The organism is Gordonia insulae (genome assembly GCF_003855095.1).
GTDB lineage: Bacteria > Actinomycetota > Actinomycetes > Mycobacteriales > Mycobacteriaceae > Gordonia > Gordonia insulae.
Window position 1 is genome coordinate 5,855,511 of record NZ_CP033972.1, and the last position, 57,671, is coordinate 5,913,181.

Annotated in this window: 53 protein-coding genes and 1 pseudogene (1 of these 54 only partly in view); 33 read left to right on the top strand and 21 right to left on the bottom strand. The window is 67.9% G+C overall.

Going from position 1 to position 57,671, the window contains the following annotated elements; translation table 11 throughout:
* From dapE to D7316_RS26545, 9 genes are all read left to right on the top strand, one after another.
* Window positions 1-911, top strand: partial view of a succinyl-diaminopimelate desuccinylase gene (gene dapE / locus D7316_RS26505; protein WP_124710911.1) — the 3' portion only. It extends 193 nt beyond the left edge of the window; only the last 911 of its 1,104 coding nucleotides appear in the window; the start codon falls outside the window, past its left edge; the stop codon is at window positions 909-911.
* Between the two features lie 17 nt (window positions 912-928).
* Window positions 929-1,732, top strand: coding sequence for an LOG family protein (locus D7316_RS26510; RefSeq protein ID WP_124710912.1), 804 nt, complete (start codon window positions 929-931; stop codon window positions 1,730-1,732).
* A complete protein-coding gene (locus D7316_RS26515) occupies window positions 1,729-2,265 on the top strand; it encodes an LOG family protein (protein ID WP_124710913.1) in 537 nt (178 codons plus the stop codon). The genes D7316_RS26510 and D7316_RS26515 overlap by 4 nt, the downstream gene beginning before the upstream one ends.
* Before the next feature lie 111 nt (window positions 2,266-2,376).
* Complete coding sequence (locus D7316_RS26520; protein ID WP_124710914.1) at window positions 2,377-4,155, top strand: long-chain-acyl-CoA synthetase; 1,779 nt, start codon at window positions 2,377-2,379, stop codon at window positions 4,153-4,155.
* A gap of 47 nt (window positions 4,156-4,202) precedes the next feature.
* Window positions 4,203-5,066, top strand: coding sequence for a dihydropteroate synthase (folP, locus tag D7316_RS26525; protein ID WP_124710915.1), 864 nt, complete (start codon window positions 4,203-4,205; stop codon window positions 5,064-5,066).
* The gene (locus D7316_RS26530; protein ID WP_124710916.1) at window positions 5,063-6,106 is read left to right on the top strand and encodes a glucosyl-3-phosphoglycerate synthase; all 1,044 of its coding nucleotides are present in this window, start codon (window positions 5,063-5,065) and stop codon (window positions 6,104-6,106) included. The genes folP and D7316_RS26530 overlap by 4 nt, the downstream gene beginning before the upstream one ends.
* Before the next feature lie 50 nt (window positions 6,107-6,156).
* The gene (locus tag D7316_RS26535; RefSeq protein ID WP_124710917.1) at window positions 6,157-6,504 is read left to right on the top strand and encodes a DivIVA domain-containing protein; all 348 of its coding nucleotides are present in this window, start codon (window positions 6,157-6,159) and stop codon (window positions 6,502-6,504) included.
* 133 nt (window positions 6,505-6,637) lie between these two features.
* Complete coding sequence (locus D7316_RS26540) at window positions 6,638-6,805, top strand: DUF3117 domain-containing protein (RefSeq protein WP_004019232.1); 168 nt, start codon at window positions 6,638-6,640, stop codon at window positions 6,803-6,805.
* 86 nt (window positions 6,806-6,891) lie between these two features.
* Window positions 6,892-7,695 (top strand): methyltransferase domain-containing protein, encoded by an 804-nt coding sequence (locus D7316_RS26545; RefSeq protein ID WP_232017096.1) that lies wholly within the window; start codon window positions 6,892-6,894, stop codon window positions 7,693-7,695.
* A gap of 9 nt (window positions 7,696-7,704) precedes the next feature.
* Here the strand turns inward: D7316_RS26545 and glgA are convergent, their stop codons facing one another.
* Window positions 7,705-8,871 (bottom strand): glycogen synthase, encoded by a 1,167-nt coding sequence (gene glgA / locus D7316_RS26550; RefSeq protein WP_197718307.1) that lies wholly within the window; start codon window positions 8,869-8,871, stop codon window positions 7,705-7,707.
* Between the two features lie 113 nt (window positions 8,872-8,984).
* Here glgA and glgC point away from each other — a divergent pair, with 113 nt between their 5' ends.
* Window positions 8,985-10,199, top strand: coding sequence for a glucose-1-phosphate adenylyltransferase (gene glgC, locus D7316_RS26555; protein WP_124710919.1), 1,215 nt, complete (start codon window positions 8,985-8,987; stop codon window positions 10,197-10,199).
* Window positions 10,200-10,211: 12 nt separating this feature from the next.
* Here glgC and D7316_RS26560 read toward each other — a convergent pair whose 3' ends face one another.
* The 3 genes from D7316_RS26560 to cofD are packed head-to-tail and all read right to left on the bottom strand — an operon-like array spanning window position 10,212 to window position 13,227.
* Window positions 10,212-10,796 carry an NUDIX hydrolase gene (locus tag D7316_RS26560; RefSeq protein ID WP_124710920.1) on the bottom strand — a complete coding sequence of 195 codons (585 nt, stop codon included), beginning with the start codon at window positions 10,794-10,796 and terminating at the stop codon, window positions 10,212-10,214.
* Window positions 10,793-12,151, bottom strand: a complete 1,359-nt coding sequence (locus D7316_RS26565) for a coenzyme F420-0:L-glutamate ligase (protein WP_124710921.1) — start codon at window positions 12,149-12,151, stop codon at window positions 10,793-10,795. The genes D7316_RS26560 and D7316_RS26565 overlap by 4 nt, the downstream gene beginning before the upstream one ends.
* Complete coding sequence (cofD, locus tag D7316_RS26570) at window positions 12,148-13,227, bottom strand: 2-phospho-L-lactate transferase (RefSeq protein ID WP_124710922.1); 1,080 nt, start codon at window positions 13,225-13,227, stop codon at window positions 12,148-12,150. The genes D7316_RS26565 and cofD overlap by 4 nt, the downstream gene beginning before the upstream one ends.
* Before the next feature lie 739 nt (window positions 13,228-13,966).
* Between cofD and D7316_RS27340 the strand changes: the two genes are divergently transcribed.
* Window positions 13,967-14,188 carry a WhiB family transcriptional regulator gene (locus tag D7316_RS27340; protein ID WP_197718403.1) on the top strand — a complete coding sequence of 74 codons (222 nt, stop codon included), beginning with the start codon at window positions 13,967-13,969 and terminating at the stop codon, window positions 14,186-14,188.
* A 92-nt stretch (window positions 14,189-14,280) separates the two neighbouring features.
* On the opposite strand, the gene D7316_RS26580 is transcribed toward D7316_RS27340, so the two are convergent.
* Window positions 14,281-14,736 carry a metallopeptidase family protein gene (locus D7316_RS26580; RefSeq protein WP_124711603.1) on the bottom strand — a complete coding sequence of 152 codons (456 nt, stop codon included), beginning with the start codon at window positions 14,734-14,736 and terminating at the stop codon, window positions 14,281-14,283.
* Window positions 14,737-14,994: 258 nt separating this feature from the next.
* On the opposite strand from D7316_RS26580, the gene D7316_RS26585 reads away from it, so the two are divergent.
* From D7316_RS26585 to manA, 3 genes are all read left to right on the top strand, one after another.
* Complete coding sequence (locus tag D7316_RS26585; RefSeq protein WP_124710924.1) at window positions 14,995-15,474, top strand: DUF3499 domain-containing protein; 480 nt, start codon at window positions 14,995-14,997, stop codon at window positions 15,472-15,474.
* 88 nt (window positions 15,475-15,562) lie between these two features.
* The gene (locus D7316_RS26590; RefSeq protein WP_124710925.1) at window positions 15,563-16,699 is read left to right on the top strand and encodes a hypothetical protein; all 1,137 of its coding nucleotides are present in this window, start codon (window positions 15,563-15,565) and stop codon (window positions 16,697-16,699) included.
* Window positions 16,700-16,703: 4 nt separating this feature from the next.
* Window positions 16,704-17,954: a mannose-6-phosphate isomerase, class I gene (gene manA, locus D7316_RS26595; RefSeq protein WP_124710926.1), complete on the top strand. Its 1,251-nt coding sequence runs from the start codon at window positions 16,704-16,706 to the stop codon at window positions 17,952-17,954.
* Between the two features lie 15 nt (window positions 17,955-17,969).
* Here manA and eccE read toward each other — a convergent pair whose 3' ends face one another.
* The gene (gene eccE / locus D7316_RS26600) at window positions 17,970-19,712 is read right to left on the bottom strand and encodes a type VII secretion protein EccE (RefSeq protein WP_232017098.1); all 1,743 of its coding nucleotides are present in this window, start codon (window positions 19,710-19,712) and stop codon (window positions 17,970-17,972) included.
* Between the two features lie 165 nt (window positions 19,713-19,877).
* Between eccE and eccB the strand changes: the two genes are divergently transcribed.
* Window positions 19,878-21,371, top strand: coding sequence for a type VII secretion protein EccB (gene eccB, locus D7316_RS26605; RefSeq protein WP_124710928.1), 1,494 nt, complete (start codon window positions 19,878-19,880; stop codon window positions 21,369-21,371).
* 26 nt (window positions 21,372-21,397) lie between these two features.
* Here eccB and hpxO read toward each other — a convergent pair whose 3' ends face one another.
* Together hpxO and D7316_RS26615 are read right to left on the bottom strand one after the other, a co-directional pair.
* Window positions 21,398-22,558: an FAD-dependent urate hydroxylase HpxO gene (gene hpxO / locus D7316_RS26610; protein ID WP_124710929.1), complete on the bottom strand. Its 1,161-nt coding sequence runs from the start codon at window positions 22,556-22,558 to the stop codon at window positions 21,398-21,400.
* Window positions 22,559-22,690: 132 nt separating this feature from the next.
* Window positions 22,691-23,320, bottom strand: coding sequence for a TetR/AcrR family transcriptional regulator (locus D7316_RS26615; protein WP_124710930.1), 630 nt, complete (start codon window positions 23,318-23,320; stop codon window positions 22,691-22,693).
* Window positions 23,321-23,412: 92 nt separating this feature from the next.
* On the opposite strand from D7316_RS26615, the gene D7316_RS26620 reads away from it, so the two are divergent.
* The 5 genes from D7316_RS26620 to nrdF all read left to right on the top strand — a co-directional run bounded on the left by D7316_RS26620 (window position 23,413) and on the right by nrdF (window position 28,686).
* The gene (locus D7316_RS26620) at window positions 23,413-23,982 is read left to right on the top strand and encodes an NAD(P)H-dependent oxidoreductase (protein WP_124710931.1); all 570 of its coding nucleotides are present in this window, start codon (window positions 23,413-23,415) and stop codon (window positions 23,980-23,982) included.
* Window positions 23,983-24,572: 590 nt separating this feature from the next.
* Window positions 24,573-24,806 (top strand): glutaredoxin-like protein NrdH, encoded by a 234-nt coding sequence (gene nrdH, locus D7316_RS26625; protein WP_124710932.1) that lies wholly within the window; start codon window positions 24,573-24,575, stop codon window positions 24,804-24,806.
* A 90-nt stretch (window positions 24,807-24,896) separates the two neighbouring features.
* A complete protein-coding gene (gene nrdI, locus D7316_RS26630) occupies window positions 24,897-25,367 on the top strand; it encodes a class Ib ribonucleoside-diphosphate reductase assembly flavoprotein NrdI (protein WP_124710933.1) in 471 nt (156 codons plus the stop codon).
* A 57-nt stretch (window positions 25,368-25,424) separates the two neighbouring features.
* Window positions 25,425-27,620 carry a class 1b ribonucleoside-diphosphate reductase subunit alpha gene (gene nrdE, locus D7316_RS26635; RefSeq protein ID WP_124710934.1) on the top strand — a complete coding sequence of 732 codons (2,196 nt, stop codon included), beginning with the start codon at window positions 25,425-25,427 and terminating at the stop codon, window positions 27,618-27,620.
* 61 nt (window positions 27,621-27,681) lie between these two features.
* Entirely contained in the window at window positions 27,682-28,686 is a 1,005-nt protein-coding gene (nrdF, locus tag D7316_RS26640; RefSeq protein WP_124710935.1) for a class 1b ribonucleoside-diphosphate reductase subunit beta, read from the top strand.
* Here nrdF and D7316_RS26645 read toward each other — a convergent pair.
* The 5 genes from D7316_RS26645 to D7316_RS26665 all read right to left on the bottom strand — a co-directional run bounded on the left by D7316_RS26645 (window position 28,683) and on the right by D7316_RS26665 (window position 34,934).
* On the bottom strand, window positions 28,683-29,459 hold the full coding sequence (locus D7316_RS26645; protein WP_124710936.1) for a hypothetical protein: 777 nt from the start codon (window positions 29,457-29,459) through the stop codon (window positions 28,683-28,685). The two genes, nrdF and D7316_RS26645, sit on opposite strands and share 4 nt — an antisense overlap.
* Window positions 29,456-32,404: a DEAD/DEAH box helicase gene (locus D7316_RS26650; RefSeq protein WP_124710937.1), complete on the bottom strand. Its 2,949-nt coding sequence runs from the start codon at window positions 32,402-32,404 to the stop codon at window positions 29,456-29,458. The genes D7316_RS26645 and D7316_RS26650 overlap by 4 nt, the downstream gene beginning before the upstream one ends.
* 230 nt (window positions 32,405-32,634) lie before the next feature.
* On the bottom strand, window positions 32,635-33,126 hold the full coding sequence (locus D7316_RS26655; RefSeq protein ID WP_124710938.1) for a beta-class carbonic anhydrase: 492 nt from the start codon (window positions 33,124-33,126) through the stop codon (window positions 32,635-32,637).
* Window positions 33,127-33,229: 103 nt separating this feature from the next.
* On the bottom strand, window positions 33,230-33,988 hold the full coding sequence (locus D7316_RS26660; protein ID WP_124710939.1) for an isocitrate lyase/PEP mutase family protein: 759 nt from the start codon (window positions 33,986-33,988) through the stop codon (window positions 33,230-33,232).
* On the bottom strand, window positions 33,975-34,934 hold the full coding sequence (locus tag D7316_RS26665) for an ABC transporter substrate-binding protein (RefSeq protein ID WP_124710940.1): 960 nt from the start codon (window positions 34,932-34,934) through the stop codon (window positions 33,975-33,977). Before D7316_RS26665 ends, D7316_RS26660 begins: the two co-directional genes overlap by 14 nt.
* A 333-nt stretch (window positions 34,935-35,267) precedes the next feature.
* On the opposite strand from D7316_RS26665, the gene ctaD reads away from it, so the two are divergent.
* From ctaD to D7316_RS26690, 5 genes are all read left to right on the top strand, one after another.
* Complete coding sequence (gene ctaD / locus D7316_RS26670; protein WP_124710941.1) at window positions 35,268-37,049, top strand: aa3-type cytochrome oxidase subunit I; 1,782 nt, start codon at window positions 35,268-35,270, stop codon at window positions 37,047-37,049.
* 22 nt (window positions 37,050-37,071) lie between these two features.
* Window positions 37,072-38,301 (top strand): phosphoserine phosphatase SerB, encoded by a 1,230-nt coding sequence (serB, locus tag D7316_RS26675; protein WP_124710942.1) that lies wholly within the window; start codon window positions 37,072-37,074, stop codon window positions 38,299-38,301.
* Window positions 38,302-38,415: 114 nt separating this feature from the next.
* Window positions 38,416-38,811 (top strand): VOC family protein, encoded by a 396-nt coding sequence (locus D7316_RS26680; protein ID WP_124710943.1) that lies wholly within the window; start codon window positions 38,416-38,418, stop codon window positions 38,809-38,811.
* Window positions 38,812-38,817: 6 nt separating this feature from the next.
* A complete protein-coding gene (locus D7316_RS26685) occupies window positions 38,818-39,579 on the top strand; it encodes a peptidyl-tRNA hydrolase (protein ID WP_232017099.1) in 762 nt (253 codons plus the stop codon).
* A complete protein-coding gene (locus tag D7316_RS26690; RefSeq protein ID WP_124710944.1) occupies window positions 39,576-40,040 on the top strand; it encodes a cupin domain-containing protein in 465 nt (154 codons plus the stop codon). Before D7316_RS26685 ends, D7316_RS26690 begins: the two co-directional genes overlap by 4 nt.
* A gap of 16 nt (window positions 40,041-40,056) precedes the next feature.
* Here D7316_RS26690 and D7316_RS26695 read toward each other — a convergent pair whose 3' ends face one another.
* Window positions 40,057-41,052, bottom strand: a complete 996-nt coding sequence (locus D7316_RS26695) for an LLM class flavin-dependent oxidoreductase (protein ID WP_124710945.1) — start codon at window positions 41,050-41,052, stop codon at window positions 40,057-40,059.
* A gap of 154 nt (window positions 41,053-41,206) precedes the next feature.
* On the opposite strand from D7316_RS26695, the gene D7316_RS26700 reads away from it, so the two are divergent.
* Window positions 41,207-42,037: an ABC transporter ATP-binding protein gene (locus tag D7316_RS26700; RefSeq protein WP_124711605.1), complete on the top strand. Its 831-nt coding sequence runs from the start codon at window positions 41,207-41,209 to the stop codon at window positions 42,035-42,037.
* Window positions 42,038-42,103: 66 nt separating this feature from the next.
* Window positions 42,104-42,925: an NUDIX hydrolase gene (locus D7316_RS26705; RefSeq protein ID WP_124710946.1), complete on the top strand. Its 822-nt coding sequence runs from the start codon at window positions 42,104-42,106 to the stop codon at window positions 42,923-42,925.
* 74 nt (window positions 42,926-42,999) lie between these two features.
* Here D7316_RS26705 and ligD read toward each other — a convergent pair.
* Window positions 43,000-44,030, bottom strand: a pseudogene (gene ligD / locus D7316_RS26710) (non-homologous end-joining DNA ligase).
* 57 nt (window positions 44,031-44,087) lie between these two features.
* On the opposite strand from ligD, the gene D7316_RS26715 reads away from it, so the two are divergent.
* The 3 genes from D7316_RS26715 (at window position 44,088) to D7316_RS26725 (ending at window position 47,248) form a co-directional block, all read left to right on the top strand.
* Window positions 44,088-44,876, top strand: a complete 789-nt coding sequence (locus D7316_RS26715) for an enoyl-CoA hydratase/isomerase family protein (protein WP_124710947.1) — start codon at window positions 44,088-44,090, stop codon at window positions 44,874-44,876.
* A 73-nt stretch (window positions 44,877-44,949) separates the two neighbouring features.
* Window positions 44,950-45,921: a class I SAM-dependent methyltransferase gene (locus D7316_RS26720; RefSeq protein ID WP_124710948.1), complete on the top strand. Its 972-nt coding sequence runs from the start codon at window positions 44,950-44,952 to the stop codon at window positions 45,919-45,921.
* 115 nt (window positions 45,922-46,036) lie between these two features.
* Window positions 46,037-47,248 carry a class I SAM-dependent methyltransferase gene (locus D7316_RS26725; RefSeq protein WP_124710949.1) on the top strand — a complete coding sequence of 404 codons (1,212 nt, stop codon included), beginning with the start codon at window positions 46,037-46,039 and terminating at the stop codon, window positions 47,246-47,248.
* On the opposite strand, the gene D7316_RS26730 is transcribed toward D7316_RS26725, so the two are convergent.
* Complete coding sequence (locus D7316_RS26730) at window positions 47,168-48,493, bottom strand: MFS transporter (protein WP_124710950.1); 1,326 nt, start codon at window positions 48,491-48,493, stop codon at window positions 47,168-47,170. The genes D7316_RS26725 and D7316_RS26730 overlap by 81 nt on opposite strands.
* Before the next feature lie 53 nt (window positions 48,494-48,546).
* Here D7316_RS26730 and D7316_RS26735 point away from each other — a divergent pair, with 53 nt between their 5' ends.
* Entirely contained in the window at window positions 48,547-49,524 is a 978-nt protein-coding gene (locus tag D7316_RS26735) for a GlxA family transcriptional regulator (protein WP_124710951.1), read from the top strand.
* A 76-nt stretch (window positions 49,525-49,600) separates the two neighbouring features.
* Here the strand turns inward: D7316_RS26735 and D7316_RS26740 are convergent, their stop codons facing one another.
* The gene (locus D7316_RS26740; protein ID WP_124710952.1) at window positions 49,601-50,938 is read right to left on the bottom strand and encodes an outer membrane protein assembly factor BamB family protein; all 1,338 of its coding nucleotides are present in this window, start codon (window positions 50,936-50,938) and stop codon (window positions 49,601-49,603) included.
* Between the two features lie 95 nt (window positions 50,939-51,033).
* Here D7316_RS26740 and D7316_RS26745 point away from each other — a divergent pair, with 95 nt between their 5' ends.
* A complete protein-coding gene (locus D7316_RS26745; RefSeq protein WP_124710953.1) occupies window positions 51,034-51,792 on the top strand; it encodes an acyltransferase in 759 nt (252 codons plus the stop codon).
* A gap of 7 nt (window positions 51,793-51,799) precedes the next feature.
* Here D7316_RS26745 and D7316_RS26750 read toward each other — a convergent pair whose 3' ends face one another.
* From D7316_RS26750 to D7316_RS26765, 4 genes are all read right to left on the bottom strand, one after another.
* Window positions 51,800-52,468, bottom strand: coding sequence for an AIM24 family protein (locus D7316_RS26750; protein ID WP_124710954.1), 669 nt, complete (start codon window positions 52,466-52,468; stop codon window positions 51,800-51,802).
* A gap of 41 nt (window positions 52,469-52,509) precedes the next feature.
* Window positions 52,510-53,784 (bottom strand): glycosyltransferase family 4 protein, encoded by a 1,275-nt coding sequence (locus D7316_RS26755; protein WP_124710955.1) that lies wholly within the window; start codon window positions 53,782-53,784, stop codon window positions 52,510-52,512.
* 118 nt (window positions 53,785-53,902) lie between these two features.
* A complete protein-coding gene (locus D7316_RS26760; protein ID WP_124710956.1) occupies window positions 53,903-55,471 on the bottom strand; it encodes a 1,4-alpha-glucan branching protein domain-containing protein in 1,569 nt (522 codons plus the stop codon).
* A gap of 16 nt (window positions 55,472-55,487) precedes the next feature.
* Complete coding sequence (locus tag D7316_RS26765) at window positions 55,488-56,282, bottom strand: class I SAM-dependent methyltransferase (RefSeq protein WP_124710957.1); 795 nt, start codon at window positions 56,280-56,282, stop codon at window positions 55,488-55,490.
* Window positions 56,283-56,519: 237 nt separating this feature from the next.
* On the opposite strand from D7316_RS26765, the gene sfnG reads away from it, so the two are divergent.
* On the top strand, window positions 56,520-57,644 hold the full coding sequence (gene sfnG, locus D7316_RS26770; protein ID WP_124710958.1) for a dimethylsulfone monooxygenase SfnG: 1,125 nt from the start codon (window positions 56,520-56,522) through the stop codon (window positions 57,642-57,644).
* Window positions 57,645-57,671: the final 27 nt, after the last annotated feature.

Sequence of the window (57,671 nt, forward strand, 5' to 3'; positions counted from 1 at the left end):
CCACGCGCGTCGTCCTCGCCGGCCACCTCGATACGGTCCCGGTCGCCGGGAACCTGCCCCACCGTCGCACCGCCGACGCCGCGGAGGGCGATGTGCTGCACGGCTGTGGCACGGTGGACATGAAGTCCGGCGACGCCGTCTTCCTGCATCTCGCGGCGACCATGGCCGAACCGGCCCACGATCTGACCCTGATCTTCTACGACTGCGAGGAGATCGCGGCCGAATACAACGGTCTCGGTGTCATCGAGCGGGATCTGCCGGAGTGGTTGCACGGTGACGTCGCGATCCTGGGCGAACCGACCGCCGGCCTCATCGAGGCAGGGTGTCAGGGCACGATGCGCGTCCGGTTGTCGACACGTGGGACGCGCGCCCACTCGGCCCGATCGTGGATGGGCGACAACGCGATTCACAAACTGGGCACAGTGTTGACCACCTTGGCCGCGTATCGTCCGCGGACCGTCGACATCGATGGGTGCGAATACCGCGAGGGCCTGTCCGCGGTGGGCATCGGTGGAGGTGTGGCCGGCAACGTCGTCCCCGACGACGCACACGTCGACGTCAACTTCCGTTTCGCCCCCGACCGCAGCGTCGAGCAGGCCACCGAGCACGTCCGCGAGGTCTTCGCCGCCGAACTCGCCGACGGACAGCTCGGCTTCGAAGTGACCGACTCGGCGTCGGGAGCCCTTCCGGGACTGTCGAATCCGGCCGCGGCGGCCCTCGTCGACGCCGCCGGAGGACGATTCCGCGCCAAGTACGGCTGGACCGACGTCTCCCGGTTCTCCGCGCTGGGGATTCCCGCCGTGAACCTGGGCCCCGGGGATCCCAATCTGGCCCATCGCGTCGACGAGCGGGTTCCGGTGCGTCAGATCGCCGAGGTCACCGATCTCCTGCGTGCGTATCTGTCCGGGTAGGCGTTAGCCTGACCGGCATGTCGCCCGACCAGTCAGAATCCCCAGACGTTCCGGAAGCGCCCGATCTCGAGACCTGTTACGTCGGTCCCGTGCGGGTCCGGCGTGAACCCGGCGAGTCGTCCAAGACCACCGACCGCCGGCTCCTCGAATGGGTCGACCCCAACGACGCCGACCTCCGCGCCGAACGCACCATGCGGGATTCGTGGCGGGTGCTGCGCATCCAGTCCGAATTCGTCGCGGGCTTCGACGCGATGAGCGAGGTCGCCGAGGCGGTCACCGTCTTCGGCTCCGCACGGTTGGTCCCGGGCAGCGCCGACTACGACCTCGCGGTGCGCCTGGGTGCGGCACTGGGTGAGGCCGGGTACGCGGTGATCACCGGCGGCGGACCCGGTGCCATGGAGGCCGCCAACCGCGGCGCCTGGGATGCCGGTGCGCAGTCCATCGGCCTGAACATCGAGTTGCCGTTCGAACAGCACCTCAACGAGTGGGTCGATATGGGCATGCACTTCCGCTACTTCTTCGTCCGCAAGACGATGTTCGTGAAATACGCGCAGGCGTTCGTCTGTCTGCCCGGCGGTTTCGGCACCCTCGACGAGATGTTCGAGGCCCTCACCCTCGTCCAGACCAAGAAGGTGGTCCGGTTCCCGATCGTGCTGATCGGCCGCGACCACTGGACCGGTCTGATCGACTGGATGCGCGAGGTGCTGCTCGCCAAGGGCATGATCTCGCCCGACGACCTCGAGTTGCTGCACGTGGTCGACGAACCGTCGGAGGCGGTCGACATCATCGCGGCGGCCGCGGCCGGGCGTGGTGGTCGATGAGCGCGATCTGTGTCTACTGTGCATCCGGTCCGGTCGATCAGCGATTCCTCGATCTCGCCGCGGACGTCGGCACCGCGCTCGCGGCCGGCGGCCACACCGTGGTGTCCGGGGGCGGCAACATCTCGATGATGGGCGCCCTCGCGGAGGCGGCTCGGCTGGCCGGCGGCCCGACGGTCGGCATCATCCCGCGAGCGCTGATGGAACGCGAGGTCGCCGATCTCGGTGCCGACGAGCTGGTCGTCACCGAGACCATGCGCGAGCGCAAACGACAGATGGACGAGCGCGCCGACGGGTTCATCACCCTGCCCGGCGGCATCGGCACCCTCGAGGAACTGTTCGAGACCTGGACCGCGGGGTTCCTCGGTATGCATGACAAGCCGGTCGTGCTGCTCGACCCGTTCGGGTTCTACGCGCCACTGTTGGCGTGGCTGCACCAGCTCGTCGGCCAGGGATTCGTCCGGCAGGGGGCGCTCGACCGGCTCCGCGTGACCGATTCGGTGCCATCTGCGATCCAGCTTGCTACTGCTCGGTAAGGTAGGGGTGATCTTCGACAGGGGCGAGCGAAGCGGCGGGACATGTGACGTTCGTCGTCGAGCGTGTTCTCGACACATTCCACGAGCACGAGGGAAGCGGAGTAGCGACTGATGCCGAGCAGTGACACCCACAACGCCGTCGGTTTCACCGACCTGATCCGCGGCGTCGTGAAGATGGCGCCGCACGCGCCGAACATGATCAAGCACGCGCCCGGATTGATCCACCGCCCGCCGGAGGCGAAGCGCACCATCGGCTCGATCTTCCAGAAGCATGCCGCGTCCCATCCGGATCGGCCGTTCATCCGGTTCGACGGCCGGTCCATCACCTACGGTGAGGTCAATCGTCGCGTGAATCGTTACGCCGCCACCCTCGCCGACAACGGTGTGGGCCGTGGCGACGTCGTCGCCATCCTGTCGAAGAACAATCCCACCGATCTGATGGTCATGCTCGCGACCGTCAAACTCGGCGCGGTGGCCGGCATGCTGAACTACAACCAACGCGGAAAAGTGATGGCGCACAGCGTGTCCCTGCTCGACGCGAAGGTGCTCGTGCACGATCCGGACTGTGCCGAGGCGTTCGATTCCATTCCCGCAGACGTCCTCCCGCCGCAGGTCTTCGACTTCGCCGGGTTCGACTCCGCCGCGCAGGGTCGGACGGAGTCCGATCCGGCCGTCACCGCGACGCTGCCCGCATCGACGAAGGCGTTCTACATCTTCACCTCCGGCACCACCGGGATGCCCAAGGCCAGCGTGATGAGTCACAACCGGTGGCTGGCCAATCTCTCCGGGATCGGCGGCCTCGCGGTCCGCCTGAAGCACAGCGACACCATGTATGTGCCGTTGCCGCTCTATCACAACAACGCGTTGTCGGTGTCGCTCGGATCGGTGCTGGCCTCGGGCGCGTGCATCGCGATCGGCAGGTCGTTCTCCGCGTCCAAATTCTGGGACGACGTCATCCTCAACCGCGCGACCGCGTTCTGCTACATCGGCGAGTTGTGCCGCTACCTGCTGGCCCAGGAGGAGAAGCCCACCGACCGCCGGCATGCCGTCAAGGTGATCATCGGCAACGGGATGCGCCCCGAGATCTGGGATGAGTTCGCGGAACGATTCGGCATCGAGCGGATCGTCGAGTTCTACGGCGCCAGCGAGTTGAACCTCGCCTTCGTCAACGCGTTCAGCGTCAAGCGGACCGCCGGATTCTGCCCGTTGCCCTACAAGATCGTCGAATACGACGACCACGGCGAGCCCCGGCGTGACGAGAAGGGTCGACTCACCGAGGTCGGCAAGGGTGGCACCGGGCTGCTGATCGCCGAGATCAGCGAGCGGGTGCCGTTGGACGGCTACACCGATGCCGACGCCACCGAGAAGAAGGTCATCCGGGACGCGTTCACCGACGGGGACGCCTATTTCAATTCCGGAGACCTGGTGCGGGATCAGGGATTTGCGCACATCGCCTTCGTCGACCGGCTCGGCGACACCTTCCGCTGGAAGGGCGAGAACGTGGCCACCACGGAGGTCGAATCCGCACTCGACTCCTTCGACGGCATCGCTCAGTCGGTGGTGTACGGCGTCGAGATCGACAAGGCCGACGGTCGTGCGGGGATGGGCGCGGTGAAACTCCGCGACGGCGTCGACCTCGATCCGAAGAAGCTCTCCGAGCACCTCTACGACCACCTGCCGGCGTACGCGGTCCCGCTGTTCGTCCGCGTCGTCGACGACTTCGAGCAGACCTCGACGTTCAAGAACCGCAAGGTGGAGTTGCGCGACGAGGGCTACGCGAAGACCGGCGACGACGCGGTCTACGTGTTGGCCGGGCGCGACAAGGGATACGTCGACTTCTACGCCGACTATCCCGACGACGTCGCGAACGCGAAGGCCCCGAAGGGCTGAGTCGCCTGGTCGAGGAGCCGTATCGCTCCTCTCGTTACGCTGGGTCCATGCTCTCGACGCTGTGCGGCAGACCCGTCGCGACCGACCGCGCACTCGTGATGGCCATCGTCAACCGGACCCCCGACTCGTTCTACGACAAGGGTGCGAGTTTCGCCGACACCGCCGCGCAGGCCCGCGTGCAGCAGGTGGTGGCGGAGGGCGCCGACATCATCGACATCGGCGGGGTCAAGGCGGGTCCGGGTGACGAGGTCGACGCGGCCACCGAGGCCGAGCGGGTGCTCCCGTTGATCTCCTGGATCCGGGACCGGTACCCGGACGTCCTGATCAGTGTGGACACCTGGCGCAGTGAGGTGGCCGAACGTGCCTGCGCGTCGGGCGCCGATCTGATCAACGACACGTGGGCGGGGGCAGACCCCGAACTGGTGAAGGTCGCCGCCGCCCATCGCGCCGGCATCGTCTGTTCGCACACCGGCGGGGCGACGGTGCGCACCCGTCCGCATCGTGTCGCCTATGCCGATGTGGTCGCCGATGTGGTCGCCGACGTCACCGCGGCGGCCCGCCGAGCGGCCGAAGCGGGGGTCGCACGTGACTCGATCGTGATCGACCCGACACATGATTTTGGCAAGAACACCCACCACGGGCTCGCGTTGTTACGCCAGGTGAACGTTCTTGTTAATACCGGCTGGCCAGTGCTGATGGCGCTCAGCAACAAGGACTTTGTAGGGGAGACTCTGGGTGTGGATCTCGACGAACGGCTGGAGGGAACCCTCGCCGCGACTGCTCTGAGCGCCGCTGCCGGCGCGCGGATCTTTCGCGTCCACGAGGTCGCCGCCACCCGTCGCGTGGTCGACATGGTCGCTGCCATCGCGGGGACACGACCTCCCGCCCGAACAGTCAGGGGACTCGCATGACCGAACAGGTACGTCGGACCCAGGCCCGTCGCAAGGCGAGCGTGACGAACAACCGGACCAAGACGACCATCTGGCCCACGCCTGCCGACACCCTCGGGGCCAAGCAGCGCTGGTCGGCCACCAACACCTGGGAACAGCCGGACTGGACCATCGACGAGCTCGTCGCCGCGAAGAACGGCCGGACGGTGTCCGTGGTGCTGCCGGCACTCAACGAGGAAGAGACCGTCGCCGACGTGATCGCGACGATCCGCCCGCTGTACGGGACGCTGGTGGACGAACTGATCGTCCTCGACTCCGGCTCCACGGATGCCACCGCAGAGCGCGCCCGCGCCGCCGGTGCGACCGTCGTCAGCCGTGAGCAGGCCGTGCCCGAACTCGAACCCGTCAAGGGCAAGGGCGAGGTGTTGTGGCGGTCGATCGCGGTGGCGACCGGTGACATCATCGCCTTCGTCGACTCCGATCTCATCGACCCGGACCCGATGTTCGTGCCGAAGATGCTCGGACCGCTGCTGATCGACCCGCGAATCCAGTTGGTGAAGGGCTATTACCGGCGTCCCCTGCGAACCGGTGGGATGCAGGATGCCAACGGTGGGGGACGGGTCACCGAACTCGTCGCCCGTCCGCTGCTGGCGTCGCAGCGCCCCGATCTGACCGGCGTGCTGCAGCCGCTGGGCGGCGAGTACGCGGGCACCCGCGAGCTGCTCTCGTCGGTCCCGTTCGCACCCGGCTATGGGGTGGAGATCGGCTTGCTGATCGACACGTTCGATCGCTACGGGCTCGACGGCATCGGACAGGTCAACCTCGGGGTGCGCACACACCGCAATCGGCCGCTCATCGAACTGGGGGTGATGAGTCGCCAGATCGTCGGGACGTTGATGCGCCGCTGCGGAATCGAGGACTCCGGCATCGGACTCACCCAGTTCACCGCCGAGCCGGACGGATCGTTCACTCCGCACACCACCGAGGTCTATCTGGAGGACCGTCCGCCCATGGACACCATCCGCGTCGACGACACCGGCGACGCCGAGATCGCGTCCTGACCCACCGGGGCTGACGTGGACCCGGCCCCGGATCTGCCAGTATTGGTCACATGCAGACGATGCTGCTGTATCTGCTGATCATGGCCGTGGTGGTGGCCGCCGTCTTCGCCGCCGTCTGGTTCGTGTTCGGCCGGGGCGAAGACCTGCCGCCGCTGGAGAAGGGCACCACCCTCGCGCGCCTGCCGAGGGCGGGTATCACCGGTGCGGATGTCCGGTCGATCTCGTTCTCGCAGACCCTTCGTGGGTACTCGCAGACCGAAGTCGACTGGGCGCTGGAGAAACTGGCCCGTGAGCTCGACGAACTGCGGGGCGTCGTGCTCGACCTCCAGGGACGGGAGGCGGCCGACCTGTCGGCCGCCCGCGTCGACCCCCCGGACCAGTCGCCTGCCGGGCCGTGACACGTCGTGATCACGTGCGCGGCAGCGACGAGTGCTGCAACACGTATCATTGTCGTGGCACCTACAGCATTTCCGACCAATGCTGGGGTGTCATTCCACACCGTGTGGCGAAAGCTCTGAAAGGAGTTCGAGAATGGCGGCAATGAAGCCACGTACTGGGGACGGCCCCCTCGAAGCGGCCAAGGAAGGACGTGGAATCGTTGTCCGGATTCCGATCGAAGGCGGTGGACGGCTCGTCGTCGAGCTGACAGCGGACGAGGCGGCGGCATTGGGCGAAGAACTGCGCGGGGTCACCGGCTGACCCCTGACGGCGCCCCCGCGCATCCCCTGCGCGACGTCGAGGCGGTGCTGCGATGCCCGGTCTGCGCCGCCGACCTGGCGGTCGCCGTGGATGATCGGTCATTGTCCTGCGGCTCATCTCACCGATTCGACATCGCCAGGCAGGGGTACGTCTCTCTGATCGACGGTCGGTCGACACAACATCTCTCCGACACCGCGCCGATGGTCGCCGCGCGACGTCGGGTACACGATTCGGGCTCCTTCGATGCCGTCGCCGCGGCAGTGGCCGATGCCGCCACCTCGAACTCACCCGCCGACCGGCCGGCCATGGTGCTCGACGGGGGCTCGGGTACCGGCCACTATCTCGCCGCCACCCTCGAACGTGACCCCGGTTTGCGGGGACTCGGTCTCGATCTCTCCAAATACTGCGCTCGCGCCACCGCACGGTCACATCCGCGCACGGCGGCCGTCGTCGCCGACATCTGGCGACCGCTGCCCGTGAAGGCGGAGTCGGTCGGGGTCGTCCTGTCGATCTTCTCGCCGCGCAACGTCGCCGAGTTCGCGCGCATCCTGCACCCCGCCGGTCTCCTGGTGGTGGTGACGCCCGATCCGGATCACCTCGCCGAACTCGTCGGACCCATGCGGATGCTCGCCGTCGGGGCAGACAAGGACACGCGACTGCACGCCACGCTCGCCGCGGACTTCGAGGTCGGCGCCGAGGGCCACATCCGTGACCGCCGTCTGCTCGATGCCGAAGGGGTCGAGGATCTGGTGGCCATGGGGCCCTCGGCCTTTCACCGTACGGCCGAGGAGATCCGGTCCGATGCGCACGCGCTGACCGCCGAGTCGGATGGCCGGATCGAGGTGTCGGTGTCGGTCGGCGTCACGACCTTCCGTCCTCGCGCGCGGTGACCGTCCGGGTCAGCGCAGGGTGGCGAGGTAGACCTCGAGGGTCTGTTCGGCGATGGACTCCCAGGAGAATTCGGCCTCGGCACGCTCACGGCCTGCCTTGCCCATCGCCGCGGCCGCCGCAGGATCGCCGACCACCGCGTTGACCGCCTCGGCCAGCCCGGCCTCGAACCCGCGTGGATCGACCGGATCGTAGGGGACCAGGCGGCCGGTCACGTTGTCGCGGACCACCTCCGGGATGCCCCCGACGGCGGATGCGACCACCGCGGTGTTGCAGGCCATCGCCTCGAGATTGACGATGCCGAGCGGCTCATATACCGACGGGCAGAGGAAAACTGTTGCTGCGGTGAGGATTTCACGGATACGAGGCTGAGTCAGCATCTCGCGCACCCAATAGACCCCGTCGCGGGATTCGGAGAGCTCGGTGACCGCGGCCTCGATCTCGGCCCCGATCTCGGGGGTGTCCGGCGCACCCGCGCACAGCACGAGTTGGATCTCCGGTGCGAAGTCGTGGGCGGCGGCGACGAGGTGGGCCACTCCCTTCTGCCGGGTGATCCGCCCGACGAATGCGACGATCGGCCGGTCCGGGTCGAGGCCCAGGTCGGCCGGCGCCGAACCGGGACCGAAGGGGTCGTCCACGGGATACCAATTCGTGGTGTCGATACCGTTGCGCACCACGTGAACCCGATCGGGATCGACACGCGGGTAGGTGTTGCACACATCGGTGCGCATCCCCGAACTGACCGCGATCACGGCGTCGGCGTACTCGACCGCGTTGTGCTCGACCCAGCTCGACACCCGATAGCCTCCGCCGAGTTGCTCGGCCTTCCACGGCCGCATCGGTTCGAGCGAGTGCGCGGTCAGCACGTGCGGGACGCCGTACAGCTGGGCGGCGAGGTGCCCGGCCAGGCCCGTGTACCAGGTATGTGAGTGGACCAGGTCGGCTCCCTCGGCGCCCACCGCCATCCGGAGGTCCGCCGACAAGGTGGTGATCGCCGCGTTGGCTCCCGCGAGTCCCGGATCGGGTCCGTAGACATGCGCCGTGTCGCGCTCGGCACCCATGCAGTGCACGTCGACGGTGGCGAGGGACCGCAGGTGCCTGACCAGTTCCATCACGTGGACGCCGGCACCGCCGTACACCTCGGGTGGATACTCCCGTGTCATCATCGCCACCCTCATGCGGTCGACGCTAACGCGATCGACGCGGATTCGCCATCGGTGCCGGGAATCCGGTGCCGCCGGAGCGCCGATTCGTATGGCCCCGGCGGTGGATGCCGGTTAAGTTGGGGGATGTGAGAACACAGCCGCACGTGCTCGGAATGGTCCTCGCAGGCGGCGAGGGGAAAAGGCTCTACCCCTTGACGATGGATCGTGCAAAACCCGCGGTTCCGTTCGGTGGTTCCTACCGCCTCATCGACTTCGTGCTGTCCAATCTCGTCAACGCCGGGTACGAACGCATCTGTGTGCTCACACAATACAAGTCGCATTCGCTCGACCGGCACATCTCGCAGACCTGGTTCTCCGCCGGGTTCCATGGCGAGTACATCACCCCGGTGCCGGCCCAGCAGCGACTCGGGCCGCGCTGGTACACCGGCAGCGCCGACGCCATCTTCCAGTCGATGAACCTGATCACCGACGAGGAACCCGAGTACATCGTCGTCTTCGGCGCTGACAACGTGTACCGGATGGACCCGTCGCAGATGGTGGAGGCGCACATCGACTCCGGCGCCGACGTCACCGTGGCGGGGATCCGGGTTCCCCGGGCGGAGGCCACCGCGTTCGGCTGCATCGACTCCGATTCGTCCGGCCGTATCACCAGATTCCTGGAGAAGCCCAGCGACCCGCCCGGCACCCCCGACGATCCCGACGCGACGTTCGCGTCGATGGGCAACTACGTCTTCACCACCAAGGCGCTCGTCGACGCGATCCGGTCCGACGCCGCCGACCCCGACTCCGACCACGACATGGGTGGCGACATCATCCCCGGATTCGTGAGCCGCGACCGCGCGTTCGTCTACGACTTCAAGGACAACGAGGTTCCCGGAGCCACCGAGCGGGACAAGGGCTACTGGCGCGATGTCGGCACCCTGGATGCCTTCTACGACGCGCACATGGACCTGGTGTCGGTGCACCCGGTCTTCAACCTCTACAACCGTCGCTGGCCGATCCGCGGTGAGACGGTCAACCTGCCGCCCGCCAAATTCGTCCAGGGCGGTACCGCCCAGGATTCCGTCGTGGGCGCCGGCAGCATCATCTCGGCGGGCACCGTCAGCGACTCGGTGCTGTCGGCGAACGTGCTGATCGAGGACGGCGCCATCGTCGAGGGCAGTGTGCTGATGCCCGGTGTCCGGGTCGGCAAGGGTGCAGTGGTGCGCCATGCCATCCTCGACAAGAACGTGCACATCGGCGAGGGCGTCCAACTGGGTGTGGACCCCGAGGCCGATCGCGAACGCTTCTCCATCAGCGGCGGGGGAGTCGTCACCGTCGGCAAGGGCATCCGGGTCTGACTCGGGTGGGCGTCAGCCGAGCCCGGCCGTCCGGCATGCGGTGAGACCGCGCCTGATCAGGATCGGTGTGTCGACGGCGTCGGTGTGTGCCGGCAGGTCGTCGATCGGCCACCACGCGAGATCCACCGACTCGTCGCTGCGCACTATCCGCGGGGGAGTTCCGTCGGCGGTCGGCGACGCCACCGCGGCGAACCGGACGTCGAGATGGCGGGTGGGTACGCCGAGCGAGCACGTGATCGGATGCGTGTGCAGATGGACCGGCCCGGTCGCGATGTGCAGGTCGGGGATGCCGGACTCCTCGCGCGCCTCCCGGGTGGCCGCGTCGGCGAGCGTGTCGTCGCTCTCCTCGCAGTGACCGCCGAGCTGAATCCACTTGCCCACACGTGGATGCAGGGTCAGCAGCACGTGGCTCAGGGTCGCGTCGAAGACGATCGCCGATGCGGTGATGTGGCCCGGCTCGCTGGCCCTCAGGCAGGCAGCCGCTGTGGCGTCGAGGAATGCGAGATAGGTGTGGCGCAACGAGTCCTGCTCCGGGTCCGGGGCCGTCCACGACCGAAGGGTCTCGATGGACGATGCCCGCAGCGATGCGGCGCTCATCGCTCGAGCACCAGGCCATCGGTCGACGCCGGCTCCCGCAGTCCCGCGTCGTCGAGCGGACGTCCGATCGCGATCGCGCCCAACGGTTCCCACCGCTCGTCGAGCTCGAGGACGTCGCGCACGACCTGCGGTGCGAAGATCGTCGAACCTATCCAACAGCTGCCCACCCCGCGGACCGACAGCGCGACGAGCAGTGCCGACACCGCGCCGCCGGCCGCGACCGTGAACATGGTGTGCTCGGCGGCGCGCCTGCGGGTGTCGGGATAGTCGTGTGCGCCGTCGGGGACCAGGAACGGGATGACCAATTCGGGTGCGTCATAGAGGATCTGACCGCGTCGCAGACGCTTCTCGATCGATTCCGGCGACTTCTGGTCCGCGCCGAGATCGGAGCGCCAGGCATCCGCCATAGCATCGAGCAGACGTGCCCGGCGATCCGCCGATCGGACCCAGACGAACCGGACCGGGTGCGTGTGATGCGGCGCCGGCGCGGTGAGGGCATCGGCGAACGCCGCCGACATGATCTCGGCGTCGATCGGCCCCGGCGCGAAGGCACGAATCGATCTCCGCGTCAGCAGGGCCTGCCGGTGGCCCAGCTCGATGGCCTCCGCCGTGCCCAGTCGGAACAGGTCCTCGTCGGCCGGACGGACGAGGTCGGCGGCCCGGGACCCGTCGTCGATCGGGCCGAGCCCACGAATCACCGCGATCGGGACCCCGCCGAGTTTGCCCTTCACCAGGTCGCCGGCCGCGGCGATCTCGTCGGCGACGGCGACATCGGTCACCACGAGGGGATTGCCGTAGGTATCGACGGAACCGTCGTAGGGATGGGACACCCGGATGCCGGCGGCACCGATCGCGACGTCGGTCTGGCCGTTGCGCCAGGCCCGTCCCATGGTGTCCGTCACGACCACCGCGACGTCGACGCCGGCGACCTCCTTGATGCGCCCGCGCAGCCGCGCTGCGCTCGCGTCGGGGTCCAGCGGGAGGAGCGCGAGTTGATCGGTGGCGATGTTCGACCCGTCCACCCCGGCCGCGGCCTGCACGATGCCGAGCCGGTTCTCGGTGATCAGGGTGCGGTTCTTGCGTGCCAGTACGCGCACCGACTCCTCGTCGATCAGCTTGCGGCGAAGTGCATCCCGCTCGTCGGGATCGGTGGGCGCGGCCACCATCCGTCCCTCGACCTTGGAGAAGATCTTGCTGGTCACGACCACGACGTCGCCATCGGCGAGCCAGGGTGCGGCGGCGGCGAGTTCCGTGGCGATGTCGCTGTCGGTGCCGAACTCGCCGAGACCGATGACCGGCCGGATCTCCAGACTCCCGGCCGCGCCGTGGTCGCCGGGCGACCCCGGGGCGGTCACGCGGCCGGCCCGTTCGATGCGCCGGCATCGTGAGCGGGGGTGGTCACACCGACCAGCGCGCAGGCATCGCGGACCATGGTGGCGGTCGTCGGGGGATCGGTCATCAGCAGCGGTGCCGCCCCGATCGCGATGCCGTCGACGGTGGCGCGATCGCCCTCTGCGATCAGCCACCCGTCGAGGATGCCGTTGCCACTGCGCGCGCCGTAGTGCGCCGCGATGGCCTCCGCGGTGGTCTCCACACCGATCACCGACAGACACTCGTCGGCCATGCCACGCAACGGCCGGTCGTCGATGACGGGGGAGATCCCGACGACGGGTGCCGACGTCGTCCGCAGGGCGCTGCGCACGCCGGGCACGCTGACGATGGCCCCGATGCTGACCACGGGATTGCTGGGTGCGATGAGCACGACGTCGGCACCGGTGATGGCGTCGACCACTCCCGGTGCGGCCTGGGTGTCATCAGAACCCACCTGGGCGAAACCGTAGGTGGGTATCCGCGCGCGGTGTCGAACCCACCACTCCTGGAAGTGGATGGCGACCCGATCACCGTCGTCGCCGTCCGGCTTCGCGACCACCACATGGGTCTCATGGCGGTCGTCGGTCGCCGGGATCAGGCGCACACCCGGCTGCCAGCGCCGGCACAGCGCTGCGGTCACATCGGACAGGCGGTAGCCGGCGTCGAGCATCTGGGTGCGGATGAGATGCGTCGCCAGGTCGCGGTCGCCGAGACCGAACCAGTCGGGGTCGGCGCCATAGGCCGCGAGCTCCTCCTTGGCATGCCACGTCTCGCCGACGCGACCCCAACCACGCTCCCGGTCGATCCCGCCGCCCAGCGTGTACATGCAGGTGTCGAGATCGGGACAGATCCGCACGCCGTGCATCCATGCATCGTCGCCGACATTGACGATCGCGGTGACCTCGTGTTGTCGGTCATCCGGATGATTCACCGTGGCGGCAACCGTCCCGTCCGTGGTGGGATCCACGGGGTCGGGAAACGACGTGGGCCCGAGCAGTTCCCGGACACCGGACAAGAAGCGGGCGCCACCGACACCGCCGACGAGAACCGTCACTTTCACCTCGTTCACTCTAGTGATGTCGGTGCGGGCGGTGTCGACCGCGGTGGGTCAGAGGTTGTGCATGGTCAGCCGGGGGTGATCGGGCCGGCGACCGACCGGGGGTGGGGGCGACGCCGGATTCGGTACCATGGGTGGCGATTTCAGGGGAGGGGATCGCGGATCTGTGACTTTGCTGATGTCCGCAACCCGAGCCCGTGTCGGGGCCGGGACTTTCCGACAACCGATGGTATTAAGGAATCTTTTGCTTTAACTTGACCGCAGTGGCCCATGACGTGTGTAATCACATCAGTGTCATTCTGAGTTTGAGATCGAGAACTGATGGAGCGCAAGGTTTTCGATCATTTGTTCGAATGGCTCAGTGGGTGAGTACCCGGACACACGGTGACGATCGATGGTGTGGGCAGATGAGGTGGGGCGGCCGGGTGGCCGCGGACACCGATGACTGGAACTGACAGACTTCTCGAGCTAGGAGGCGCCGACGATGGCTTTTGAGAACCCGATCGGCAATCCCCTTGAACCACGCAGCTTCTCCGATCCCCACAACTCAGTTGAGTCGACGAGTCGTCCGGAGGAACTGGCTGGTGCCAAGGCCTGGACCAATCACCTTGAGCTGGCGGGTGATTCGCTGATGTCACCAACCATGGATGGTGGCACCGCCGAACCGGCGGACAATTCCCCATGGGCGCAGCCGCGCCATCTTTCATTGGTGCCCAACGACTTCGACGATCTCTTCGAAGCGATGGAGGACCAGTGGCAGGATCGTGCGCTGTGTGCGCAGACCGACCCCGAGGCGTTCTTCCCCGAGAAGGGTGGATCGACCCGCGAGGCGAAGCGCATCTGCCAGGGTTGTGAGGTGAAGTCGGAGTGCCTCGAGTATGCGTTGCACAACGACGAGCGCTTCGGGATCTGGGGTGGACTCTCCGAGCGGGAGCGGCGCCGGATCAAGCGCGGCATCATCTGATCGGTCGGACCGACCGGTCGCGGTGATCGGCTCCGTGCCGACCTGATCACCGGTCGACGATCGACCAGCGGATCTGCGGCACGGGCGTCGGATCACTCCGGACCGCGGTCGATGGTGTCCTCGTCGACACCGAGGTGGGTGGCCACCTGTTGCACCAGCACCTCGTGCACCAACTCCAGTAGGTCCGCGCCGCGCTTGGCGCGGACCTCCAGAGGGCGGCGGAACAAGATGATCTGGGCCCGGGACGGCTGCCCGTGGACGTCGACCCCGGCCGGGATGAGCCGTGCGAGCGGCACCGCGCCGTCGGCGGTGACCTCGTCCGGCCACTGAATGGATTCCGGATCCCGCGGCAGCATCCGTGGGATGTCGTCGACCGCGATGTCCAGGCCGGCGAGGCGGTCATGCCAGCGCGTGTCGATCTCCGCGAATGCCTCGAGGGCGATGACATCGAACGAGTCCGCCCGGCTGGTGAACGCCGGCACATACTGCGGCAGCAACGGCGAGCGCAGCCCGCGTCCGCGCCGATCCCGGACCCGCGTGGCGGCCATCGGACGCCGGACGGTCCCCGGACGCGGATCGAGCCCTCGCCCCCGGGCGTCCCCGGCGCGCGGTTCCATCGACCGGCCACGCGAATCCTGGGCGCGACCACGGGGTTCGTCGGCGCGACCGCGAGACGGGCGGGGCGGATCGAAGCGCATGACGCGAGTGTAGGGATTCGGGGCGGCGATGTCGCGTGTGAGGTGTGTTTCACGCGGGCACGCGTGTCGCCGCCGGTGTGGACCCGTCGCCGGGGCTAACCTCGTCACGTGAAGCTTCCCCGACAGTGCTGCAGGCCCGGCTGCGCCCGTTCCGCGGTGGCTACCTTGACCTTCGTCTATGCCGAGTCGACAGCGGTGATCGGTCCGTTGGCCAGTAGTGCCGAGCCCCACTCGTGGGATCTCTGCGATGATCACGCGCGCCGGATCACGGTCCCGCGTGGCTGGGAGATGCTCCGCAGCGAGCGCGGTTTCTCCGCGCCGGTCGCCGAGGATTACGAACTGACCGCGCTGGCCGAGGCGGTGCGCGAGGTCGGAGGCGCCGATCGGGTCGACCCGACACCGGGGTTCCCCGATCTGTTCGACGGACTCGACGACGCGTCGGCGGGCCGCCATCGGGCCGGTCGCATGGCCGGCCGCGCCACGGATGGGCCACCCGCCGACGACGCCCACCGCCGTGCGGCGCAGTCCGCGCGCCCGCGGCCGGGGCGCCGTGGGCACCTGCGGGTGCTGCCCGACCCGATCGACTGACTCTCGGGCGGCGCACGCCGAACCGGCAGTCGCCAGCGGGCGCAATACCTGTCGGACACTTTCGCCGTGGGGCATTAGGGTAGATGTCATGCGCACCGGTGCCCCCGATCTCGATGATGTCGAGGAACTGATCGCGGCCGACGTGGACGGTCTCCTGCCGTCCGTCGCGCTCGCCGGCGCACAGGTGCGCTCCATCGCCGAGGCCCAGCGCGAGGGTGTCCTCGAGCCGTTGACCCAACTGCGGCCACGCAGCGTCGTGATCGTGTGCGGGTCGACCGGTTCGGCGATGTCGGCCGCGCAACTCGTGATCGCGGCGATCAGCTCGCGAATCGACGTCCCGATCGTCTTCGCACCCGCCCTGCCCGGATGGATCGGGCCCCTCGACGTCGTGGTGCTCGCCGGCGACGACGCGGGTGACATGGCACTCGCGGATGCCGCGGCGCGTTCACTGCGGCGTCGGGCGGAGGTGGTGGTCGCCGCACCGATCGAAGGCCCGCTGCGAGATGCGCTGGGCGGCAGCGGCATCGACCTGTCCCCGCGGGTCCGGGTGGATCCGCGGTTCCGGTTTCCGGGATTCGTCGCGGCGTTGCTCGCGGTCTTCGTCTCGCTCGCGCAGGTCAGACTGACCGGAAACGTACCGGAGGTCGGCGACCTGGCCGACGCCCTCGACGAGGAAGCGGTCGCCAATCATCCCGGCAACGAGAGCTTCCACAACCGCGCCAAGCTGCTCGCGGCTCGACTCGACGGTCGCGCGGCGGTCTGGGTGGGTGACACCGTGGGTACCACGGTGATCGCCGGACAGGCGGCCCGGTCGCTGGTGGCGGTCGCCGGGGAGATCAGCGCGGTCGCCGAGATCGGCGACGTCGTCCGGATGGTCGGCGAGTGGTCTGCGCGCACCGGGTCGACGCCGTCGGACGCGATTTTCTACGACCCGGAGATCGACGGTCCGGCCCCGGAGGACCCGCCACGGATCTTCCTGGCGACCACCCCGACCCGCGAATGGTATGTCCGTCGGCGCTTCGACGGTCTCGGGGACCTCGACGTGCTGACCGGCGCGGCCACCGGCGATGCGGGAGATCCCGACGGGCGTATCGCGCCACCGGGGACGCACACGCGTGAGGACCTGTCCGGTGACTCCCCGAACGACCTCCAGTCGCTCATGTCGTTGATCCTGCGCATCGAGATGGCCGCGGTGTATCTCCGGCTGATCAGGACCAGGACCTGAGGTGATGAGAACTCTGGAGGGGGTGGTGCGCCCCTATGCGTGGGGATCGCGGACCGCGATCGCGTCGTTGCGTGGCAAGGCGGTGCCGTCGCCGCACCCGGAGGCCGAGTTGTGGTTCGGTGCGCATCCGGCGGGCCCGGCGATCTGTCTGCCGACCGACGGCGTGCCGGACACCGATCTGCTCTCCGCCATCGACGCCGACCGGGTCGGAATGCTCGGGGAGCACACCGTCGAGGCCTTCGACGGCCGGCTGCCGTTCCTGATGAAGGTACTCGCGGCGGAGGAACCGCTGTCGCTGCAGGCGCATCCGAGTTCCGAGCAGGCCCGCGAGGGATTCGATCGCGAGAACGCCCAGGGGTTGCCGTTCGACGCGGCCGACCGCAACTATCGCGATCCGTGGCACAAACCCGAACTGATCGTGGCGATCACCGACTTCGAGGCCTTGGCGGGCTTCCGTGATCCGCAGACCACGGTCGAGCTGCTGCGCGATCTGCAGGTGAGCGAACTCGATCCGTACCTCGGAATGCTTGCCGGACAGCCCGATTCAGAGGGCCTGCGCGCGCTCTTCACGACGTGGCTGACGCTGCCCGACGCGTCCATCGCGACCCTGGTGCCCGCGGTGCTCGGCGGTGCGGTCGATCTGCTCGGCGCCGGGTCGTCGCGCTTCGCCGCCGAACTGCGCACCGTGCTCGAACTCGGCGAGGTCTATCCGCGGGATCCCGGTGTCCTGGCATCGTTGTTGCTCAACCGGATTCATCTCGAGCCGGGCGACGGCCTGTACCTGCCGGCAGGCAACCTGCACGCGTACCTGCACGGCACCGGGGTGGAGATCATGGCCAACTCCGACAACGTGCTGCGCGGCGGACTCACCCCCAAACACATCGACGTCCCGGAGTTGCTCCGCGTGCTCGACTTCACGCCGGCGGCCGTGGAGGACATCACCCCGCCGATCCGCATGGTCGGGGCCGAGCGTGTCTATCTCACGCCTGCACCGGAATTCCGACTGTCCCGCGTCGAACTCGACGGCACCGGGCTGGTGTACGCGTCGTCGATCTGTTTCGACATGCCGGGGCCGCAGATCCTGGCCGTGTTGAGCGGGTCCGTCGAGGTGCGCTCGATGGGCGGAGTGGTGACCACAGTGCCCGCGGGGCAGGCCGTCTGGATCGGCGACGCCGAACCCGATGTCGTGGTCCATGCCGCGTCGTCGCGCGCGGTCTTCTTCCGGGCGAGGGTGCCGGTGGGTACCGGCTCCTGAGCCGAGACGACCACTTCAGCGCCCGATGAACGTCCACTCATCCGGAGTGGCGACCATCGTCACGGCCACCCGCTCGGTCGCCGTGGTCACCGAGATATCTTGGGGTGCACGAGGATTCTGTCGCACGATGACCGATGCGTCGGGTACGAGCTCGGACACGCGTGGGTCACCGGGCGCGAGCACGGTGATGTGGGTCGTGTGCGGTTCGGCAGGCGGGCCGGTCAGTCCGTCGAAGACCACCACCCGATGGCCGGACGGCGCCTGGGCCCGGTCCGAACTCAGCGCCAGCCGACGCGGATCACCGACCTTCTCGATGAGCTGGTGCCACTGGTCGGGTCGAACGGTGTGGATGGTCACCGATGCGCCGATGGCGACGGCGCGCAGGATCACCTGGGCCACCATCTGCGGACCGGCCGAGATGGCGACCGCACGCACGTCCGGACCGAGCAGCGGCACCGCGACCGCACGCCCGACGTGATCGGCGCCGACCAACTGTCCGCAACCACTGGCCGGCAGCCGTAACTCGTCGAGCAGCCGCTGCGCCTCCGGACCGCGCACCGCGCCCAACCGCCGGTCGAGGCGTCCCGCGAGTGCGATCGGCAGGCCGGCCGCCAAGGCGTCGAACTGGTGTCCGTCCACGGCGGTGAGGCCCTCGGGCAGCGGGTCCGCCGTCCGTCCGGCCGACGGCAACTCGGCATGTCGGATCATGCCGCGGACCTCGAGGACGCCGTCGGCGTCGTGGCGCAGGCGGATCGTCGCGGTGGTGGACAGCGCGGTGTTCACCCAGGCCGTGGTGAGAACCGACGCGATCGCGCCGGGTTCGATGCCCGCGCTGCGGAAGCGCAGCTGTCCCGACGTGATCGAGTCCCAGTCCTCGGTCATGTCGTCGAGGGGTGAGCCCTCGGTGAGCTGATCGGTGAGCGCGGTGATCTCCGGGCCGTTGAGAACGGCGACGCGCAGGCCGCTCTCGGACAGGCGTTTGGCGACCCGACGCGTGGTGATGGTGGCGGTGCGCAGCGCGCCGACGGCACCACCACCGCGCCGCGCGACCGCGTCCGCGCAGTCGAGCGGATTCAGCCGCAGCACCACCAGGACCGAACGATGTGCAGTGGCGGGGAGCGGACCGAGCGTGCGGTGATACGTCTGGGCGAGGGGCCCGCCGCCCCAACTGCGGACGCCGTGGCTGATCACCTCGATTGAGGCCAACGGGATGTCGAACGGATTGATGCACTCGGCCAGTGCTCCGAGCGGGACGACCTGGCCCGCGGGGTCGGTGACGGCCGCGCTGCCCGGGGTCAGGTAGGTCACCGCAGGCGCGGCAGGGGCCACCCGTAGCACGGTGATCAGGGTGTCACCGACCCAGCGGGCACCGATGGTGTCGCCACCGGTCGCCGACGTCCGTATCGGTGACTGGCCGGGTTGCGCTGGGCCGGTGGGGATGTCGAAGGGTGTCGGGGCGAGATCAGCGGACCGGCGGCGTGCGCGGGCCCACACGAACCCGAGGCGGCGCAAGGCGGCGCCGATAGCGGACGGCCGACCTCGCCACGGTACGAGGGCGAGCGACGCCACCGCCGCGACGACCAGTGCGATCCAGCCGAGTCGGCTGCCGCTGGCCGCCCACCCGATGAGACCGATCGCGAGCACGACCTCGGTCAACACCAGCGTGTGGAGGGTGATGCCACGGCGCCGCCCGCGGTCGGGGGCGCCCGCCGGGGGCACGGGCGGTGGTGTGGGCGTCGGGCGGGTCCCCGACAGCACGGGAGCACCTCGCATCGCCATGAATCCCCCCGTCCTGCGGGTGACCGGCGCGACACCCGCGGAAAATGTATCGGTTACGCTACTACGCGGCGAATCGTCGGTGCTCACCCGATCCACCGACTCCGGCGAGTCGACCGGCTCTGCCATGCAGTCGGAAGGGGGACGATGGCTCGGCAGCTCACGACCAAGGCGCAGGTGAACGGCTATCGCTTCCTGCTGCGCCGACTCGAGCACGCGCTCGTCCGCCGCGATGTGCGGATGCTGCACGACCCCATGCGGTCGCAGCTGCAGGCTCTGCTGGTCGGCACCGTGCTCGGCCTGCTGGTGCTCGGCGGCTGCGGGGTGTGGGGTCTGGTACGGCCGCAGGGGTCCGTCGGTGACGCGAAGATCGTGGTGAGCAAGAACGGTGGCGGGAACTATGTCCTGGTCGACGGAACCCTGCACCCGGTACTGAATCTCGCGTCGGCGCGGCTCATCACGGGCAGCAGTGAGTCACCGAAGTCGGTGAGCGACGGCAAACTGACGTCCTACCCGCGTGGGCCGCTGTTGGGGATTCCCGGCGCCCCCGCGGCCCTGCCGTCATCCGCACATGGCGGGGGGTCGGACTGGACCGTCTGCGACAGCGCCACGGTGTCTCCGGACGTGTCCGGCGAGACCATCGCGTTGTCGGTGATCGGGGACCGGCCCCGGCTCGGCGACGCCATCGGGGTGGCCGGCGCCGACGACGGGGTGTTGGTGACCAACGGCGGGAAGACCTTTCTCGTCTACACCGTCGAACGCGACGGCGCGCCGGTCGCGGTTCGCGCCGAGGTGGACACCGACAGTGTGCCGGTGATGCGGGCGCTGCGGCTGGAAGGGGCCACCCCGCGGGAGATCAGCGCAGGCCTGCTCAACACCTTCCCCGAGGTCGACCGACTCACCGTCGGCCAGATCGACGGCGTGGGGCGGCCGGGTGCGCTCGCCGGGGACGGCGTCCTGGTCGGGTCGGTGGTCAAATCCGTCGGGATCAACGACCAGACAAGCTATTACGTCGTGCTCCGCGACGGTGTGCAGCAGATCAGCGAGGCGACCGCGGAGATCCTCCGGCTCGCCGACCGCGACGGCACCGCGCCGGTGCCGACCGTCGCGCCGGGGGAGGTTGCGGCGAACCCGACGTCGACACCCCTGCCGGTCGGCGAATTCCCGCGCCGTGCACCGAATCTCGTGGATGTCGGGACGGCAGGCACGCTGTGTCAGGCGTGGTCGCGCGGGGCGGACGACCCGGCTGCGACGACCCGGTTCCTGGTCGGACGGTCGCTGCCGCTCGGTGACGGTGCCGAGCCGGTCCGGGTGACCTCCGCCGATGGGTCCGGGCCCGGTGTCGATCAGGTCTACCTGCGTCCGGGGACCGGCGAGTACATCCAGGTGACGGGTTCGGAGCCGGATAGTATTCGCGCCGAATCCCGGTACTACGTCAGTGATCTCGGCGTCCGATTCGGGGTCGCGGACGCAGGCACCGGCCAGGTGCTGGGCCTGGGGGACAGCCCGGTGAAGGCGCCCTGGTCGGTGATCTCGCTGCTCACGCCCGGACCGACGTTGTCTCGGACCGCGGCACTGGTGTCCCATGACGGGATCGCGTCCGATGACGACGGCCGCGTGATCTCCCCGCCGGAGAACTGAGGCGGCTCGCCTCCCCCCGGGGAACCTCAGGACGTCAGCGGACCGCCCACGATGTTCGACACGATGCCGCGGATGATCCGGGTACCGTCCTCGGAGCGGAGTTCTTCGTACCAGGCGGCGGTGGCCTCCGGGTCTTTTGCATGGGTCACGTCGCAGCGTTTGCGGGCGCGAAGGACCAGATCGCCCGCTCGTTCGGTGCGTGCCTTCTCGTAGGCGCCGAGAGCCGCGTGCACGTCGTTGGGGTGCTCGGTGAACGCGAACTGCAGGGCCACCGCGTCTTCCATCGCCGAACAGCCGCCCTGGCCGATGTCCGGGGTGGTGTTGTGCGCGGCGTCCCCGAGCACCGCCACCCGACCCTTGACCCAGGTGTGGAACGGATCGAGGTCGAGGATCTCGACGCGATTGGTGGTCGACGGATCCAGCTTCTCGATGAGTCGTTGGACGCCGGGTGCCCACCCCGCGAAGTGCTCGGTGAGGACCTCGCGGGCCGTTCCGCGTTCATACGATTGGCCTTCGGGCATCGGGACGTCGAAGAAGAAGTAGAAGCGGTTGCCGGCGATCGGCATCGCCGACACCCGCTTGCCCTCGCCGACGTAGGTCGTCCACTCCGAGGCCGGACCGATCGCGTCGTCGACCTCGACGAGGCCGTTGAAGTTGACGTATCCCGCATACCGTCGCTCGACCTCATGCCCGAGGACGTACTCGCGCGTCAGTGACTTGGCGCCGTCGGCGCCGATCACCAGATCCGCGGAATCCGTGGTGCCATCGGCGAATTCGACTGTCGCGGCGTCCTCACCGTCGGTGACGGCGACCATCTTCTTGCCGAAGTGGATGTCGTCGATCCCATAGGCGTTCATCAGCATCAGCTGGAGTTCGGCGCGCGCCACGGGGTACGGGCGCTGCCCGACTTCGTCGATGAGGGGCTGCATGCTGAACCGGCACATCGTGTCACCGGTGAGCCCGTCGACATACGACATCGTGTCGACGATGCCGCCGAGATCCGCGGTCTCCTGTTCCAGGCCGAGGTGGTTGAGGCATTTGACCCCGTTGGACCACACCGAGATGGCCGCTCCGACCGGCTTGTTCTCCGTGACCTGTTCGTAGACCTCGACATCGAGGCCGATCTGCTTGAGCGCGATGGCGGCGCTGAGTCCGCCCATCCCGGCGCCGATGATGACAGCCTTCACCTGGTGTCCTTCTCCCTCGATCTCGTCATCCCCCGACAGTTCATCAAGGCTAATTCCGATGACGCCCGACCGCGCGGCGAAGATGTCGCCGGTCGGTCCTGCCGGGGTGTCGCCGAGGACGTCGGGTCCGCGTCAGGTCGCGTCGACGCCTGCCGCGAGGGTCTGCACCATCTTCTCCCACTCGGTGATGATGGTCTCGAGGTCGAGCCCGATGACATCACGCAGATGTTTCACCGCGCCGGCATTGAGCGGGGCGTGCACCGCGATCGCGACGACATCGACCCGGTCGCCGAAACCGAGCTGCTGCAACAGGATCTGTACGTGGCGATTGGATGCCGCCCACACCGGATGGGTCATGAAGTCGCCGTCGGCGCCGCCGGCCTCGATCAGCACATCGAGATGGTCGTTGGTCATCTTGAGCCGCGCGCGGCCGTAGGCGAGGAGACGTTGGAGCGGCGGTGCGCCCGGTCCGAGTGGCGGGGGACCGGACAGATAGTCCCGCTGGATCTCGGTCTCGGAGTGGTCGAGCAGGGCCAGCATCAGGCCGGTCCGGCTGCCGAAGCGCCGGAAGACGGTGCCCTTGCCGACGCCGGCCTCCCGCGCGACGGCGTCCATGGTGACCGCGGACGCGCCGTGATTGTCGATGAGATCCTTGGCGGCGGCGAGCAACAGTCGGCGATTGCGTGCGGCGTCGGCGCGCTCGGAGTCCGCACCATCGGTGAGGCGGAGGGGGATGAGACTCCCATCGGGACCGGTCGGCACGTGATGAGCGTAACGCTTGACCTATCCCGGAATTAATCGGACTGTAGTCCGGTTGATTGCGTCGACTTGTTGATTATCGCCGAAGGAGCATCGTGACAGAACGAAACGTGGAGATCGTGGCGCTGGTGGGTAGCCTGCGCAAGGGGTCGATCAATCGCCAGTTGGCGCAGGTCGCGGCGGAGAACGCGCCCGCGGGGGCCAGTGTCCGAATCGTCGAGGGACTCGGAGACCTGCCGTTCTACAGCGAGGATCACGACCCGTCGATCGAGGCCGGGGCCACCCTTCCCGCCGGTGTCGGAGTGCTGCGCGAGACAGTCGGCGCGGCCGACGCGGTGTTGCTCGTCACACCTGAGTACAACGGAACGATCCCGGCGGTCCTGAAGAACGCCATCGACTGGCTGTCGCGGCCCTACGGCGCGGGTGCAGTCACCCAGAAGCCCGTCGGCGTCATCGGCGCATCGCTCGGCCGGTACGCGGGCACCTGGTCGCGTGAGGACACCCGCAAGTCTGTCGGCATCGCCGGCGGACGGGTGATCGAGGACGTCGAGGTCGGCATCCAGACCTCGACCCTGGGCGACGACGGCGTCGCCGATCCCGACGTCGTCGGCCAGGTTGTCGCGGCCGTCAACCGACTCGTCGACGAGGTCTCCGTGGCCGCGTGATCCGACCGCGGTTCGACGCGCCGTCGCGGGCTTCATCGCCCGCGGCGGCGCGTTTTTTCGTCTGCCCTGTGGACTGCCGGTGGACATGTTGTGGAGAGCCCTGGGACAACATGTGGACGACACGCCGGACACGCCCGACTTCACGATCGCGCATGGCCACGACCTGCGACTTTCACGAATGTTATTCACAAGTTCTTGTGGTGATGCCAAATGTCAGGCACTAGGTGTAGTGTTTTGAACACAACAGGGCGGGTAACGCACATCGATGTGATTATGCGGAAAGCGCCACGGAGACGGTGATCTGAGTCACCATCTTCACGTTGGGAAAGTGTCAGTCACCACAGAGCGTTGAACGAGTAGGGCAGTGTTTCAGTCCGCCTCTCGCCCGGCGCCGGAGGTGACGGGTTCGCCCCTTCGGGAGCGAACGGTGGCGGCCTCAGCGGCCGGTACCGGCGCGACAGCAGTGGACAACGACAAGACGACATGACTCGGACGTGGGCAACCGATCGCCAGACCATCCGCGACCCGCACACGCGAGCAGCAGACCAGCCTGACCCGGCAGACAGTCAGATCCAGCGAGGAGAACTTTGATGGCCATCACCGTCTACACCAAGCCCGCCTGCGTCCAGTGCAACGCGACCTACAAGGCGCTCGACAAGCAGGGGCTGGCCTACGACGTCGTCGACATCAGCCAGGATGACGAGGCGCGCGACTATGTGATGGCCCTGGGTTATCTGCAGGCGCCCGTGGTCGTCGTCGGTGACGAGCACTGGTCGGGTTTCCGCCCCGATCGCATCAAGGCACTCGCGGCCACTGCCGCCTGACCGACCCACCGTGCCGCGATCCGACGGGGAAGCCGGATCGGCCATCACCGGGTCATGTCATTCGGAGAACGCACAGACGGGAGAGACGCGATGGCTGCAGACGCGCCGTTGATCGTCTACTTCTCCTCTGTTTCGGAGAACACCCACCGATTCGTCGAGAAGCTGGGCATGCGCGCCGAGCGCATCCCGGTTCTCGGCGATCCGACCCTGTTCACGGTCGACGAGCCCTTCGTGCTGGTACTGCCCACCTACGGTGGCGGCAAGGCGACGGGGGACCGTGCCGGCTACGTGCCGAAGCAGGTCATCAAGTTCCTCAACAACACACACAATCGAGCGCTGATCCGCGGCGTGATCGCCGCCGGCAACACGAACTTCGGTGAGGAATTCTGCTACGCCGGCGACATCGTCTCGCGCAAGTGTTCCGTGCCGTACCTCTACCGGTTCGAACTGATGGGCACCACGGACGACGTCGATTGCGTCCGTTCGGGCCTCACCGAGTTCGCGCAGACCGACGCGTTCCTCGAACCCACGCGGGTCGAGCTCAGCGCCGCCCGCGCCTGAACTGTCCGACCCTCCCCGTACCTTTTTCACAAGAACATCTATCGCCAGGAGTCTTTCGTGTCGCCAACCGCAGCACCCGTCTCGGACACCGCCTCGGCCAGCAAGTCCGGTGTCCACGCAGGCCCGTCGGGACACGAACCCGGCGAACTCGACTACCACGCGCTCAATGCGATGCTCAATCTGTACGACGCCGACGGCAAGATCCAGTTCGAGAAGGATCGCGAGGCCGCCAATCAGTACTTCCTGCAGCACGTCAACCAGAACACGGTGTTCTTCCACGACCTCGACGAGAAGCTCGACTACCTCGTCGAGGAGAACTACTACGAGCCCGAGGTGCTCGCGAAGTACGACCGCGAGTTCGTGAAACTGCTGTTCGGGCATGCATATTCGCGCAAGTTCCGGTTCCCGACGTTCCTCGGTGCGTTCAAGTACTACACGAGCTACACGCTCAAGACCTTCGACGGCAAGCGGTTCCTGGAGCGCTTCGAGGATCGCGTGTGCATGGTCGCGCTCACGCTCGCCGACGGTGACACGGCGCTCGCCCGCAACCTCGTCGACGAGATCATCGAGGGTCGGTTCCAGCCGGCCACCCCGACCTTCCTGAACTCGGGCAAGAAGCAGCGCGGTGAGCCGGTGAGCTGCTTCCTCTTGCGCATCGAGGACAACATGGAATCGATCGGGCGGTCGATCAACTCGGCGTTGCAGCTGTCCAAGCGCGGCGGCGGAGTCGCGTTGCTGCTGTCCAACATCCGTGAGCACGGCGCGCCGATCAAGAAGATCGAGAACCAGAGCTCGGGTGTCATCCCGATCATGAAGCTGCTCGAGGACTCGTTCTCCTACGCCAATCAGCTCGGTGCCCGTCAGGGCGCGGGCGCTGTCTACCTGCACGCGCACCACCCGGACATCTACCGCTTCCTCGACACCAAGCGCGAGAACGCCGACGAGAAGATCCGCATCAAGACGCTGTCCCTGGGCGTGGTGATCCCCGACATCACCTTCCAGCTCGCCAAGGACAACGACGACATGTACCTGTTCAGCCCGTACGACGTCGAGCGCGTCTACGGGGTGCCGTTCGCCGACATCAACGTGACCGACAAGTATCACGAGATGGTGGAGGACAAGCGGATTCGCAAGACCAAGATCAAGGCGCGCGAGTTCTTCCAGACCCTCGCGGAGTTGCAGTTCGAGTCCGGCTACCCGTACATCATGTTCGAGGACACGGTGAACCGCGCCAACCCGATCGACGGCAAGATCACCCACTCCAACCTGTGCTCGGAGATCCTGCAGGTGTCGACGGCGTCCGAGTTCAACGACGACCTGTCCTACTCCCACATCGGCAAGGACATCTCCTGCAACCTCGGTTCGCTCAACATCGCCAAGGCGATGGACTCGCCCGATTTCGGGCACACCATCGAGACGGCGATTCGCGGGCTCACCGCGGTCAGCGATCAGACCTCGATCACGTCGGTGCCGTCGATCGAGAAGGGCAACAACGAATCCCATGCCATCGGCTTGGGCCAGATGAACCTGCACGGCTACCTCGCCCGCGAGCGGATCTTCTACGGCAGCGAGGAAGGCGTCGACTTCACCAACATCTACTTCTACACCGTGCTCTACCACGCGTTGCGGGCGTCGAACCGGATCGCGCGCGAGCGTGGCCTGCCGTTCGCCGGTTTCGAGCGGTCGCAGTACGCGAGCGGCGAGTTCTTCGACAAGTACACCGAGAAGGCGTGGGAGCCGGAGACGCAGAAGGTGCGCGACCTGTTCGGCGAGGCCGGGATTCACGTCCCCAACCAGGACGACTGGCGTGAGCTGAAGGCGTCGGTGCAGCGTGACGGCATCTACAACCAGAACCTGCAGGCCGTCCCGCCGACCGGGTCGATCAGCTACATCAACCATTCGACGAGTTCCATCCACCCGGTGGCCGCGAAGGTCGAGATCCGCAAGGAAGGCAAGATCGGCCGCGTCTATTACCCGGCCCCGTACATGACGAACGAGAACCTGGAGTACTACCAGGACGCGTACGAGATCGGGTACGAGAAGATCATCGACACCTACGCCGCGGCGACGCAGCACGTGGATCAGGGATTGAGTCTGACCCTGTTCTTCAAGGACACCGCCACCACCCGTGAGGTCAATCGAGCGCAGATCTACGCCTGGCGCAAGGGCATCAAGACGCTCTACTACATCCGCCTGCGTCAGATGGCGCTCGAGGGCACCGAGGTGGAGAACTGCGTCTCGTGCATGCTCTGAGCAGCATTCGGTTCTCCGCACCCAAAGCCAGTCACATCAGCGAGCGAGCAAGGAAAGACCAATGACGTCCACCGCAAGCCACAGCCCGGCAGACGGCGCCCCCATCAAACTGGTGAGCCGGGTCTCCGCGATCAACTGGAACCGCGTCCCCGACGAGAAGGACGCCGAGGTGTGGGATCGGCTCACCGGCAACTTCTGGCTGCCGGAGAAGGTGCCGGTGTCCAACGACATCCCGTCGTGGAACACGTTGACCGAGTACGAGAAGCAGCTGACCATGCGCGTCTTCACCGGTCTGACGTTGCTCGACACCATCCAGGGCACGGTCGGTGCGGTCTCGCTGATCCCCGATGCGACCACCCCGCACGAGGAGGCGGTGCTCACCAACATCGCGTTCATGGAGTCGGTGCACGCCAAGAGCTACAGCTCCATCTTCTCGACGTTGTGCTCCACCAAGGAGATCGACGAGGCGTTCCGCTGGTCGGAGGAGAACGAGCAGCTGCAGCGCAAGGCGCAGATCGTCATGGACTACTACCGTGGCGACGACCCGCTCAAACGCAAGGTCGCCTCGACGCTGCTGGAGTCGTTCCTCTTCTATTCCGGCTTCTACCTGCCGATGTACTGGTCGAGCCGGGCCAAGCTCACCAACACCGCGGACCTCATCCGACTGATCATCCGTGACGAGGCGGTGCACGGCTACTACATCGGCTACAAGTACCAGCGTGGCCTCGAGGTGCAGACCGCCGAGCGCCGTCAGGAGCTCAAGGATTACACGTTCGAGTTGCTGTTCGAGCTCTACGACAACGAATCCGACTACACCGAGGCGCTGTACGACGAGGTCGGGCTCACCGAGGATGTCAAGAAGTTCCTGCGGTACAACGCGAACAAGGCGCTGATGAACCTCGGCTACGAGGCCATGTTCCCCCGCGACGAAACCGACGTGAACCCGGCCATCCTGTCCGCGTTGTCTCCGAACGCCGACGAGAACCACGACTTCTTCTCCGGATCGGGTAGCAGCTACGTCATCGGCAAGGCCGTCAACACCGAGGACGAGGACTGGGACTTCTAGTCCCGCAGCCGCTCGTACAGCTCGTCCAACAGGTCGAGCGCCTCGCCGATGTCGGCGGGCGCGACCCCGGTTGCACGGAGGGCCTTCCGCAGGGCGTCGGGATCGAGATCCATGATCGGGTTCAGTCGGGGTGGGGACGGCAGCGGCGGCAGCACGGCGTTGGTGCCGTAGAAGTCGACGCCCGCGGGTCGTGACGACTCCTCCGTGGCGGCACGGGCCGGCGCGGGCGAATGGGTCGCGGCGGCGAGGAGCGCGGCCGGATCGGTCCCCATCACGGTCAGGAGAGTTGTTGCGTGCCGGTCGATCTCGGCTGCGACCTCGTAGGCGACGCACAGCACATGGATGCAGCGTGGCGACTCGTCGGGACACGTGCAGTCAGCGGCGATGTCGGCGGACTCGGTCGGCAGCAGCAACGTGCCGAGTGTCTCCGGCTGGTCTCCGCGGGTGAGTGCCATCAGGTCACCGGTCGCCTCCCGGTCCCGCAACAGGGACACGACGGTGGCGGTGTCGACGGCGCGCATCGTCAGGATGACCTCGAACGGATCGAGTTGACTGCCGCGCACCGACGCGGTGATCCGAGCTTCGGAGATGCGCAGCCGCTCGGCGTGGTGGTCGCGAAAATATCTGCGGGCCTGCGTGATCCGTCGATGATCCGGTTCGCCGGTGGTGACACCCTCGACGACGTCGACGAACGCCCGCCCCCACCTGCTCAGGCCGTAGCCGCGGGTGGTCGTCCGCGCACCGCTGCGCCCACCCGATCCGCGGGGGCTCACTCGCTGACCGCCTCGTCGCGCAGACGGAACAGGTCGAACAGTTCGTCGTCGCCGAGGTCGGAGAGCCAGTTCTCGCCGGCGCTGACCGTCAGTCGCGACAACTCTCGTTTGGCCGAGATCATCTCGTCGATCCGCTCCTCGAGCGTGCCGACACAGAGGAAACGATGCACCTGGACCCGTTGCTGTTGGCCGATCCGATAGGCGCGGTCGGTGGCCTGGTCCTCTACCGCGGGATTCCACCATCGGTCGACGTGGACGACGTGGTTGGCGGCGGTGAGGTTGAGGCCGGTGCCGCCCGCCTTCAGGGTCGCGATCATCGCGGGCGGGCCGTCGCCGCCCTGGAATCGGTCGACCATCTGATCGCGGTCGGTGCGTGTGCGGCCGCCGTGCAGCACCGGGATGGGCTCGCCGAGATACGGTTCGAGCCAGTCGGAGAGCAGTTCACCGAACGCGGCGAACTGGGTGAAGATCAGCGCGCGGTCGCCCTCGGCGGCCGCGGTCGTCAGGATGTCGACGAGGAGTTCGACCTTGCCCGACCGGTGGCGGTCGCGGCGCAACAGCCCCGACCCGTCACCGAGATAGTGGGCGGGATGGTTGCAGACCTGCTTGAGGCGGGTGAGTGCCGCGAGGATGTTGCGTCGTCGGATCGTGCGCTGCTGCTTGCTGCGCAACGCGTCCATGAGCTCGTCGATGACGGCGCGATAGAGCGCCGCCTGCTCGACGGTGAGGTTGGCGCGGACGGTGATGTCCGTCTTCTCAGGCAGGTCGGTGATGATCGACGGGTCGGTCTTCTCGCGTCGCAGGATGAACGGACGGGTGAGAGCGCCCAGTCGCCGGATCGCCGCGGCGTCGCGGTCGCGTTCGATGGGCTCCGCGAATCGGGCGCGGAAACGCGACGCGGAACCGAGCAGTCCCGGATTGACCAGGTCGATCACCGCGCGCAGGTCCTCGAGCCGGTTCTCCACGGGGGTGCCGGTGAGTGCGATGCGGTGGTCGGCCGGTAGCGCCCGCAGCGCTTTGGCGGCCTTGGTGGCGACGTTCTTCACGTGCTGTGCCTCGTCGACGACGATTCGTCGCCACGGGTGCCCGCCGAGGAGCCGCCGGTCGCGGGTCGCCGTCGCAAAGGTCGTCAGGACGACGTCGGCATCCGCGTGAAGGGCGGCGAAGGTCGCACCACCCGCCCGGGCGACCCCATGGTGCACGACGACACGAAGGTGAGGTGCGAAACGCGCGATCTCCCGCTCCCAGTTGCCGACGACCGACATCGGGCACACGACGAGCGTCGGCCCGGTCCCCGGTGCCGTGGAGTCCGGCTTCTCGTGACAGAGCAGAGCGATGACCTGCAACGTCTTGCCCAGGCCCATGTCGTCGGCGAGGACTCCGCCGATCCGGTTCGCGGACAGGTACGCCAGCCAGTCGAGTCCCCGCTGCTGGTACGGGCGCAACTCGGCGTGCAGCGACGGCGGGGGAGTGATCGGTGTCGGCCGCAGCGCGCCGCCCGCGGCGATGTCGTCGAGCCACGCGAGTCCGTCGATCGACGTGACCGGGACCGGCACGGTGTCCACGACCAGGTTGAACAGTTCGCCGAGGTCGGCCGGATGATCGGACGCCGCCTGTGCCCGTTGGGCGACGACGAAAGCGGCGGCCCGGGTGAGGGCGGCACCCTCCGCACGCATCCACACCCCGCGCACCCGGACCAGATCGCCCTGCCGGCGCGCCAGATCCGCCAGGTCGGCATCGGAGAGGGTCGAGGCCGCGGGATCGTCGCCGAGCGCGAGTCGCCACTCGAACTCGCCGACCTCCGCCGCCCCGATCTGGGCGGCACGACCGGTGCTGGTCGCCACCGGCCGTGCGCGAAGACCGAGGGTGGGACGGACCTCGGCGATGGTGCGGGGCAGCAGGACCGGGCAGCCGGCATCGGTCAGTGCAGACGCCCCGGCCGCGAAGAGACGTTCCACGGTCGGTGTCGTCAGCAGGAAATCCAGGGTGTGCCGATCGGGTTCGGCCTGCGACAGTTCGGGGAACGCCCGCACCGCCGTGGCGAGGCCGCTGGTGACACGATCGAGTTCGTGGGTGTCGAGGCGGTGCGGGACCACGGGCACGATCCGGCCGTCGGAGACCCGGCGACACACCTCGAGGCGCCACCGCGCGGAGTCGGCGTCCGCGTGCGGTCGCCAGGCGTCCTCGGGCTCCTCGTCGGGTTCGTGAAGTCTCAACACGACCATCGAATCATCCTGTGGTGCAGTGGAGTTCCACTGCATCCAGGCGCCGGCGGAGGACCGCAGCCGGGTCCGCTTCTCGGCGAGGTCGGCAACGTCGGGACCGAGTGCGTGGACGAGCCATCCCGCGGGGTGGTCGTGGGTGTCGATCGGTCCGCCGGCCGCGATGCGTCCACGGCACTCGTGATCGACGAGTTCGGCGATCAGATCGGCGGTCGCCTCGGAGCCGCCGTTGTCCGCGACGACCGACGGGGCGGTGGTGGAGACGACGGCCATCCAACTGCGCCACGACGTCGTCGGCACCGCCTGCCAGCGAAACAACGGCTCGCCGCCGATCTCGGCGACTCCCGGCGCCACCGCACCGGCCCCGACGTGCCGGCGGACCCCGTCGAGGAGGTATCGATACCAGGTGATCTCACCGCTGACCGGGTGCGGTCGGGTCAGATCCAGGAAGCCGACGGTGGACGCGGCGCCGAGCGTGATCGTGCGGACGAAGTCGCGATGCCCCGTCTCGCCGATGATCGCGGCCTCGCGCCGCGAGCGACGACTCGACAGTTGATCGGCGATCTCGCGCGGTAGGTCGTCCGGTCCGGCATCCGGATGGGCCCACCACAGAGCCAGACCGACGCCCGGCCGCCAGAGTGCGTGCAGCGGCAGGGTGCGTGTGGTCGCGGCGGTCGTCGAGTCGGTGTCGGTCGACCTATTTCGTCGTGAATCGAGTGGCATCGAGGATCATGACCACCCTATCGTCGGCGTCCGACGGCGGCTGCGTGTCGGCGACGCCGTATCGCTTGCCGAACCGTCCGGACTGACCGTGGCCAAGGCACCGACGATGGGCCGCTCGAGGAGATCCGCGTAATCGGCGGGAGCTTGGAGATCACGCCCCTACCGCAACCCCAACGGTAATAATCAGTGTGGGTGCGCGTCGGTGCGTTTCCCCGCCCGCCGACCGACGATCAGGCCGAGACCTCGTTCAGCCTGCCGGTGGCGACGTCGAAGACGAACCCGCGCAGCGAACTGGTCTTCGTGATGAACGGGCTGTTCTTGATCCGGGTGATCGACTGCCGCACGTCCTCGTCGAGATCTCCGAACGCCTCGGCGGCCCACTCCGGCTTCTGGCCGGTCTCGGTCTGGATGTCGCGCTTGAAATCGTCGTCGGTGAACGTGAGCATGCCGCAGTCGGTGTGGTGGATCAGGATGATCTCGGTGGTGCCCAGCAGTCGCTGGCTGATCGCGAGGGAGCGGATCTCGTCATCGGTGACGACGCCGCCGGCATTGCGGATGACGTGCGCCTCGCCGTCGTTCAGGCCGAGGATGCGGTAGACATCGAGCCGGGCGTCCATGCAGGCGACCACCGCGACATGCTTGCTCGGCGGCAAGGGGAGCGGGCCGGTGAAGTCCGCGGCGTATGCGACGTTGTTGGCGAGGTACTGGTCGGTGACACTCATGCGCCCAGCCTTATGGGTTTCCGGCGGCGACGCCAGGGTTGTGCGCACGGTGACCCTTAGTCGGGCGGCCGCCGGACCCGCGCATGGGCCGGGACGTCGAACCTCAGTGCCAGTCGGCGAGCAACTCGGTCGCCCGCCCGGCGATGGCCATCTGCCACAGCGGTCCGAAGCTGATCCGGCCCACCCCCAACCCGGCGAGGTGCGCGCGGGATCCATCGGCCGGGTTGCCGATGGCGTTCACCGGGAGCGGCAGTTCGGCGGCCAGTCGACGTTGGACGTCGTCGGAGTGGAAGCCGACCGGGTACAGCGACCGTGCGCCGGCATCCGCGCACAACCGCAGACGCTCGATGGCGCGATCGACCCGGTCGGCCTCGTCGCCGACCTGCTTCAGGAACAGGTCGGTGCGGGCGTTGATGACCACCGGGACGTCCGCGGCATCGGCGGCGGCACGCAGGGCTCCGACCAGTTCGGCGTGTTCGGTCGCCTCGCGGAGACGACCGCCCTCGGAGTGCACGGTGTCCTCGATGTTCAGGCCGACCGCTCCGACCTCGAGCAGTCCTTCGATCAGGCGCTCGGGTGTCTCGCCGTAGCCCGATTCGATGTCGACCGACAGCGGGACCTCGACGGCGTCGCTGATCTGACGGACCCGGGTGAGGAGCTCGTCGAAGGTCATGCCTTCGTTGTCGGCGCGCCCGATCGAGTCCGCGACCGGATGACTTCCCACCGTCAGCGCGGCGAAGCCGCCTGCGACCGCGAGATTCGCCGACCAGGCGTCCCACACGGTCGGGAACACACCCGGATCACCGGGCCGGTGCAGATCGAGCAGGGCGCGGGCCTGTGCGGCCAGGTCACGAGTTGCCATCGAGGGACTCCTTGACGTCGTTGAGGACCAGCCACGCGGCAGCGAGACCGGAAGAGCCGTACCAGAGGTCGTCGTCGACCGCGAGGACGCGCTTCCACGTCGGTGCGCCCATGTCGAGCCATCGGTCGCTCAGCAGGACTTCCTCGCCATGCGCCTGCCCGCGGTCGCCCTGGAAGCTGACGTAGATGAGGTCGGCGTCGGCGTCGGTGAAGTTCTTGTCCGTGACGGTGAACGACTGCGGCGACCGCTGTGCCTCGGGTCGCTGCACGCCGATCTCGGCGAGGATCTGCCCCGCGAAGGTGTCGGTGCCGGCGATCATCTCGGAGTCCCCGGTGAACCGGACCAGCGAGACCTGACTGTGCTGGGCATCCATCCGCCTGCCGGTCTTGACCGTCTCGGCACGGTACTCGTCGAGGAGTCGCTCTCCGCTCGACGACCGGCCCAGTGCGTCGGCGACGGACTGGAAGCGTTCCTGCCAGTTCTCGCCCGGTTCGATCGTGACCATCTGCGCATCCCCGAACGCAGCCGCGGTCGCCGCGGTCTGCGGGGTCGTGAGGACGATGTCGGGGGCGGCCGTCGCGACGGCCGCGGCGTCGGGCCTGGCCCCGATCGCCGGTACCGACGAGAGTTGGGGTCCGAGATAGGCGGGCACCGGTGTTGTGGCCGCGACCGCGACCACCTTCGGCCCGATCCCCAGCGCGCAGACCGCGTCGAGCAACGATGGATCGGTGACGACGATGCGGTTGACGTCGGTGACGCCGGCGTCGGGCGCGGTCGGGGTGAGGCAGGTGCGGGTCAGATCCCGGTCCGCGTTGACGATGTTGACCTCGGCGACCCGCGTCGTCACCGTGGAGACGGGGCTGCCGTCGGGCGTGGTCAGCGGCGCGTCGTCGCTGCACGCGGAGACGACGGTGATCATCAGGAGCGACGAGACGGCCGCGGCCATCCGAAGCCTGCGCCGAGGTGGAACCGGGGTTTCGCCGCTGCGATGCACGCGATCACGCTAGCACCGGGCGGACGGTCGGACGCCCGCGGTTGCGGGACGTCACCCGGGCTGTCGTGCCGGCCCCGTCCCGCGGCCCGCGAGTCGTCGTCGGGACGGGGTGTGAACAGTGCCTTTCCCGGGCTCCGACACGGAAATACGACGGATCGTAGGACCCACTCGGCCACTGCCCTTGTGAGGGTTTAGGATCAGTACTCAGCGCTCGTTTTGTTCATGTGGCGACCGCGGGGAAACGGCAGGTGACCGGCCCTGTTGGTCGCGCAACGAGGAGGATCTGTGACCGCGGTCGACCAGCCCACCACGCAAGTGGCTCCAGTGCGTCCCTTCCCGGAGCGCTATCAGCCCAAGGGTTCGTTCATCTACAAGCTGATCACCACCACCGATCACAAGCTGATCGGCATGATGTACATCACCGCCTGCTTCGGCTTCTTCCTCATCGGTGGCCTGATGGCGCTGCTGATGCGTGGCGAGCTCGCCCACCCGGGCATGCAGTTCCTGTCGACCGAGCAGTTCAACCAGCTGTTCACCATGCACGGCACCGTGATGCTGCTGTTCTACGCGACACCGATCGTGATCGGCTTCGCCAACTTCGTGCTGCCACTGCAGATCGGTTCGCCCGACGTCGCGTTCCCGCGCCTCAACGCCTTCGGTTTCTGGCTGTTCCTGTTCGGCGCCTCGATCGCGCTGGCCGGCTTCCTCACCCCCGGTGGCGCCGCCGACTTCGGCTGGACCGCGTACACCCCGCTGACCGACGCGATCCACTCCCCGGGCGTCGGCGCCGACCTCTGGATCATGGGCCTCGGTGTGGGTGGTCTGGGCACCATCCTCGGTGCGGTCAACATGGTGACCACCGTCGTCTGTCTGCGTGCGCCCGGCATGACCATGTTCCGGATGCCGATCTTCACCTGGAACATCCTGGTCACCAGCGTGCTGATCCTGCTGGTCTTCCCGCTGCTCACCGCGGCGCTGCTCGGACTGGAGGTCGACCGTCAATTCGGCGCCCACCTCTACGATCCCGCCAACGGCGGTGTGATCCTGTGGCAGCACCTGTTCTGGTTCTTCGGTCACCCCGAGGTCTACGTCATCGCTCTGCCGTTCTTCGGCATCGTGTCCGAGGTGTTCCCGGTGTTCGCCCGTAAGCCGATCTTCGGCTACTCCGGCCTCATCTACGCCACGATGGCCATTGCCGCGCTGTCGGTCGCCGTGTGGGCGCACCACATGTATGTCACCGGTGCCGTGCTGTTGCCGTTCTTCTCCTTCATGACGTTCCTGATCGCAGTGCCCACCGGTGTGAAGTTCTTCAACTGGATAGGCACGATGTGGCGCGGCAACATGACGTTCGAGACACCCATGCTGTTCTCCGTGGGCTTCATCGTGACGTTCCTGTTCGGTGGCCTGACCGGTGTGCTGCTGGCCAGCCCGCCGCTGGACTTCCACCTGTCCGACAGCTACTTCGTCGTCGCCCACTTCCACTACGTCCTCTTCGGCACCATCGTGTTCGCCACCTATGCGGGCATCTACTTCTGGTTCCCGAAGATGACCGGACGCATGCTCGACGAGCGGCTCGGCAAGATCCACTTCTGGCTGACCTTCATCGGCTTCCACACCACGTTCCTGGTGCAGCACTGGCTGGGCAACGAGGGCATGCCGCGTCGCTACGCCGACTACCTGCCGTCGGACGGCTTCACCACGCTGAACGTCATCTCGACCGTCGGTGCCTTCATCCTGGGCCTGTCGACGTTGCCGTTCCTGTGGAACGTCTTCCGTAGCTACCGCTACGGCGAGGTCGTCACCGTCGACGATCCGTGGGGCTTCGGCAACTCACTCGAGTGGGCCACCAGCTGCCCGCCGCCGCGGCACAACTTCACCGAGCTGCCCCGCATCCGGTCGGAGCGCCCGGCGTTCGAGCTGCACTATCCGCACATGATCGATCGGATGCGAGCCGAAGCGCATGTGGGTCCGGGTCACGGTCACGAGAGCAAGTCCGCCGAGGACGCGCGTCGGGAGCCGTTGACGACCGGCAGCCACGAGGCATCCGGAGACGCGGATCCCCGCTGACGCCCGCCGCGAACCCGAACACGTGGCGAAAGAATCGCGCGACACCACAGTTCTGATCACCGTCACCGGACCGGACAAGCCCGGTGTGACCTCCGTGCTCATGGGCGCGCTGGCAGGCCGCGAGGTCAGCCTCCTCGACGTCGAGCAGGTCGTCATCCGCGGTCGGCTCACCCTGGGTGTGCTGGTCTCGGCGACCGGTGACCCCGAGGATCTGCAGGAGGTCGTCGAACAGGCGATGGCGTCCATCGGCATCGACGTCATCGTCGAGGTCGGTGCGGCCAGTGCCGGACGCCGACCGTCGAGTCACGCGGTGGTGGTGCTCGGGAGTCCGGTCACCGCACGGGCGTTCCGGGCGCTCGCGGCCGAGCTCGCCAGTCAGAGCGGCAACATCGACTCCATCCGCGGCATCGCCGACTATCCGCTCACCGGCCTCGAACTCATGGTCAGTGTGGGGCGCGACGACGTCGCTGCCGACGCGGCCCTGCGCAAGGGCCTGGCCGCCGTGGCCGCCGCGCACGGAGTGGACATCGCCGTCGAACGCGGTGGACTCGCCCGGCGCGCCAAACGCCTCATCGTCTTCGATGTCGATTCGACCCTCATCCAGGGCGAGGTCATCGAGATGCTTGCCGCCAGGGCGGGCAAGGAGGCCGAGGTCGCCGCGGTGACCGAGGCCGCGATGCGCGGTGAGCTGGACTTCGCCGAATCGTTGCATCGCCGGGTCGCGGTGCTCGCGGGCCTCGACGCCGCGGTGATCGACGATGTCGCGACGTCGCTGCAACTGACCCCCGGGGCGCGGACGACCATCCGCACCCTGCACCGTCTCGGTTATCACTGCGGGGTCGTATCCGGCGGATTCCGCCAGGTGATCGACGGACTGGCGCACGAGCTGGAACTCGACTTCGTTCGCGCGAACACTCTCGAGATCGTGAACGGCAAGCTGACCGGACGGGTCGTCGGCGAGATCGTCGACCGCGCCGGAAAGGCCAGTGCGCTACGGGTGTTCGCCGATCAGGTGGGCGTGCCGATGGAGCAGACCATCGCGGTGGGCGACGGTGCGAACGACATCGACATGCTCAGCGTCGCGGGGCTCGGGATCGCGTTCAATGCGAAGCCGGCGCTGCGTGAGGTCGCCGATGCCGCGTTGAGTCATCCGTTCCTCGACGCGGTGCTCTTCATCCTCGGGGTGACGCGTGACGAGATCGAGGCGGCCGACGCCGCCGACGGTGTGTTCCGGCGCGTCCCGCTGGGCTGACCGATCGATCCGGACCTCGTCGCTCACCTACTCGGTTGTCGTGTTCCTTCAATACCGGGACCGGCGATCAGCGGATGATCGAGGGGTCGGATCATCGAGCGAGAGGACAACGGCATGACTGCCACCGGAGATATCGCCGCCGAGAAGATCGGCGCACTGGCCATGGTCACCCTGGATTGTGCGGACGCGACGGCATCCGCGGAGTTCTGGTCGGCCGTACTGGGCTGGGAGATCACCGCGTCGGGCGACGGCTACGCGATGCTCAAGGGTGAGGGACCGGCACTCGGCTTCGGCTCGGTGCCCGACTACCGGCCGCCGGCGTGGCCGAACCCGAACGGGTCCAAACAGTTCCACTTCGATCTCGCGGTCGCCGACCTCGACGACGCGGCGACACGCTGCGTCGCGCTCGGTGCCACCGTCCCCGACGACCAGCCGGGCGACACCTGGCGGGTGCTGCTGGACCCGTCAGGACATCCGTTCTGTCTGACGAAAGCCGAGAACTGGGGGTGACGCACCGTGGCGGAGATCGTCGCTGAGCTGTCCGAGGACGAGGACCCGTTCGACGACGCGTATCACCGTCTCGTCGGATACGTGGGTGGTGGCGACGACCCGCCGGAGCCGGGTGACGTGCTGGCGATGCAGATGGTCGTACGGATCGAGAAGACGCGACCGCCTGATCGGACCGACCTGCTGACCGCGGCCGCACGATCGGTGGCGATGCTCTGTCTCGACGACCGGTCGGGTGGCGCGGGACCGTGGTCGGCGCCCATGGACACCTGGTGCGACGCACGGATCCGCAAGATCGCTCGTCGCGCTCGTGGTGCGCAATGGGCCGCAGCGCAAGAGGTCTGGGGTCTGACCGTCACCGAGGGCAGCGGCGAGGCGCGGGCGATCGTGCCCGGGCGGGTCGGTGACGTCGACAAGCGGATCGCCCGCCTGCAGATCGGCGGGACCGAGGTCGACGGCGAACTGTCGGCCACACCGCCGAGCGCCGGGGTGTGCCTCTGGATCAATCCCGTGCTGGAGATGACGGTCGGCAAGGCGGCCGCGCAGGTCGGTCACGGTGCGATGCTCGCAGTGAAACTGCTGAGTGTGCGTCAGGCCAGAGACTGGCGCGATGCGGGTTGCCCGTTGGTGGTCCGCGAGGCGACCTCGGAGCGGTGGGCGGAGTTGCTCGGCGCCGAGTCGGGGGGCCGGGCGGTAGCGGTCCGTGACGCCGGGTTCACCGAGATCGCACCGGGATCGGTCACGGTGATCGCGGAGGTGATCGACGGATGAGGACAGCTGCGGATCTGCCCGACTGGGCGCGAGGGCTCGGCCTCACGCCGCACCCGGAAGGCGGGTGGTATCGGGAGACGTGGCGCAGCGCGGTCACGATCCCGGCCGATGTTCTGCCGCAGGGCTATCCGGGGGACCGGGTGGCCGGGACCGCCATCTACTTCCTGTTGCTGCCCGACGAGCGATCCGCGTGGCATACGGTCCGGGGTGCCGAGTTGTGGCTCCATCACCGCGGGTCGCCGGTGCTCCTCGAACTCGGTGGCGACGGGATGGAGCCGGGCGCGACGACCGGCATCGTCGTCGGCCCGGATGTGTCCGACGGTCACCAGCCGCAGGCCGTCGTACCACCCGGCACCTGGCAACGGGCCCGGCCCATCGGGGGCGAGGCGTCCCTGGTCAGCTGTCTCGTCCTGCCCGGCTTCGATTTCGCCGACTTCGCCCTCGCTCCCGACGCCGGCTGATCGAGGCCGTACGGTCTCAGTCGGTGGCGGTCGAGAGCGACCGCGCGGGTGCGATGTGGCCCAACGTGTTCCGCCAGATGTCACGATCGGGCGCGATCGACGCGACGATGAGCTCGTCTGCCTGGGCGTGGCCGGCGAACCAGTCGAGGTAATCGATCACCTGCGTCGGGGTACCGACACCCGCATAGGTCATCATCGAGTCGATCTGGCGGCCCTGGGGCATGTCGAGGATCATGTCGGCCTCCTCGTCGGTGAACTTCCGTCCGCGGCCGAAGAGCGCATTCACCCGATGTCGCTTGGCCTTGCGGAGCTGTTCCTGCGCGACCGCCTCGTCGTCGTCGGCGATGGCGCACACGCCCGCGATGACGTAGGGCGACTCGAGTTGTTCGGAGGGCTGGAACTCGCGTCGGTACACCGCGACCGCCTCTTCGAGCGCCTGAGGTGCGAAGTGCGACGCGAACGCGTAGGGCAGGCCGAGCGCAGCGGCGAGTTGTGCGCCGAACAAGGACGACCCGAGGATGTAGAGCGGGACGTCGGTCCCGGCGCCGGGTGTGGCCGCCACGCCCTCGACACGCGACTGACCACGCAGATACCCCTGCAATTCGAGGACGTCTGAGGGGAATCGATCGGCGGATGCCATCGTCCGCCGCAGTGCGGCGAAGGTCTGCTGGTCGCCGCCGGGCGCACGCCCGAGGCCCAGGTCGATACGACCGGGGTACAGCTCGGCCAGCGTGCCGAACTGTTCGGCGATGGCCAGCGGCGAGTGGTTCGGGAGCATGACGCCGCCGGCACCGAGCCGGATCGACTCGGTGTGCGCGGCCACGTGCGCGATGAGCACGGCGGGCGCGGCCGACGCGATGGACGACATGTTGTGGTGCTCGGCGTACCAGATGCGCCGGAAGCCCCAGCGCTCCGCGCGCTGCGCCATGTCGACGCTCGCGACGAAGCTGTCCCGGACGGTCTCGCCCGGACCGACCTGTGCCAGGTCGAGGATGGATAGCTCAACACTCATGCCTTGGTCAAGGCGCTGGCGCTCCGGTGTATTCCGGCCGGTATTCCGGCCCGGCGTATTCCCTTGTCGCCGACCATGTGTCGCATGGCTGTCCGCAACGTGCACCGACGTAGGGCACGATAGGGGAGTGACAGACGTGACCGACGACGACGAGGTGTACGAATCCGATCCGGACCTGTTGGTCGACTTCCGGGACGTGACGCTGGTCCGTGGGGGCAACACCCTGGTGGGCCCGGTGTCGTGGCAGGTCGAACTCGATGAACGTTGGGTGGTGATCGGTCCCAACGGCGCCGGTAAGACGTCGCTGATGCGCCTCGCAGCGGCCCAGGTCCATCCGACCTCGGGATCGGCGTACGTGCTGAACGAGCAGCTCGGCAAGGTGGAGGTCCGAGAACTCTCCACCCGGATCGGGGTGTCGAGCGCCGCACTCGCCGAGCGGGTACCGGCCGACGAGATCGTCACCGACGTGGTGATCTCCGCGGGGTACTCGGTGATCGGGCGATGGCGCGAGGCCTACGACGACGTGGACCGCGCGCAGGCCGTCGAATCCCTTGAGTCGATGGGTGCCGAACATCTGGCGGACCGGGCGTTCGGCACGCTCTCGGAGGGCGAACGCAAACGCGTGCTGATCTCGCGGGCGCTGATGACCGATCCGGAACTGCTGCTGCTCGACGAGCCGGCGGCCGGGCTCGACCTGGGTGGTCGGGAGGAGCTGGTGGCGCGGCTGAGTCGGCTCGCGTCCGATCCGGAGGCCCCCGCGATGGTGCTGATCACCCACCACGTCGAGGAGATCCCCGACGGCTTCACCCATGCGATGCTCCTGTCGGAGGGTGCGGTGGTCGCGCAGGGACTTCTCGACGACGTTCTCACCAGCCAGAACCTGTCGTCGGCGTTCCGCCAGCAGATCACCTTGAGCCGGGTCGACGGCCGGTATTTCGCTCGACGCACCCGCCGGGCAGGCGGGCATCGGCGCGCAGGCGGCTGACCCCCGCGCGTTACTGTCAGAGCGGCCCGACGATCCGCCGGATCGCTCGGGGACAGGAGGTGTGGCATGACCCCAGCGAACAACCCGGCATCCGAGCCGGCGCCGTTGCGCGATGCGGCGACCGTGGTCCTCGTCCGCGACACGGCCGACGGGATCGAGGTCTTCCTGCAGCGCAGGGTCCGGCAGATGGCGTTCGCCGGCGGGGTCACCGTCTTCCCCGGCGGCGGTGTCGACTCGCGCGACGCGGAGGCCGACATCGGCTGGACCGGACCCGATCCCGGTCGGTGGGCGGACTGGTTCCACACCGACGACAAGACCGCGCAGGCGCTGGTCTGCGCCGCGGTGCGGGAGACATTCGAGGAATGCGGTGTGCTGCTGGCCACCCGTTCCGACGGCACGGTGTCCGACCCCGGGGCATTTGCGACGCAGCGCGGCGCGCTCGTGGACAAATCCCTGTCCCTCGCGGAGTTCCTGCGCACCGAGGAGATGACACTGCGCGCCGATCTGCTGCGGCCACTGGCCCACTGGATCACCCCGATCATCGAGAAACGCCGCTACGACACCCGATTCTTTCTGGCCGCCCTGCCGGAGGGACAGACCGCCGACGACGAGACCAGCGAGGCCGAGGTGGCCCGCTGGGCTCGACCGCAGGCCGCGCTCGACGCCTGGGTCGCGGCGGAACACATCCTGCTGCCACCCACCTGGGCGCAGTTGACCCACCTCGCCGACTTCGCCAGTGTTGCCGATCTGCTCGCCGCCGAACGCACCGTCGAGCCGATCGAGCCGTCGGTCACCCCGGGTGCCGGCCTGGCCGGCCTGAAGTTCGCGGGATCGGATCGGTATTTCGCGGTCGCGGGTGACCGAGAGGTGCCCGGCCTCAGTCGCTGACCGCGTGCATGTCACCGGCAGCGGTCGAGCCCGCCTCCTGGCGCTCGGCCGGCGCGGTGTCGAGCTGCGGGAGATCATCGACCCGTATCGGTGACCTCCGCGGCATCGAGATCCACCACGTCCTCGCCCGAGGTGTCCCGGCTCGCCGGCTCCTCGTCCTCGACCTCGATGTCCTCACGGTCGGCCCACTCCAGGAGGGTATCCAGCCGGTAGGCGACGTCGTCGATCTCGGCGTGCAGGTCGCCGAGATCGGCGAAACGTGCGGGCATCGTCGCGATGGTGAAGTCGTCGGGGCCGACATCGTCGATCTCGGACCACCGGATCGGTGCCGACACCGTGCCGCGCGGGTTGCCGCGCACCGAGTACGCCGACGCCATCGTGTGATCGCGGGTGTTCTGGTTGTAGTCGACGAACACTGCCGCGGGGTCGCGGTCCTTCCGCCACCAGGTCGTGGTGACGTCGTCGGGGGCCCGCCGCTCGACCTCCCGCGCGAACGCCAGCGCGGCACGTCGGACCTGCGGAAAGCCCCACTCGGGGCTATCCGCACGTAGATGTGCAGTCCGCGGCCGCCCGAGGTCTTGGGGAAGCCGCGCATGCCGAGTTCGTCGAGGACCTCCTCGACGACGTGAGCGACGCGCTGGATTCGGGAGAACGGACAGTCCGGCATCGGGTCGAGGTCGATGCGCCACTCGTCGGGCGACTCGGTGTCGTCGCGTCGCGAGTTCCACGGGTGGAACTCCACCGTCGACATCTGCACCGCCCAGATCACGCTCGCCAGCTCGGTCACGCACAGTTCGTCCGCGGTACGGCCGAACCGCGGGAACCAGAGCTCGACCGTCTCCAGCCAGTCGGGCGCACCCGCGGGGATCCGCTTCTGGTGCACCTTCTTGCCGCTCACGCCCTTCGGGAACCGGTGCAGCATGCAGGGTCGATCACGGAGCGCCCGGACGATGCCGTCGCCGACCGAGAGGTAGTACTCGGCCAACTCCCGTTTCGTCTCCCCGCGTTCGGCGAAGTAGACCCGGTCGGGGCTGGACAACCGCACCACCCGTTCGCCGACCTGCAGTTCGATCGGTTCACCCGCCGCATTCGAGGCCGTCGCCATGCGTCAACTCTATGGCCTGGAGATCCTGTCGGTGCCGGCAAACGGTAGCCTTCGACCATGGCTGAGTTCGTCACCCTCGAGACATCTGATGATCATCCCGGCGTGGGCACCATCCTGCTCAACCGTCCGCCGATGAACGCGCTGAACCGGCAGGTGCAGAGCGAGCTGGCCGCGGCCGCCGAGGAGGCGACTCGTCGCGACGACATCAAGGCCGTCGTGGTCTACGGCGGCCCGAAGGTGCTCGCCGCGGGCGCCGACATCAAAGAGATGAACGACATGACGTACGCGGAGATGAGCAAGGTCGCGGGCCGTCTGCAGTCCGCGCTCGGGTCCATCGCCGACATCCCCAAGCCCACCGTCGCGGCGATCACCGGGTACGCGCTGGGCGGCGGGCTCGAGGTGGCGCTCGGCGCGGACCGTCGGATCGCCGGTGACAACGCCAAGTTGGGCGTACCCGAGATCCTGCTCGGCGTCATCCCCGGAGGTGGCGGCACCCAGCGCCTCGCCCGTCTGGTGGGTCCGTCGAAGGCCAAGGACCTGATCTTCACCGGACGGTTCGTCGGCGCCGAGGAGGCACTCGCGATCGGGCTCGTCGACGAGGTCGTCGCCCCCGACGACGTCTACGACGCAGCACTGACCTGGGCCGGACAGTTCCGCAACGCCGCGACCATCGCGCTCGCGGCAGGCAAGAAGGCCGTCGACCAGGGGCTCGGGGTGGACCTGACGACCGGCCTCAAGATCGAGGAGCAGCTGTTCGCGGCACTGTTCGCGACCGAGGACCGGGTCATCGGGATGACGTCCTTCGTCGAGAACGGGCCGGGGAAGGCCGAGTTCACCGGCAAGTGATCCACCGACTCCCCGAGATATCCCACCGCGATACCCGACTGCGATACCCGAGACACGAGGAAGTAGCCGAGAGATGACCACGAACGTGACGCCGGGAACCGATCCCGAACCGAATCCGCACGCCACCGAGGAGCAGGTGAAGGCGGCGTTGGAGGACACCAAGTTGGCGCAGGTGCTCTATCACGACTGGGAGGCGGAGACCTACGACGACAAGTGGTCGATCTCCTACGACGAGCGCTGCATCGACTACGCGCGTGGACGGTTCGATGCGGTGGCCGCCGACCAGCCGCTGCCGTACGGGCGTGCCATGGAACTCGGTTGCGGCACAGGATTCTTCCTGCTCAATCTCATGCAATCCGGAGTGGCGGAGAAGGGCTCGGTCACCGACCTCTCGCCGGGAATGGTCAAGGTCGCGTTGCGCAACGCGGAGAATCTGGGCCTCGACGTCGACGGTCGCGTCGCCGACGCGGAGAAGATCCCGTATGACGACAACACTTTCGACCTCGTCGTCGGACACGCTGTGCTGCACCACATCCCGGACGTCGAGCAGGCGCTGCGCGAGGTGTTGCGCGTCCTCAGGCCGGGTGGTCGCTTCGTGTTCGCCGGTGAACCGACCACCATCGGCGATTTCTACGCCCGGTGGATGAGCCGCGCGACGTGGGCCGCCACCACGAACATCACCAAACTCGGTCCGCTGCAGTCCTGGCGACGGCCGCAGGAGGAGTTGGACGAATCGTCGCGGGCCGCAGCGCTCGAGGCCGTCGTCGACATCCACACCTTCGATCCCGCGGACCTCGAGCGGATGGCCCGCGCCGCAGGTGCGACCCGGGTCGAGACGGCGACCGAGGAGCTGGCGGCGGCGATGCTCGGTTGGCCCGTCCGTACCTTCGAGGCTGCCGTCCCGCCGGAGAAGCTCGGCTGGGGATGGGCGCGCTTCGCCTTCAACGGCTGGAAGCAGCTGTCCTGGCTGGACGAGAAGGTCTTGCGAAAAGTGGTGCCGCAGAAGTTCTTCTACAACGCGATCGTCACCGGCACCAAGCCGTGAGACCACGCCGCGCACCGGTGCGGTGAGCGGCGCGGTGCGGTCGGGCGCCGCAGCGGGCCGCGACGGTGGCGCCCGCACCGATGAGTGTTGCGATCACCCGGGAAGATGAGCGTTGATGGGGTACACCTTCACGATCGACGACGTCGCCTTCCTGCGCTCGCGGCACGGTGCGAAAGCTCTCGAGACCGCATCGATGCTGGACCTGTCGCCGTCATCGATGCTGGCGGATCTGGGTGAATTGCGCAGGCGGTACCCGGAGCGCGACGCCGCCGTGGTGGAGACCGTGTTGTGTCGTCGCCGGGGTCGCGCGAAACTGCGCGATGCCGACGACATGCTGTTCGGTGACGACGCGTTGCAGCAGTCGACGGCATCCCCGGTCGCTGCCCACCGGGCGGCCGAGATCGCCGCGCGCCACCCGGGCGCGGTGGTGCACGACGTCACCTGTTCGATCGGCGCAGAGGTGATCGAACTGTCCCGCGCCGCTGGTATCCGGGGTGTCATCGGTAGCGACCTCGACCGTGTCCGGCTCGCCATGGCCCGGCACAACCTCGACGTCACCGGCGGACGCGCGACCTTTGTCGCCGCCGACGCACTGACGCCGGTCTCCACGGCAGACGTGGTGCTCGCCGATCCCGCCCGCAGGTCCGGGACGGGCCGGGTGTTCCGGCTCGATCAACTGACGCCCCCGCTGCTCGACGTGCTCACCACCTATGCCGGCCGGCCGCTCGCCGTGAAGAGTGCGCCCGGACTGGACTATCGGATGCTCCGCGACCGCTTCGGCTTCGCCGGGCAGGTGCAGATGACCTCGCTCGACGGATCGGTGCGGGAGGCCTGCCTGTGGACCGAGCGCGACGGCGAACCCGGCAGGCGCGCCACGGTCCTGCGATCGCAACCGGATGGAACCGTGCGTTCGTTCGAGGTGACCGACCACGACGCCGACGATGTGGCGGTCGGGGAGGTCGGTGACTGGCTGGTCGACCCGGACGGCGCGGTGGTGCGGGCCGGGCTGGTGCGCAATTACGCACGGCGTCACGGTCTCTGGCAGCTCGATCCGCAGATTGCGTACCTGACCGGCGATACCGTCCCCGACGGCGAGCGAGGGTTCCGCGTGCTCGAGGCGACCGGGGTCACCGAGAAGGAGCTCCGCAGACGCCTCGCATCCCACGACTGCGGCGCGCTCGAGATTCTCGTCCGCGGACTCGACGTCGACCCGGATCGACTGCGAAAGCGGCTCAAGCCGAAGGGGTCACGATCCCTGGCGCTCGTACTCACCCGGATCGGCCGGAAGGGTGTCGGCTTCGTCTGCGCGCCCGGCGTCCGGTTCTGAGGGCCGCCGCCGGATCACGGCGCAGAGGATTGCGGCGACCACACACAGCGCGGCCGCCACGTGGAATGCGTTGTCATAGCCGCCCTGCGCGTCACGGATGTAGCCGGCACCGAACGCGGCCACCGCGGCACCGAGCTGATGGGCCGCGAACACCCAACCGAAGACCACCGGGGTCGCCGCGCCGAAGTACTCACGGCAGATCGCGATGGTGGGTGGCACGGTCGCCACCCAGTCGAGGCCGTAGAAGATGATGAACACCCAGGTGCTCGGCTCGGCGTGCGGCGAGAGCAGCATGGGCAGGAGGACCAGGGACGCGCCGCGTCCGAGGTAGTAGACGACCAGCAGCAGTCGGGCGTCGACACGGTCGGTGAGCCACCCAGAGAAGATGGTTCCCGCGACGTCGAAGATCCCGATCGTCGCCAGTAGGGACGCGGCGACCGTGGTCGGCATGCCGTGATCACGGGCCGCCGGGATGAAATGGGTGCCGATCAGGCCGTTCGTCGTCATCCCGCAGATCGCGAAACTGCCTGCCAGCAACCAGAACGCCGGCACCCGCGCACCCCGGACGAGTCCGCGGGCGGCCGCTCCGAAACTGCCGTTGGGAACATCGTCGTCGACGGCCCCGGCCGGTGCACCGTAGGCGGTGGTGCCCACATCGCGCGGGCGGTCCCGAATCATCAGCAGGACCAGTGGGATGACGGCGAGTGCGGCCACCGTCACCACGATCGATGCCCATCGCCAGCCGAAGCGGTCGGTGATGTGAGCGACCAGTGGTAGGAAGATCAGCTGACCGGTGGCGCTGGCCGCGGTCAGCACACCGGTGACCAGTCCTCGTCGTGCGACGAACCATCGCGTCGACACGGTGGCGACGAACCCCATCGAGATGGACCCGGTCCCGAGGCCGACCAGCACTCCCCACAGCACCAGCAGCTGCCAGCTCGCGGTCATGAACACGCCGAGGCCCGTGCCTGCGGCGATCAGCAGGAGTGCGCCGGTGAGCACCGGCCGGATGCCGAACCGGTCCATCAGCGCCGCGGCGAAGGGCGCGGTCACCCCGAACAGCACCATGTTGATCGACATCGCCGCGCCGACCATCGCGTGGGACCAGCCGAACTCCATGTGCAGGGGATCCATCATCACGCTCGGCACGGCGCGGAAACCCGCGGCTCCGATGATCGCGACGAAGCTCGCCGCGGCCACGAGCCATGCCCAGTGCAGGCGGCCGATCGACAGTCGTGTGCTCATGCGATCACGATTCCCGAACTCGGCATCGCCCTGCCAGTGGCATAATCGACAATATGCATGAAAATCCTGCCAAGCCGCGTCATCGGGTCGCCGTCCTGTGGCTCGCCCCGATCGTCGGCTTCGACGCGACCATTCCGTCGCTACTCTTCGGTCAGGCCGGCGACGAGAACGGGGAGCCGCTCTACGACGTCACCACGTGTGCGGTGGAGCCCGGTCCCATCGCGTCGACCTCGGATTACCAGTTCGTGGCGGCCGCCGGACCTGAGGCGCTGGCCGCGGCCGACACGGTGGTGATCCCCGGTACGCGGCTGGAACCGGTGCGCACCGAAGGGATCATGCCCGGAGCGGTGGCCCGCGCGTTGTCCACCATCCGGCCGGGAACCCGGATGGTGTCCATCTGCACGGGTGCGTTCGTGCTCGCCGCAACCGGGCTGCTCGACGGTCGTCGCGCGACCACACACTGGCGCTACGCCGAGGACTTCCGGCGTCTCTTCCCGAAGGTCGACCTCGATGAGTCCGTGCTGTTCGTCGACGACGGGGACGTCCTCACCTCGGCGGGGCTCGCCGCCGGCATCGATTTGTGCCTACACATGATCCGGTCGGATCATGGTGCAGCGGTGGCGAACCGGACTGCCCGTCATTGCGTCGTCCCGCCATGGCGCGAGGGCGGCCAGGCACAGTTCATCGAGCACCACGTGCCGGCGTCGGATGATCGGAGCACCGCGGCAACGAGAGCCTGGGCATCGGCGAATCTCACCGAACCGCTCACCGTCACGCAATTGGCCGCGCATGCGCGGATGAGTTCGCGGACGTTCAGTCGCCGGTTCCGCGAGGAGACCGGGGTCTCGCCGGGTGTGTGGGTGCGGGAGCGCCGGGTCGATCGTGCGCGTGAACTGCTCGAGTCCGGCACGCTGCCGGTGGACGTCGTCGCCGAGCGGGCCGGTCTGGGCACCGCGGACAACCTACGGCACCACCTCCGACGAGGCCTCGGGATGTCGCCGTCGTCGTACCGCAAGACGTTCGCCGGGTGACGGCCTCGATCACTGACGACGCGGTGGCCGCACTGCCGCGGCTCCGTGGCCGTCCCGGGCCGGCGGCCGCTGCCGGTCAGTCGATCTCGGCCTTGCTGTCGAAGAAGTAGACCTTGCCGATGTTGGTGGCGGTCGCGATCTGACCCGAGGGGGACACCGACACGCCGGTCGCGAATCCGACCGATTCCGGCAGTGGCAGGCTGCGTTTCGTCGCCCCGTCGTCGGTGGACACCTCGGTCAGCGACAACGAGTCCTTGCCGGCATCGCGCACGACCGTCCACGCCGTCTTCTGGTCGGTCAGCGTCGAGAGGCTCACCACGGCCAGATCCGTGCGCTGCCATACTGTTTCGGCGTGGTCGCCCTTGTCGCGCAGCAGTGTCAGGGGAGCGCCGAGCACTCCCGTCGGAATGATCAAACCGTCGGGAGAGACGCTCATCGTGGCGAACCCGTACCCGCCGTTGTCATGGGTCCACCGCGTCTTGCCGGTCGCCGCGTCGAGTGCCACGATCTGGCCGAGGCGACTGAAGGTGTAGACCGTCGAGCCGTCGGCCGACAGCGTCGGTGGCCCGACCACACCGCCGGGCACGTCGGCGTGCCAGATCTCGTGGATCGTGCGGGCGCCGTCGGCGTCCTTCGCGTAGCCCATACCGCGGATCTGGGAGGCGATCGCACCCTGCGGCCAGAAGTTCAGGAAGAAGCGTTCGTGGTCGGCGTCCACGGCGGCGGGCGCCGGGATCGCGCACCGCGGACCGTTGGTCACACAGTCGCCGAACCCGTACATCGGGTCGTCGGGGCTCGCGTCCGCGCGCAACCGCACCTCGGGCGCGGTGAAGTTGTCGGTCTGGGTGTTGATGAGGAGCAGCTGACCCTGTGTCGTGGTCACCAGGACCTCGCTGGGGGCGGCGAACTTCGCCGACAGCGGCACCCCGACGACCGGCATCCGCCAGCGGATGGCGCCGCCCGCGTTGAATGCCAGGAACGTGGTCTCCTCGCCGATCGAGGGCTGATCGAACTGATCGACGAGCAGGGAATTGACCTCGACGCCGGCACGCATCCGCTTGCAGAAGTTCTTGCGGCCGTTGCGCGCATCGAGGACGAGGACGTTGCAGCCGCTCGCCGCGCTGGAGGTGACGCCGACGTTGGCCTGGTTGGACAGCGTCACGGGCGCGGTCACCGGTCCGCCGGTCGGGCGGGTCCAGCTGAGTGCGAGATCGTCGGGCACGGCGGGATAGGCGAAGTTCGAGTTGGCGGCGTTGCCGCCGTAGCTCGACCACCCCGCACTGGCCACCGACCGGACGTCGATGTGACCGTCGGAACACGCGGAGACCACCACGGCGAGAACGGTCACGACGATCGCCGCGACCGACGTCGGCACCCGACGGGAGACCTCACGTCCACGGCCTGACACAGCCATCGTGCTCCTGTTCTGATCGAGATCCGCCTCGTCGTTCGACGTGCCAGCAGAGAGCCTATCGTGCCGGGAATTCGGGTCCATTAGGGTTTGTCGTCATGACCACGATGTGGAATGCCTCGTATCGTTCGCGCTGGCGAGCGGGCCGTCGGCGTGATCCGGCACAGGCACGCTTCCTGACGCGTGACTCGCTGCGGTGGGTCGTGCGCAACCGGGCCTACACCCCGTGGTACCTGGTCCGCTACTACCGGCTGGCCCGGTTCCGACTGGCCAACCCGCACGTGGTGCTGCGTGGCATGGTCTTCCTCGGCCGCGACGTCGAGATCCACGCGACGCCGCAGATGTCGCGGATGGAGATCGGACGATGGGTCCACATCGGTGACGGCAACTCCATCCGATGCCACGAGGGCAGCCTCAAGATCGGCGACAAGACCGTCTTCGGCTGCAACAACGTGGTCAATTCGTACCTCGATCTCGAGATCGGCGGGTCGGTCCTCGTCGCCGATTGGTGCTACATCTGCGACTTCGACCACAAGATGGACGACATCACATTGCCCATCAAGGATCAGGGCATCGTCAAGGGCCCGGTCCGCATCGGCCCGGACACCTGGGTCGCCGCAAAGGTGTCGGTACTACGCAACACCGCCGTCGGACGCGGATGTGTGCTCGGATCGCATGCAGTGGTCCGTGGGGTGATCCCCGACTTCTCGATCGCGGTCGGCGCTCCGGCGCGGGTCGTCAAGAACCGCAAGGACCTCTGGGCGGACAACGCGGCCGAACGTGCCGAACTGGAGCGGGCCCTGGCCGACATCGAACGCAAGAAGGCGGCTGCGCAGCAGGCGCGCGATCAGGTCTGACCGGGCATCACGAGGGTCCACCCAGCGAAAACCCCTCGCTGGGTTGCACCACCACGAAGCCCGGCCCGTGGAACGCGAGTTGGAACGACTCGCCGGAACCACGGCCGATCAGTGAGCCCATCGTGAAGTCGTTCTTTATCCCGGGTGTCAGCGAGGACGACCAGCACACCGCGGCCTGCGGATCGACGAAGGTGGGCTGGACCGAGCAGTCGAGGAGCATCGGCGGGCCGTCGCTGGTGATCCCGACCGTGCCGTTGCCGGTCAGGGTCAGGTTGAACAGGCCACCCGCGAGCATGCCGGCGTTGCCGATCGAGGTGATCTTCCACTGCAGGGCCGCATCGAAGGCCAGCAGGCTGGACGTGTTGATGGTGATCGAGTCACCCTCGAGGTCGATGGTGAAGACGTCGCTGTTGCGGCGCGCGAAGAACACCTCGCCCTGACCGCGGACGCGCATCAATCGGCCGCCCTCGTTGCTGATCGCCTTCTTCAGGAAGTTCGAGACGCTGCCCGAACCTTCGTGGGCGAACTCGAACTGTCCCTGATAGGCGACCATCGCGCCCTTGGCGGCCAACGCCTCGGGACCGAACCCGACACGCAGCATCTTGCTCGACTGCGCCGTCCAGCGTGCCGTGCTCTGCTTCTCGTGGTTGGCCTGATCGAATATGGGGCTGCGCACTGTGTCGACTCCTCGCTCGGCAGGGCGGCCTGACTGCCGCGTCAGTCCGATTGTCCCGGATCTCGTTCCGGCAGGGGCCGTTCCGGGATGTGCGGTCGGCCGATCGGATGACGGACGCGACGCTTCGCGGCGAGGTAGACACCCGCGGTGCGTTCGGCGACCTCACCCCAGGAGAATTCCTCGGTGAGCCGTTCGCGTGCCCGGACCGCCCGCGTGGCCGAGGCGGCGGGGTCGCCGAGGGCGGCGCGCACCGCGGTCGCGAGTCCGGCGACGTCACCGGGCGCGAAGGTGAGACCGGTGGTCGCCTCGGTGACCGCTTCGCCCAGACCGCCGGCCGTCGAGACGACCAACGGGGCACCCGTGGCGGCGGCCTCGAGCGCGACGATGCCGAAGGGCTCGTAGCGACTGGGCAGCACGATGGCCGCACAGCGGTGCATGAGCGCCACCAGGCCCTCGTGGTCGACCGCACCGAGGAACCGGACCGCCTTGGTCACACGATGCCGCCGTGCCTGCTCGATCAGCCAGTCCTGCTGGGTACCGGTGCCGGCGATGGTCAGCGTCGTGCCGGGGTGGCTGCGGCGGATGCGGGGCAGGGCAGCGAGCAGATCCTGGACGCCCTTCTCGTATTCGAGGCGTCCGGCGAACATCAGTTCCGCCGGTGCCGAGCGGGTCCGGCGGGGAGCGAACGGCCAGGTCCGGATGTCGATGCCGTTGTGGATCACGGAGACGTCGGGGATGTCGGGGCCGAAGAGTCGGGTGACCTCGTCGCGCATCGATGCCGAACACGTGATGAGCGAATCCGATTCACTCGCGAGCCACCACTCGACGGAATGCACCTGCCGATTGGTGCGGCCGCTGACCCAACCGCTGTGTCGGCCGGCCTCGGTCGCGTGGATCGTGGAGACCAACGGCACGTCGAAGAACTCGGCCAACGTGATGGCCGGATGTGCGACGAGCCAGTCGTGTGCGTGCACGACGTCCGGCACCCACGCACTCGACTCGGGTGAGTTGCGCTCGCCACCAATGACTTTCAGACCAGCGCGGACGAAAGAATGGCCCATCGCCAACGTCCAGGCCATCATGTCGTGGCCGAACTCGAACTCCGGTGGATCCTCCGCGACGGCAACGATCCGCACCCCGTCGACGCGAGAGTCGGTGGTTGGGTGGCTGACCGCGTCGGTACCGGTGGGCCTGCGGGTCAGCACAACGATGTCGTGGCCCTGCGCGACGAGTTCGGTGGCGAGATGGTGGACGTGCCGACCGAGACCGCCGACCACGACCGGTGGGTACTCCCACGAGACGATCATGACCTTCATCTGCCAACCCCCGTCGCAGTCATCGCCATCGGCGACCAGGTGGATCGATCGCGGTCAATCGCGAAGTTCATCGCCCACCCCGACGTCCGTGCACGGTGATCGCGGTCAATCGCGAAGTTCATCGCCCACCCCGACGTCCGTGCACGGTGATCGCGGACAACCGTCTCGCATCGAGCCCGGCGAACAGATTGTCGGCCCGCGCCCAGTTGGCCGCGAGGGTGTCCGCCTGGTCGGTGCGTCCCCGCAGTGCGGCGTCGCAGATCTCCCTGGTCGCGTGCGCATGTTTGTGCGCCCGTTCGACAGCGTAATGGGCGGCGGTGTCCTTGGAGACCATGAACGGCCAGTCCGAGGCCACCGTCATCAAGGTCTCCCGGAGGATCTGATCGGCGATGCGGTGCCGCCCACCGCCCGGCGCGATCAACTTGTCGATCGCGCCCAGGGCGGTCTCCGAGACCTCGGCGTTGAGCCGGACGAGATGCTCGACCTGCGGTCCGTTCCACACCCGCCAGTCCTTGCCGGACCCCCAGGAGGACGGCGGCAGGTCGACCGGCGCACCGACGAAGCCGTCGCGACGCGCCGTGGCGAGCGTGCCCACCCGGACACCGGCCTCGGGTAGTCGTCGTAGGACGCGTTCGAGCCACACCGGACCCTCGTGCCACCAGTGGCCGAACAGTTCGGTGTCGAACGCGGCGACCACGAGCGCCGGCCGGCCGAGGCGAGCGGACTCGTCGATGAGCCGGTTGCGCACCTGCCCGACGAAATCGTCGACATGGCGATCGATCACCGCGTCTGCGCGGGCGGGGTCGTACGGCTTCTTGTCCCCGGACGCCACGTTGCGCCCGGTCACCCTCGCCGGTTTGAGGCCGGTGAGGTGGTCGTAGGTGTGGAAGTCGCGGTAGGCCGAGTGGCCCGGATATCCGGACTTCGGCGACCAGACCCGGTAGCTCACCGCGAGGTCACGACCGAACGCGACGACGTCGGTGTCGCCGACCGTACGGCCCAGCGCCGTGTCGCCCTTGAGGGTGGGTCCGTCGACCATGAAATGCCCGACGCCGGCATCGGCGTACTCGATCTCCATTCCCGGGGCGAACGCGCATTCCGGCGCCCAGATGCCCGCGGGGTCGAGGGCCCATCGTGAGCGGGCGTCGGCGAGGCCTTCACCCAACGAGAACCGTCGCAGGCGGGGGTCGAGCAGTGGCGCGAACGGGTGCGCCAACGGGCCGCCGAGAATCTCCAGGACCCCCGACGACGCGAGCGTCCGGATCAGTGGACTGCCGCCGTGTCGCCAGTGGGCCTCGAACTCGGCGAGCGCCTCACCCGCGACGCGGTATTCGCGGTTGCCGAGGGTGCGGCGATCCGCATCCGGCGCGACCGCGGCCTCGACCGCGCGCAGCTGCCAGTCGGCCAGCCATTCGTACATCGATGCGGCGCAGTGCGGGTCGTCGAGCTGCGCGGCGAGCACCGGCGTGATGCCGAACGACACCTGATCGCGCGCACCGTCGGCGGCCAGGCGGCGCAGCATCGCGAAGACCGGTAGGTAGGACGCCGCCCAGGACTGGTAGAGCCACTCCTCGCCCACCGGCCAACGTCCGTGATTGGCCAGCCACGGCAGGTGGGAATGCAGGACCAGGGTGAACTGGCCCGGCACGGGATCTCCGGAGTGAGCGGACTTCGAGGAGACGGTCACGGCGCGGGTCTCCGGTTCAGGGCCGTACGGCGATCGCGACGAGGTCGAGGCTCGCGTCGATGTCGACACCGTCCTCGGACGCGTCGCGGATGTCGAAATCACCGGTGCCGACACGCGCGACGTCGGCGGCCAGGTCGGCGGGCCACGGTTCGCCCGCCAGTGCGCGATCGATCTGGGCGTCGATGATCGAACCGCCCCACGTGACGTCGAGCTCGGTCAGGCGGGCGCCGTGAAAGACGCCCAGCATCGCCGACATCTCGAAACCGCCGTCGACCAGCAGTTCGTTGAGTTCGCCCGCGTCGAGTTCGCGGGTGTGGAACGGATTGAGCGGGGTGTCGCGACCGGGGGAGAAGGTGATGCGGTTCGGCGTCGAGATCAGCAGGACCCCGCCCGGACGCAGCACGCGACGGCACTCGGCGATGAACGCGGGCTGATCCCACAGGTGCTCGATGACCTGGAAGTTCACCACCACTTCGACGGACCCGTCGGCCAGGGGGAGGTCGATCAGATTGCCCTGGCGGACGATGAGACCGGGATAACGCCGACGCGTGTGCTCGACTGCGCTCTCGTCATAATCGACACAGGTCACCGACTGTGCGACGGTCGCCAGCATGGCTGCCCCGTAACCCTCACCCGAGCCGGCCTCGAGGACGTCGAGCCCGGCGCATCGCTCGAGGATGCGCTCGTAGGCGACCTCGTGACGTCGGAACCAGTAGTTCTCCTCCGGGATGCCCGGAACGGTCCGCTCGCCGGTCAGCGCCAGCTGCGCCTGCGCCGCGCTCACCTGGAGCGTCTCGTGTGACTCGGTCATCCCCAGGAGACTAGTGCCTGTGCTCCGGGCCATCGGACGCGAGGACCCGGGTCCCGGTTCGGGAGTCCATCGTTTCGATCACGGTGAACCTTTCGTTGACCCTGCTCACAGCGGGGTGTTGCCATGGACTCGGGGGATGGACCATGCCCGCGACGGGTACCCGACAAGTTTCAGTTCCATTGACGCACAAGAGTTGTGGGTGATTCGCGCCCGCATTCGAGAGGACACGCCAGCGCCATGACCACCGAATCGGTATCCGACGAGATCACGTTCGCCTACTGGGTGCCCAACGTCAGCGGCGGGCTCGTGACCAGTGACATCGAACAGCGGACCAGCTGGGATTACGACTACAACGTCAAACTTGCCCAGACCGCGGAGAACAACGGCTTCGAGTACGCGCTGTCGCAGGTTCGCTATGAAGCCAGCTATGGTGCCGAGTTCCAGCACGAGTCAACGAGTTTCAGCCTCGCCCTGTTGCTCGCCACCCAACGGCTGAAGGTGATCGCGGCCGTTCACCCCGGCCTCTGGCAGCCGGCGGTGCTGGCCAAACTCGGCGCCACCGCCGACCAGCTCTCCGGTGGCCGATTCGCGGTCAACGTGGTGAGCGGCTGGTTCAAGGACGAGTTCACGCACCTCGGAGAGCCGTGGCTCGAGCACGACGAGCGGTATCGCCGCAGCGCGGAGTTCCTCCAGGTCCTGCGGAAGATCTGGACCGAGGACGACGTCGATTTCCGCGGCGACTTCTACCGTATCCACGACTTCACGCTGAAGCCGAAGCCGCTGAACACGGTCGATCGCCCGAATCCCGAGTTGTTCCAGGGCGGAAACTCGCTGGCCGCGCGTCGCAACGGTGGCCGCTATTCGGACTGGTACTTCTCCAACGGCAAGGACTTCGACGGCGTCACCGAGCAGATCGTCGACGTCCGTGCCTCGGCGCGCGAGGTCGGCCGTGAGGTGAAGGTCGGTCTGAACGGATTCATCATCGCCCGGGACACCGAGAAGGAGGCCCGCGACACCTTGCGCGAGATCGTCGAGAAGGCCAACAAGCCGGCCGTCGAGGGATTCCGCAGCGCGGTCCAGCAGGCCGGAAATTCGACCGCGGACAAGACCGGGATGTGGGCCGATTCCACGTTCGAGGATCTCGTTCAGTACAACGACGGGTTCCGTACGGGGCTGATCGGGACACCGGAGCAGATCGCCGAGCGGATCGCGGCGTATCGCAAACGCGGCGTCGACCTCATCCTCGGCGGATTCCTGCATTTCCAGGAGGAGATCGAGTATTTCGGTGAGAAGGTCCTCCCGCTCGTCCGCGAGATCGAGGCGAGCGAGCGCTCGGCCGACCACACGCTGGTCGGTGTCTGAATCTGGTCGACCGACCACCCCGCCAAC

Bases quoted from the DNA above. Each gene is read 5' to 3' on its own strand.
- D7316_RS26510 (WP_124710912.1), top strand. From the start codon at position 929: ATGTCGCCCGACCAGTCAGAATCCCCAGACGTTCCGGAAGCGCCCGAT.
- D7316_RS26515 (WP_124710913.1), top strand. From the start codon at position 1,729: ATGAGCGCGATCTGTGTCTACTGTGCATCCGGTCCGGTCGATCAGCGA.
- D7316_RS26520 (WP_124710914.1), top strand. From the start codon at position 2,377: ATGCCGAGCAGTGACACCCACAACGCCGTCGGTTTCACCGACCTGATC.
- folP (WP_124710915.1), top strand. From the start codon at position 4,203: ATGCTCTCGACGCTGTGCGGCAGACCCGTCGCGACCGACCGCGCACTC.
- D7316_RS26530 (WP_124710916.1), top strand. From the start codon at position 5,063: ATGACCGAACAGGTACGTCGGACCCAGGCCCGTCGCAAGGCGAGCGTG.
- D7316_RS26535 (WP_124710917.1), top strand. From the start codon at position 6,157: ATGCAGACGATGCTGCTGTATCTGCTGATCATGGCCGTGGTGGTGGCC.
- D7316_RS26540 (WP_004019232.1), top strand. From the start codon at position 6,638: ATGGCGGCAATGAAGCCACGTACTGGGGACGGCCCCCTCGAAGCGGCC.
- glgA (WP_197718307.1), bottom strand. From the start codon at position 8,871: ATGAGGGTGGCGATGATGACACGGGAGTATCCACCCGAGGTGTACGGC.
- D7316_RS26560 (WP_124710920.1), bottom strand. From the start codon at position 10,796: ATGAGCGCCGCATCGCTGCGGGCATCGTCCATCGAGACCCTTCGGTCG.
- D7316_RS27340 (WP_197718403.1), top strand. From the start codon at position 13,967: ATGGAGGACCAGTGGCAGGATCGTGCGCTGTGTGCGCAGACCGACCCC.
- D7316_RS26580 (WP_124711603.1), bottom strand. From the start codon at position 14,736: ATGGCCGCCACGCGGGTCCGGGATCGGCGCGGACGCGGGCTGCGCTCG.
- D7316_RS26590 (WP_124710925.1), top strand. From the start codon at position 15,563: ATGCGCACCGGTGCCCCCGATCTCGATGATGTCGAGGAACTGATCGCG.
- manA (WP_124710926.1), top strand. From the start codon at position 16,704: ATGAGAACTCTGGAGGGGGTGGTGCGCCCCTATGCGTGGGGATCGCGG.
- eccB (WP_124710928.1), top strand. From the start codon at position 19,878: ATGGCTCGGCAGCTCACGACCAAGGCGCAGGTGAACGGCTATCGCTTC.
- nrdH (WP_124710932.1), top strand. From the start codon at position 24,573: ATGGCCATCACCGTCTACACCAAGCCCGCCTGCGTCCAGTGCAACGCG.
- nrdI (WP_124710933.1), top strand. From the start codon at position 24,897: ATGGCTGCAGACGCGCCGTTGATCGTCTACTTCTCCTCTGTTTCGGAG.
- nrdF (WP_124710935.1), top strand. From the start codon at position 27,682: ATGACGTCCACCGCAAGCCACAGCCCGGCAGACGGCGCCCCCATCAAA.
- D7316_RS26650 (WP_124710937.1), bottom strand. From the start codon at position 32,404: ATGCCACTCGATTCACGACGAAATAGGTCGACCGACACCGACTCGACG.
- D7316_RS26655 (WP_124710938.1), bottom strand. From the start codon at position 33,126: ATGAGTGTCACCGACCAGTACCTCGCCAACAACGTCGCATACGCCGCG.
- D7316_RS26660 (WP_124710939.1), bottom strand. From the start codon at position 33,988: ATGGCAACTCGTGACCTGGCCGCACAGGCCCGCGCCCTGCTCGATCTG.
- D7316_RS26665 (WP_124710940.1), bottom strand. From the start codon at position 34,934: ATGGCCGCGGCCGTCTCGTCGCTCCTGATGATCACCGTCGTCTCCGCG.
- D7316_RS26680 (WP_124710943.1), top strand. From the start codon at position 38,416: ATGACTGCCACCGGAGATATCGCCGCCGAGAAGATCGGCGCACTGGCC.
- D7316_RS26690 (WP_124710944.1), top strand. From the start codon at position 39,576: ATGAGGACAGCTGCGGATCTGCCCGACTGGGCGCGAGGGCTCGGCCTC.
- D7316_RS26695 (WP_124710945.1), bottom strand. From the start codon at position 41,052: ATGAGTGTTGAGCTATCCATCCTCGACCTGGCACAGGTCGGTCCGGGC.
- D7316_RS26705 (WP_124710946.1), top strand. From the start codon at position 42,104: ATGACCCCAGCGAACAACCCGGCATCCGAGCCGGCGCCGTTGCGCGAT.
- D7316_RS26715 (WP_124710947.1), top strand. From the start codon at position 44,088: ATGGCTGAGTTCGTCACCCTCGAGACATCTGATGATCATCCCGGCGTG.
- D7316_RS26720 (WP_124710948.1), top strand. From the start codon at position 44,950: ATGACCACGAACGTGACGCCGGGAACCGATCCCGAACCGAATCCGCAC.
- D7316_RS26725 (WP_124710949.1), top strand. From the start codon at position 46,037: ATGGGGTACACCTTCACGATCGACGACGTCGCCTTCCTGCGCTCGCGG.
- D7316_RS26730 (WP_124710950.1), bottom strand. From the start codon at position 48,493: ATGAGCACACGACTGTCGATCGGCCGCCTGCACTGGGCATGGCTCGTG.
- D7316_RS26735 (WP_124710951.1), top strand. From the start codon at position 48,547: ATGCATGAAAATCCTGCCAAGCCGCGTCATCGGGTCGCCGTCCTGTGG.
- D7316_RS26740 (WP_124710952.1), bottom strand. From the start codon at position 50,938: ATGGCTGTGTCAGGCCGTGGACGTGAGGTCTCCCGTCGGGTGCCGACG.
- D7316_RS26745 (WP_124710953.1), top strand. From the start codon at position 51,034: ATGACCACGATGTGGAATGCCTCGTATCGTTCGCGCTGGCGAGCGGGC.
- D7316_RS26755 (WP_124710955.1), bottom strand. From the start codon at position 53,784: ATGAAGGTCATGATCGTCTCGTGGGAGTACCCACCGGTCGTGGTCGGC.
- D7316_RS26765 (WP_124710957.1), bottom strand. From the start codon at position 56,282: ATGACCGAGTCACACGAGACGCTCCAGGTGAGCGCGGCGCAGGCGCAG.
- sfnG (WP_124710958.1), top strand. From the start codon at position 56,520: ATGACCACCGAATCGGTATCCGACGAGATCACGTTCGCCTACTGGGTG.